Annotated in this window: 54 protein-coding genes and 1 tRNA gene (2 of these 55 cut by a window edge); 29 read left to right on the top strand and 26 right to left on the bottom strand. The window is 72.4% G+C overall.

Annotated features, from left to right (window positions below; all coding sequences use genetic code 11):
- A protein-coding gene (locus LOC65_RS11240; protein WP_230247533.1) for a M3 family metallopeptidase crosses the window boundary here: on the top strand, positions 1-341 show its final stretch. 1,702 nt of this gene lie to the left of the window's left edge; only the last 341 of its 2,043 coding nucleotides appear in the window; its start codon lies beyond the left edge, outside the window; its stop codon occupies positions 339-341.
- Positions 342-350: 9 nt separating this feature from the next.
- Entirely contained in the window at positions 351-968 is a 618-nt protein-coding gene (locus LOC65_RS11235) for a glutaredoxin family protein (protein WP_230247532.1), read from the top strand.
- Here the strand turns inward: LOC65_RS11235 and LOC65_RS11230 are convergent.
- Together LOC65_RS11230 and LOC65_RS11225 are read right to left on the bottom strand one after the other, a co-directional pair.
- Entirely contained in the window at positions 965-2,143 is a 1,179-nt protein-coding gene (locus tag LOC65_RS11230) for an MFS transporter (protein ID WP_230247531.1), read from the bottom strand. The two genes, LOC65_RS11235 and LOC65_RS11230, sit on opposite strands and share 4 nt — an antisense overlap.
- Positions 2,136-3,407 (bottom strand): DNA recombination protein RmuC, encoded by a 1,272-nt coding sequence (locus LOC65_RS11225; RefSeq protein WP_230247530.1) that lies wholly within the window; start codon positions 3,405-3,407, stop codon positions 2,136-2,138. The genes LOC65_RS11230 and LOC65_RS11225 overlap by 8 nt, the downstream gene beginning before the upstream one ends.
- Before the next feature lie 161 nt (positions 3,408-3,568).
- Here LOC65_RS11225 and LOC65_RS11220 point away from each other — a divergent pair, with 161 nt between their 5' ends.
- Both LOC65_RS11220 and otsB read left to right on the top strand, forming a co-directional pair.
- Positions 3,569-5,821: a trehalose-6-phosphate synthase gene (locus tag LOC65_RS11220; RefSeq protein ID WP_230247529.1), complete on the top strand. Its 2,253-nt coding sequence runs from the start codon at positions 3,569-3,571 to the stop codon at positions 5,819-5,821.
- Complete coding sequence (otsB, locus tag LOC65_RS11215) at positions 5,818-6,588, top strand: trehalose-phosphatase (protein WP_009858685.1); 771 nt, start codon at positions 5,818-5,820, stop codon at positions 6,586-6,588. Before LOC65_RS11220 ends, otsB begins: the two co-directional genes overlap by 4 nt.
- Here the strand turns inward: otsB and LOC65_RS11210 are convergent, their stop codons facing one another.
- The 4 genes from LOC65_RS11210 to LOC65_RS11195 are packed head-to-tail and all read right to left on the bottom strand — an operon-like array spanning position 6,589 to position 9,658.
- A complete protein-coding gene (locus LOC65_RS11210; protein ID WP_230247528.1) occupies positions 6,589-7,575 on the bottom strand; it encodes a D-glycerate dehydrogenase in 987 nt (328 codons plus the stop codon).
- Positions 7,576-8,277 carry a nitroreductase gene (locus LOC65_RS11205; protein WP_230247527.1) on the bottom strand — a complete coding sequence of 234 codons (702 nt, stop codon included), beginning with the start codon at positions 8,275-8,277 and terminating at the stop codon, positions 7,576-7,578.
- On the bottom strand, positions 8,274-8,717 hold the full coding sequence (locus LOC65_RS11200; protein ID WP_009858682.1) for a thioesterase family protein: 444 nt from the start codon (positions 8,715-8,717) through the stop codon (positions 8,274-8,276). Before LOC65_RS11200 ends, LOC65_RS11205 begins: the two co-directional genes overlap by 4 nt.
- Entirely contained in the window at positions 8,714-9,658 is a 945-nt protein-coding gene (locus tag LOC65_RS11195; RefSeq protein WP_230247526.1) for a histone deacetylase, read from the bottom strand. Before LOC65_RS11195 ends, LOC65_RS11200 begins: the two co-directional genes overlap by 4 nt.
- Before the next feature lie 133 nt (positions 9,659-9,791).
- Here LOC65_RS11195 and LOC65_RS11190 point away from each other — a divergent pair, with 133 nt between their 5' ends.
- Both LOC65_RS11190 and LOC65_RS11185 read left to right on the top strand, forming a co-directional pair.
- On the top strand, positions 9,792-10,349 hold the full coding sequence (locus tag LOC65_RS11190; protein ID WP_009858680.1) for a phasin family protein: 558 nt from the start codon (positions 9,792-9,794) through the stop codon (positions 10,347-10,349).
- Positions 10,350-10,699: 350 nt separating this feature from the next.
- Positions 10,700-11,119: a GreA/GreB family elongation factor gene (locus LOC65_RS11185; RefSeq protein WP_029718379.1), complete on the top strand. Its 420-nt coding sequence runs from the start codon at positions 10,700-10,702 to the stop codon at positions 11,117-11,119.
- Here LOC65_RS11185 and LOC65_RS11180 read toward each other — a convergent pair.
- Positions 11,109-12,011 (bottom strand): DMT family transporter, encoded by a 903-nt coding sequence (locus tag LOC65_RS11180; RefSeq protein ID WP_029718380.1) that lies wholly within the window; start codon positions 12,009-12,011, stop codon positions 11,109-11,111. The genes LOC65_RS11185 and LOC65_RS11180 overlap by 11 nt on opposite strands.
- A 15-nt stretch (positions 12,012-12,026) precedes the next feature.
- Here LOC65_RS11180 and LOC65_RS11175 point away from each other — a divergent pair, with 15 nt between their 5' ends.
- Positions 12,027-12,596 (top strand): helix-turn-helix domain-containing protein, encoded by a 570-nt coding sequence (locus LOC65_RS11175; RefSeq protein ID WP_009858676.1) that lies wholly within the window; start codon positions 12,027-12,029, stop codon positions 12,594-12,596.
- A gap of 25 nt (positions 12,597-12,621) precedes the next feature.
- Here the strand turns inward: LOC65_RS11175 and LOC65_RS11170 are convergent, their stop codons facing one another.
- The gene (locus tag LOC65_RS11170; protein WP_230247525.1) at positions 12,622-13,518 is read right to left on the bottom strand and encodes a patatin-like phospholipase family protein; all 897 of its coding nucleotides are present in this window, start codon (positions 13,516-13,518) and stop codon (positions 12,622-12,624) included.
- Between the two features lie 121 nt (positions 13,519-13,639).
- Between LOC65_RS11170 and LOC65_RS11165 the strand changes: the two genes are divergently transcribed.
- From LOC65_RS11165 to LOC65_RS11120, 10 genes are all read left to right on the top strand, one after another.
- A complete protein-coding gene (locus LOC65_RS11165) occupies positions 13,640-15,352 on the top strand; it encodes a nitrite/sulfite reductase (protein WP_230247524.1) in 1,713 nt (570 codons plus the stop codon).
- 13 nt (positions 15,353-15,365) lie between these two features.
- On the top strand, positions 15,366-15,743 hold the full coding sequence (locus LOC65_RS11160; protein ID WP_138938919.1) for a DUF934 domain-containing protein: 378 nt from the start codon (positions 15,366-15,368) through the stop codon (positions 15,741-15,743).
- Between the two features lie 4 nt (positions 15,744-15,747).
- Positions 15,748-16,479, top strand: coding sequence for a phosphoadenylyl-sulfate reductase (locus tag LOC65_RS11155; protein ID WP_230247523.1), 732 nt, complete (start codon positions 15,748-15,750; stop codon positions 16,477-16,479).
- A gap of 16 nt (positions 16,480-16,495) precedes the next feature.
- Positions 16,496-17,236 carry a uroporphyrinogen-III C-methyltransferase gene (cobA, locus tag LOC65_RS11150; RefSeq protein WP_230247522.1) on the top strand — a complete coding sequence of 247 codons (741 nt, stop codon included), beginning with the start codon at positions 16,496-16,498 and terminating at the stop codon, positions 17,234-17,236.
- Between the two features lie 69 nt (positions 17,237-17,305).
- Entirely contained in the window at positions 17,306-17,629 is a 324-nt protein-coding gene (gene fdxA, locus LOC65_RS11145; RefSeq protein ID WP_009858670.1) for a ferredoxin FdxA, read from the top strand.
- Between the two features lie 23 nt (positions 17,630-17,652).
- Complete coding sequence (locus tag LOC65_RS11140; RefSeq protein ID WP_230247521.1) at positions 17,653-18,741, top strand: NAD(P)/FAD-dependent oxidoreductase; 1,089 nt, start codon at positions 17,653-17,655, stop codon at positions 18,739-18,741.
- A gap of 305 nt (positions 18,742-19,046) precedes the next feature.
- Positions 19,047-21,209, top strand: a complete 2,163-nt coding sequence (locus LOC65_RS11135; protein ID WP_230247520.1) for a TonB-dependent siderophore receptor — start codon at positions 19,047-19,049, stop codon at positions 21,207-21,209.
- A 36-nt stretch (positions 21,210-21,245) separates the two neighbouring features.
- Positions 21,246-21,321: transfer RNA gene (locus LOC65_RS11130), tRNA-Asn, on the top strand.
- A gap of 286 nt (positions 21,322-21,607) precedes the next feature.
- The gene (locus LOC65_RS11125; RefSeq protein ID WP_230247519.1) at positions 21,608-22,750 is read left to right on the top strand and encodes an ImmA/IrrE family metallo-endopeptidase; all 1,143 of its coding nucleotides are present in this window, start codon (positions 21,608-21,610) and stop codon (positions 22,748-22,750) included.
- A complete protein-coding gene (locus tag LOC65_RS11120; protein ID WP_230247518.1) occupies positions 22,747-23,259 on the top strand; it encodes a DUF4411 family protein in 513 nt (170 codons plus the stop codon). Before LOC65_RS11125 ends, LOC65_RS11120 begins: the two co-directional genes overlap by 4 nt.
- A gap of 294 nt (positions 23,260-23,553) precedes the next feature.
- Here LOC65_RS11120 and LOC65_RS11115 read toward each other — a convergent pair whose 3' ends face one another.
- Entirely contained in the window at positions 23,554-24,198 is a 645-nt protein-coding gene (locus LOC65_RS11115) for a DUF2242 domain-containing protein (protein WP_230247517.1), read from the bottom strand.
- Positions 24,199-24,319: 121 nt separating this feature from the next.
- Between LOC65_RS11115 and LOC65_RS11110 the strand changes: the two genes are divergently transcribed.
- On the top strand, positions 24,320-25,369 hold the full coding sequence (locus LOC65_RS11110; RefSeq protein WP_230247516.1) for an NAD(P)-dependent alcohol dehydrogenase: 1,050 nt from the start codon (positions 24,320-24,322) through the stop codon (positions 25,367-25,369).
- A gap of 4 nt (positions 25,370-25,373) precedes the next feature.
- On the opposite strand, the gene LOC65_RS11105 is transcribed toward LOC65_RS11110, so the two are convergent.
- Entirely contained in the window at positions 25,374-26,438 is a 1,065-nt protein-coding gene (locus LOC65_RS11105) for a hypothetical protein (RefSeq protein ID WP_230247515.1), read from the bottom strand.
- A 53-nt stretch (positions 26,439-26,491) separates the two neighbouring features.
- Positions 26,492-28,510 (bottom strand): DEAD/DEAH box helicase, encoded by a 2,019-nt coding sequence (locus LOC65_RS11100; protein ID WP_230247514.1) that lies wholly within the window; start codon positions 28,508-28,510, stop codon positions 26,492-26,494.
- A gap of 117 nt (positions 28,511-28,627) precedes the next feature.
- Between LOC65_RS11100 and LOC65_RS11095 the strand changes: the two genes are divergently transcribed.
- A complete protein-coding gene (locus tag LOC65_RS11095; protein ID WP_230247513.1) occupies positions 28,628-29,212 on the top strand; it encodes a lipocalin family protein in 585 nt (194 codons plus the stop codon).
- A gap of 10 nt (positions 29,213-29,222) precedes the next feature.
- Here the strand turns inward: LOC65_RS11095 and LOC65_RS11090 are convergent, their stop codons facing one another.
- Both LOC65_RS11090 and LOC65_RS11085 read right to left on the bottom strand, forming a co-directional pair.
- Entirely contained in the window at positions 29,223-29,558 is a 336-nt protein-coding gene (locus LOC65_RS11090; RefSeq protein WP_230247512.1) for a hypothetical protein, read from the bottom strand.
- Between the two features lie 11 nt (positions 29,559-29,569).
- A complete protein-coding gene (locus LOC65_RS11085) occupies positions 29,570-30,907 on the bottom strand; it encodes an NAD(P)/FAD-dependent oxidoreductase (protein ID WP_009858661.1) in 1,338 nt (445 codons plus the stop codon).
- Positions 30,908-31,331: 424 nt separating this feature from the next.
- On the opposite strand from LOC65_RS11085, the gene LOC65_RS11080 reads away from it, so the two are divergent.
- Positions 31,332-33,815 carry an adenosylcobalamin-dependent ribonucleoside-diphosphate reductase gene (locus LOC65_RS11080; protein WP_230247511.1) on the top strand — a complete coding sequence of 828 codons (2,484 nt, stop codon included), beginning with the start codon at positions 31,332-31,334 and terminating at the stop codon, positions 33,813-33,815.
- Between the two features lie 54 nt (positions 33,816-33,869).
- Here LOC65_RS11080 and LOC65_RS11075 read toward each other — a convergent pair whose 3' ends face one another.
- A complete protein-coding gene (locus LOC65_RS11075) occupies positions 33,870-35,426 on the bottom strand; it encodes a methyl-accepting chemotaxis protein (RefSeq protein ID WP_009858659.1) in 1,557 nt (518 codons plus the stop codon).
- A 292-nt stretch (positions 35,427-35,718) separates the two neighbouring features.
- Between LOC65_RS11075 and LOC65_RS11070 the strand changes: the two genes are divergently transcribed.
- The gene (locus LOC65_RS11070) at positions 35,719-37,236 is read left to right on the top strand and encodes a choice-of-anchor I family protein (protein WP_230247510.1); all 1,518 of its coding nucleotides are present in this window, start codon (positions 35,719-35,721) and stop codon (positions 37,234-37,236) included.
- Between the two features lie 156 nt (positions 37,237-37,392).
- Here LOC65_RS11070 and LOC65_RS11065 read toward each other — a convergent pair whose 3' ends face one another.
- From LOC65_RS11065 to LOC65_RS11040, 6 genes are all read right to left on the bottom strand, one after another.
- Complete coding sequence (locus LOC65_RS11065; protein WP_009858657.1) at positions 37,393-38,088, bottom strand: flagellar basal body L-ring protein FlgH; 696 nt, start codon at positions 38,086-38,088, stop codon at positions 37,393-37,395.
- Between the two features lie 43 nt (positions 38,089-38,131).
- Complete coding sequence (locus tag LOC65_RS11060; RefSeq protein ID WP_230247509.1) at positions 38,132-38,662, bottom strand: cell division protein FtsI; 531 nt, start codon at positions 38,660-38,662, stop codon at positions 38,132-38,134.
- The gene (locus tag LOC65_RS11055; protein ID WP_009858655.1) at positions 38,649-39,104 is read right to left on the bottom strand and encodes a hypothetical protein; all 456 of its coding nucleotides are present in this window, start codon (positions 39,102-39,104) and stop codon (positions 38,649-38,651) included. The genes LOC65_RS11060 and LOC65_RS11055 overlap by 14 nt, the downstream gene beginning before the upstream one ends.
- 198 nt (positions 39,105-39,302) lie before the next feature.
- Positions 39,303-39,458 carry a hypothetical protein gene (locus LOC65_RS11050; RefSeq protein ID WP_009858654.1) on the bottom strand — a complete coding sequence of 52 codons (156 nt, stop codon included), beginning with the start codon at positions 39,456-39,458 and terminating at the stop codon, positions 39,303-39,305.
- Positions 39,459-39,526: 68 nt separating this feature from the next.
- Complete coding sequence (locus LOC65_RS11045; protein ID WP_009858653.1) at positions 39,527-39,802, bottom strand: cytochrome C oxidase subunit IV family protein; 276 nt, start codon at positions 39,800-39,802, stop codon at positions 39,527-39,529.
- On the bottom strand, positions 39,799-40,410 hold the full coding sequence (locus LOC65_RS11040; protein ID WP_230247508.1) for a cytochrome c oxidase subunit 3: 612 nt from the start codon (positions 40,408-40,410) through the stop codon (positions 39,799-39,801). Before LOC65_RS11040 ends, LOC65_RS11045 begins: the two co-directional genes overlap by 4 nt.
- 72 nt (positions 40,411-40,482) lie before the next feature.
- On the opposite strand from LOC65_RS11040, the gene LOC65_RS11035 reads away from it, so the two are divergent.
- Positions 40,483-40,740 carry a DUF2249 domain-containing protein gene (locus tag LOC65_RS11035; protein WP_009858651.1) on the top strand — a complete coding sequence of 86 codons (258 nt, stop codon included), beginning with the start codon at positions 40,483-40,485 and terminating at the stop codon, positions 40,738-40,740.
- A 42-nt stretch (positions 40,741-40,782) separates the two neighbouring features.
- Complete coding sequence (locus tag LOC65_RS11030; RefSeq protein WP_138938916.1) at positions 40,783-41,010, top strand: hypothetical protein; 228 nt, start codon at positions 40,783-40,785, stop codon at positions 41,008-41,010.
- On the opposite strand, the gene LOC65_RS11025 is transcribed toward LOC65_RS11030, so the two are convergent.
- The 6 genes from LOC65_RS11025 to LOC65_RS19470 form a co-directional block, all read right to left on the bottom strand.
- Positions 40,979-41,947, bottom strand: coding sequence for a tripartite tricarboxylate transporter substrate-binding protein (locus LOC65_RS11025; protein WP_405048252.1), 969 nt, complete (start codon positions 41,945-41,947; stop codon positions 40,979-40,981). The genes LOC65_RS11030 and LOC65_RS11025 overlap by 32 nt on opposite strands.
- Positions 41,948-42,015: 68 nt before the next feature.
- Positions 42,016-42,657, bottom strand: coding sequence for a hypothetical protein (locus LOC65_RS11020; RefSeq protein ID WP_155983582.1), 642 nt, complete (start codon positions 42,655-42,657; stop codon positions 42,016-42,018).
- A gap of 125 nt (positions 42,658-42,782) precedes the next feature.
- Positions 42,783-44,723 carry a methyl-accepting chemotaxis protein gene (locus LOC65_RS11015; protein WP_009858378.1) on the bottom strand — a complete coding sequence of 647 codons (1,941 nt, stop codon included), beginning with the start codon at positions 44,721-44,723 and terminating at the stop codon, positions 42,783-42,785.
- 137 nt (positions 44,724-44,860) lie between these two features.
- Positions 44,861-45,160, bottom strand: coding sequence for a N(2)-fixation sustaining protein CowN (cowN, locus tag LOC65_RS11010; RefSeq protein WP_009858377.1), 300 nt, complete (start codon positions 45,158-45,160; stop codon positions 44,861-44,863).
- Positions 45,161-45,241: 81 nt separating this feature from the next.
- Complete coding sequence (locus LOC65_RS11005) at positions 45,242-45,910, bottom strand: Crp/Fnr family transcriptional regulator (protein ID WP_230247506.1); 669 nt, start codon at positions 45,908-45,910, stop codon at positions 45,242-45,244.
- Positions 45,911-46,009: 99 nt separating this feature from the next.
- A complete protein-coding gene (locus tag LOC65_RS19470; protein WP_009858375.1) occupies positions 46,010-47,524 on the bottom strand; it encodes a methyl-accepting chemotaxis protein in 1,515 nt (504 codons plus the stop codon).
- A gap of 268 nt (positions 47,525-47,792) precedes the next feature.
- Here LOC65_RS19470 and LOC65_RS10995 point away from each other — a divergent pair, with 268 nt between their 5' ends.
- From LOC65_RS10995 to LOC65_RS10970, 6 genes are all read left to right on the top strand, one after another.
- Entirely contained in the window at positions 47,793-48,281 is a 489-nt protein-coding gene (locus LOC65_RS10995; RefSeq protein ID WP_164963824.1) for a MarR family winged helix-turn-helix transcriptional regulator, read from the top strand.
- A gap of 76 nt (positions 48,282-48,357) precedes the next feature.
- A complete protein-coding gene (locus LOC65_RS10990) occupies positions 48,358-49,614 on the top strand; it encodes an AGE family epimerase/isomerase (protein WP_230247505.1) in 1,257 nt (418 codons plus the stop codon).
- A gap of 131 nt (positions 49,615-49,745) precedes the next feature.
- Positions 49,746-51,059 (top strand): sugar ABC transporter substrate-binding protein, encoded by a 1,314-nt coding sequence (locus tag LOC65_RS10985; protein WP_230247504.1) that lies wholly within the window; start codon positions 49,746-49,748, stop codon positions 51,057-51,059.
- 5 nt (positions 51,060-51,064) lie between these two features.
- Positions 51,065-53,329, top strand: a complete 2,265-nt coding sequence (locus LOC65_RS10980) for an ATP-binding protein (RefSeq protein WP_230247503.1) — start codon at positions 51,065-51,067, stop codon at positions 53,327-53,329.
- Positions 53,326-53,766 (top strand): response regulator, encoded by a 441-nt coding sequence (locus LOC65_RS10975; RefSeq protein ID WP_009858370.1) that lies wholly within the window; start codon positions 53,326-53,328, stop codon positions 53,764-53,766. The genes LOC65_RS10980 and LOC65_RS10975 overlap by 4 nt, the downstream gene beginning before the upstream one ends.
- A 1-nt stretch (position 53,767) precedes the next feature.
- Positions 53,768-54,707: the start of a response regulator gene (locus LOC65_RS10970; RefSeq protein ID WP_009858369.1), read on the top strand. 1,085 nt of this gene lie beyond the right edge of the window; only the first 940 of its 2,025 coding nucleotides appear in the window; its start codon is at positions 53,768-53,770; its stop codon lies off the right edge, out of view.

The raw sequence follows: 54,707 nt of genomic DNA, 5'->3' as shown, positions 1-54,707 counted from the left end.
CGCTGGTCGAGGAGGTGCGCGCCGAGATCGGCGGCTGGGCGATGCCCGACTGGCATCGCTTCCCGCACAGCTTCACGCACCTGTTCGACGGCGGCTACTCGGCGGGCTACTACAGCTACGCCTGGGCGGAGGTGCTGTCGGCCGACGCCTTCAGCGCCTTCGAGGAAGCCGGCGTCTTCGACCCGGCGACCGGGCGCCGTTTCCGCGAATGCGTGCTCGAGGCCGGCGGCAGCCGGCCGGCGCTGGAGAGCTTCGTCGCCTTCCGCGGGCGTGAACCCCGTCTCGATGCGCTGTTGCGCCACCAGGGCATGACGCTCCCCGGCGCCGCCGTCCTGCGCTAGATTGCCGCCATGCTCCGCACGCGCCAACTCGCCGCCGCCATCACGCTCGCCGCGACCTGCCTGCCGGCCTGGTCGCTGTACAAGGTGATCGGGCCCGACGGCAGCGTGACCTACACCGACCGGCCGTCGGTCGCATCCAACGCGCGCATCACCAGCATCGGCCGCCACGGCGAGTCGACGCCGCTGGGCGATGCCTCGCTGCCGCTGGAGCTGCGCCAGGCCAGCGCGCGTTACCCGGTCGTGCTCTATGCCGCGGCCGAATGCCCGCCCTGCGACAGCGCACGCACGCTGCTGCAGCAGCGCGGCGTGCCCTATCGCGAGCGCGCCGTGGCCAGCGACGACGACACGCTGGCGCTCGAACGCCTGACCGGCGCGCGCACCGTGCCGGCGCTGACGGTCGGCCAGCAGGTGCTGCGCGGCCTGTCGCCCGCCGACTGGAACGCCTACCTCGACGCGGCCGGTTATCCGCGCGAGTCCAAGCTGCCCAGGAGCTGGCAGCCACCCGCGGTGACGCCGCTGGCCGAGGGCCGGGCGTCCCCGCCGCCGGCCGCAGCCGAGCCCGCGCAGGTGCCGCCCCCAGCACCGCCCGCCGCCGGGGCTGGCGACGACGCCGGCATCCGCTTCTAGCCGCCCGGCCGCCGCGCCATCCACGAGCCGGCGCCGACCGCGCCGCCGACGGCCCAGAACAGCACCGCCGCGCCGACCACCGTGCCGGCGGCGCCGAAGACCAGCGGCATCACCGTGCTCGACGCGTTGATCGCCATCGAGCGGAAGGCCAGCGCCTCGCCGTGGCGGTGCGCCGGCGTCAGCTGGTGCAGCGTCGACATGATCATCGGCTGCACCGCGCCCAGCGTCACGCCCAGCAGCACCGCGCAGCCGCCCATCGACCACGGCGACGAGGCCAGCGGATAGGCGGCGAAGACGACGCCGGTGCCCAGCATCGCGGCGCGCACGACGGTGGTCTCGTCGAGCCGGTGGGCGATCCACGGGATCAGCACGCGCACCGCCGTCACCGACAGCGTGAAGGTGCCCAGCACCAGCCCGATCGTCGAGGCGCTGTAGCCGCGCTCGTGGCCGAGGATGGGCACCGCGAAGCTGTGCACGTCCCAGCACATCGACAGCAGCCAGTTGACCAGCAGCAGCCGCTTCAGACCCGGCGCATCGAGCAGGTCCCACGACGTTCCATGCCGTGGGGCCTGCGCAGCGGGCACCACACGCTCGACCCGCCGCGCACTGAACAGCGTCACCAGAGGCAGCAGCAGCATCAGCGCGTAGCCGGCGGCGAAACCCGCGAGGTCGATCGCGAAGCCGATCGCCACCGGGCCGACGACATTCGAGAACGACGGCGCGATGCCCAGCCAGCTGAAGATGCGCACGCGCTGCGGCCCGTCGTGCGCAGCCAGCCCGGCGGTGCGCTGGATCGTCAGCATGCCCATGTTGGCGCCGGCGCCGGCCAGCATCGCCGCCAGGCACAACAGCCCGAAGCCGGCCCTGCCGCCGGCGAAGTCGGCGGCCAGCGCCAGCAGCAGCGCCGCCGTCACCAGGCCGATGGCGATGTGCACCGGCCGGTGGTAGCCGTGGCGGTCGGCCAGGCGCCCGGAGTGCAGCGCCAGCACCACCGGCGCGGCGGCGAACAGCGCCAGCAGCAGGCCCACAGCCCAGGGGCTGTAGCCCTCGCGCAGCGCCTGCAGCGGCGCGGCCATGCGCAGGCCCGCCATCGCCGCGTGCAGGCCGACCTGGCCGGCGATCAGTGCCGCCAGCCAGCCCCGGCCGTGCGCCGGCGCGGCGGCCGCGTCAGCCATCGCGGCCGTCGCCGGGCAGCAGCTCGACCGCACGCTCCTCGGGCAGGGCCTCGACGCCCTTCAGCTGGCGCGCCATCTGGCGCGTGCGCACCTCGGCCTGGTCGATCGCGCCGTGCGCTTCCTCGAGCTTCTTCTTGGTCTTGGCGAGCACGTCGCCGAACTTGCCGAACTCGGTCTTCACCGCACCGAGCACCTCCCAGACCTCGGCCGAGCGGCGCTCCAGCGCCAGCGTGCGGAAGCCCATCTGCAGGCTGTTGAGCGTCGCCAGCAGCGTCGTCGGCCCGGCCAGCATCACACGCTGCTCGCGCTGCAGCGCGTCGACCAGCCCGGGGCGGCGCAGCGCCTCGGCGTACAGGCCTTCGGTGGGCACGAACAGGATCGCGAAATCGGTGGTGTGCGGCGGCGCGACGTACTTCTGGCGGATCGTGCGCGCCTCGGCACGCAGGCGCTGCTCGATGGCACGCGCCGCGGTCTCGACGCCGGCGGCGTCGGCGCGTTCGTGGGCGTCGAGCAGGCGCTCGTAGTCCTCGCGCGGGAACTTGGCATCGATCGGCAGCCACAGCGGTGCGCCGTCCTTCTGGCCCGGCAGGCGGATCGCGAACTCGACACGCTCGTTGCTGCCCGGCACGGTGGCGACGTTGGCCGCGTACTGCTCGGCGGTGAACACCTGCTCCAGCAGCGCGGCGAGCTGCACCTCGCCGAAGACGCCGCGGGTCTTCACGTTCGTCAGCACCCGGCTCAGCGCGCCGACGTCGCGCGCCAGCGTCTGCATCTCGCCCAGGCCGCGGTGCACCTGCTCCAGGCGCTCGGCGACCTGGCGGAAGCTCTCGCCCAGGCGCTGCTCCAGCGTCGATTGCAGCTTCTCGTCGACGGTCACGCGCATCTGCTCGAGCTTGCGCTCGTTGCCCTCCTGCAGCGCGCCCAGGCGGCGTTCGTTGGCGTCCGACAGCGATTGCAGCCGCTCGGCCAGCGTCTCGCCGAAACGCCGCATCGAGGCCTCGGCCTGCACCTGCGACGCGGCGAGCTGGCGGCGGATCGCATCGATCTGCTCGTTCTGCGTGCGCTGGTTCTCGCCGCCATGGGCCAGCAGCGAACGCTGCAGCGTCGCCAGGTCGGCGCGCAGCGTCGTCGTCGTGCGCGCCAGTTCGTCGCGCAGTTCGGTTTCCAGTCGGCGCTCGGCGCCGTCGTCGGGACGGCGCAGCGCGATCCAGGCCAGCAGCAGCAGGTTCAGCGCCAGCAGCGCCGGAACGGTCCAGTCGGGCATCACACGATTGTCTCAGGCCCGGCCCGGCGCTGGCGGCGCCAACGGAAGCGGGATTCATGCCCGCGATCCGTGAGGGTTCTCACGAAGGCCGGAGGGTGGTCGGTACAGTGGGCGGCCTTGTCCACCACCACGGGCGCGCCGGCGCCCGTTCTGCTGCCCTGATGCGAACCCTGCGCCTACAGCTTCGCTTCCTGCTCCCGCTGGTCGCGACGCTGGTGGCAGCCGCCTACCTGGCCCTGCCGCTGATGGACAAGCTGACGCTGCGCTGGTTCGCGCGCGACCTGACGACCCGCGGCAACCTCGTCGCCAACACGCTGTCCGACTCGATCGTCGAGTCGCTGTCCGACGGCCGCCGCGCCAACCGCCTGCGCAGCCTGTTCAACCGCGCCGTCCAGGACGAACGCATGGTCGCCATCGGCCTGTGCGAACCCGGCGACCGGCTGGCGGTGGCCAGCTACGGCTTCCCGCCCGACCTGTCCTGCGCCCAGGTGCGCGAGGCCGCGTCGCGCCCCGACCCCGAGCTGTCGATCGCCGGCGGCACCGTGCATGCCGGCATCTATCCGGTGCAGGGCGAGACCGGCCAGGTCGGCGAGCTGGTGCTGCTGCAGGACATGAGCTTCATCGAGCGCCGCAGCCAGGACACGCGGCGCTACCTGCTGATCCTGATCATCGCGCTGGGCGTGACGATCTCGCTGATCACGATGGTCGTCGCCCAGGTCAGCTGGCGCGGCTGGATGCGCGGCGCACGCGCGCTGCTGCGCGGCGAAGGCATCGTGCGGCCGCTGGTCGACGAGCCCTCGCCCGAACTCGAGCCGCTGGCGCTGGAGCTGCGCTCACGGCTGCGCGACCTCGAAGACGAGTACCGGCGCTCGCTGGGGCTGGAGTCGGAGTGGAACGCCGAACGCCTGCGCCTGCTGCTGCGCACGCAGCTGCGTGGCGACGAGGTCATCGTCGTCTCCAACCGCGAGCCCTACCTGCACCAGCGCAACGAAGACGGCAGCGTCGTCGTCAAGCGTCCGGCCAGCGGCCTGGTGACCGCCGTCGAGCCGGTGATGCGCGCCTGCTCGGGCACCTGGATCGCGCACGGCAGCGGCAGCGCCGACCGCGAGGTCGTCGACGCGAACGATCGCATCCGCGTGCCGCCGGGCCACGAGGACTACACGCTGCGCCGCCTCTGGCTCACCGAGGAAGAGGAAGCCGGCTACTACTACGGCTTCGCCAACGAAGGCCTGTGGCCGCTGTGCCACGTGGCCCACGTGCGGCCGGTGTTCCGCGAGTCCGACTGGCAGCGTTACCGCGAGGTCAACCAGCGTTTCGCCGACGCGGTGGTCGCCGAGGCGCGCAGCGAAGACCCGATCGTGCTGGTGCAGGACTACCACTTCGCGCTGCTGCCGGCGATGGTGCGCGCCAAGCTGCCGCGCGCGACCATCCTCACCTTCTGGCACATCCCCTGGCCCAACCCCGAGAGCTTCGGCATCTGCCCGTGGCGGCGCGAGCTGCTCGAAGGCATGCTGGGCAGCACGATCCTGGGCTTCCACACGCGCTACCACTGCAAGAACTTCATCGAGACGGTGGACCGCTATCTGGAGGCGCGCATCGAGCACGAGCACTCGGTCGTCTCCTACCGCGACGACGAGACCTTCATCGAGAGCTACCCGATCTCGATCGAATGGCCCGACGACGAGACGGTGGCGCGCCGGCCTTCGGTCGACGAGTGCCGCCAGGCCGTACGCCGCCGCCTGGGCCTGCCCGAGGACCAGCTGATCGCCTGCGGCGTCGACCGCTTCGACTACACCAAGGGCATCGTCGAGCGTCTGCACGCCGTCGAGCGCCTGCTGGAGAAGTACCCGCGCTGGATCGACCGCTTCAGCTTCGTGCAGGTGGCCGCGCCGACGCGCAGCTCGCTGCCCGAGTACCGCGTCTTCCAGGACCGCATCAAGGAGATCACCGAGCGCATCAACACGCGTTTCGGCAACGAACACTGGCAGCCGGTGCGGCTGCTGGCCGAGCACCACGACAGCGACGCCGTCAACGAGCTCTACCGCGCCAGCGAGGTCTGCGTCGTCACCAGCCTGCACGACGGCATGAACCTGGTCTGCAAGGAGTACTGCGCGGCGCGCGACGACGAAGCCGGCGTGCTGATCCTGAGCCGCTTCGCCGGCGCCGCGCGCGAGCTCAACGAGGCCTTGATCGTGAACCCGTACCACGTCGAGGAAACCGCCGACGCCCTGCACCGCGCGCTGACGATGCCGCGCGCCGAGCAGCGCGAGCGCATGGCCAGCCTGCGCATGACGATCCGCGAGGCCAACGTCTTCCGCTGGGCCGGCCTGATGCTGGCCGACGCCGGGCGCTCGCGCCTGCGCGAACGCATCGAGGCGCGTGTCGAGCGCTACCGCCACCGCAGCAGCCGATGAACACACCCAGACGCCATCTCTTCTCGCCCGAAGGCCACGCCGCCTTCGACGCCCTGTGCCGCCGCGACCCGCTGCTGGCCTTCGACTTCGATGGCACGCTGGCACCCATCGTCGCTCGCCCCGAGGACGCGCGCATCTCGGCGGCGCTGTCACGCCGGCTGGCGCAGCTGGCGGCACGCCGGCCGCTGGCCATCGTCACCGGCCGTGCCGTCGACGACGTGCGCCCGCGGCTGGGTTTCGAGCCCGGCTGGATCGTCGGCAACCATGGCGCCGAGAACACGATCGAACCCGCGTCGGCCGAGACGCTGCAGGCGCTGGACACGCTGCGCCAGCGACTGGCCGACGCCGAGCCGGCGCTCGCCGCCGCCGGCGTGCGCATCGAGGACAAGCAGCATTCGTTCGCCCTGCACTACCGCCTGGCGCGCGACCGCGACGCGGCGCTCGCCGAGATCGACGCCCGGCTCGGCACGCTGGACACCGGCCTGCGGCGCTTCGGCGGCAAGTGCGTCGTCAACGTCGTCGGCGCCGACGCGCCGGACAAGGCCGACGCCGTCTTCTCGCTGGTGGCCGCGGCGGGCTGTGACAGCGCGCTCTTCGTCGGCGACGACCTCAACGACGAGGTCGTCTTCGAACGTGCGCCGCTGCACTGGCTGACCTTGCGCGTCGGACGCGAGCCGACCTCGCAGGCACGGTTTTTCCTCGACAGCCAGTCCGAGGTCGCGCAGCTGCTCGAGCAGCTGCTGGCGCAGCTGCCCGAACGGCGCTGATCAGCGCGGCGCCAGCACCTGCGGGTTGACCGGCGTCGGCGGCGTGCCGCCGGTCAGCGCGGCGATCAGGTTGTCGGCCGCCAGATCGGCCATCGCGCGGCGCGTGGCCACCGTCGCGCTGGCGATGTGCGGCGTCAGCACGACGTTGGGCAGGTCCAGGAAACCCGGGTCGAAAGCCGGCTCGCCTTCGAAGACGTCCAGCGCCGCGGCGGCGATGCGGCGCTCGCGCAGCGCCTCGATCAGCGCCCGGTCGTCGACGATGCCGCCGCGCGCGACGTTGGTCAGCGTCGCCGTCGGTTTCATCGCCGCCAGTTCGGCCGCGCCGATCGCATGGTGGCTCTCCGGGCTGTACGGCAGCACCAGCACCAGGTGGTCGGCTTCGGCCAGCAGCGTCGCCTTGTCGACCCAGCGTGCGCCGATCGGCGCTTCCTGCTCGGCCGGCAGGCGGCTGCGGTTGTGATAGATGACCTTCATGCCGAAGCCCAGCGCGCCGCGGCGCGCGATGGCCTGGCCGATGCGGCCCATGCCGAGGATGCCCAGCGTCGCGCCGTGCACGTCGCTGCCGGTGAGCGTGTCGTAGCGCCAGCGTTTCCACTGGCCGGCCCGCAGGAAGCGCTCGGACTCGCTCATGCGGCGCGCGGCGGCGAGCATCAGGCCGAAACCGAAGTCGGCCGTCGTCTCGGTCAGCACGTCGGGCGTGTTGGTCGCCAGCACGCCGCGCGCGTTGAAGGCGGCGATGTCGAGGTTGTTGTAGCCGACCGCCATGTTGGCGACGACCCGCAGCTGCGGGCAGGCGTCGAGCAGCGCGGCGTCGACCTGCACGCTGCCGGTGGCGAACAGGCCGGACTTGCCGGCCAGACGGGCGAGCAGCTCCTCGCGGCTCCAGGGCGTGTCGTCGGGGTTGGCTTCGACGTCGAAATGCTGGCTCAGGCGCTCGACGACTTCGGGGAACACGGCTCGGGCGACGAGCACGGCGGGACGGGACATTCAGGACTCCAGGAAACGCGCGAAACCCGCGACGGGTTCGCGCTCGGTGACGAGGGCATTCTCCGGCGCCTCGGGGTCGGCGTATCCGAGCGCCATGCCGCAGACGAGCATCTCGTCGGCAGGCAGGGCCAGCTCGTCGGCGACGATGCGGTGGAACTGAGTAAACGCAGCCTGCGGGCAGGTGTCCAGCCCGCGCGCGCGGGCGGCGACCATCACGTTCTGCAGAAACATGCCGTAGTCCAGCCAGCTGCCCTGGCCGAGCACGCGGCCGATCGTGAAGATCAGGCCCACCGGCGCGTCGAAGAAGGCGTAGTTGCGGCCGTGCTGCTCGTGCATGCGCTGCTTGTCGCCCTTGGCGATGCCCAGCAACCCGTACAGGTCCCAGCCGACCTTGCGCCGGCGCTCGATGTAGGGCGAGACCCATTCGGCCGGGTAATAGGCGTACTCCTCGGCGTGGCGCGCCCGTTCGGCCGGGTCGTCGTAGGCGGCGCGGATGCGCGCCGACAGCCGCGCCTTGGCGGCGCCGGTCAGCACCGTGACCTTCCAGGGCTGCACGTTGGTGCCCGAAGGCGCGCGCGAGGCGACTTCGAGGATGCGTTCGACGGTCTCGCGCGGCACCGGGTCGGGGCGGAAGGCGCGGATCGAGCGGCGCGAGGTGATCGCGGCGTCGACCGCAGCGATGGAGTCGGGCGTCGGTGTCATGCGGGAACGACGAGCGGTTGCAGGGCGGCGAGCAGCGCCGGCGGCAGCGCGACCGGGCGCCGTGTGGCCCGGTCGACGTAGACGTGCACGAAGTGGCCGGCGGCGGCCGTCACCGGCTCGCCTTCGGCGAACAGGCCGACCTCGTAGCGCACGCTGGAGCGGCCCAGGTGCGCGACACGCAGCCCGGCGTCGACGCGCTGCGGGAAGGCCAGCGGCGCGAAGTAGTGGCACTGCGTCTCGACGACCAGGCCGATGACCTCGCCGGCGTGCATGTCCAGCGCGCCGGCGTCGATCAGCCAGCGGTTCACCGCGGTGTCGAAGAAGCTGTAGTAGACGACGTTGTTGACGTGGCCGTAGACGTCGTTGTCCATCCAGCGAGTCGTGATCGAGTCGAAACGCGGGTAGTGGCTGCGCGGCAGCGGCTGCGGGCGGTGGCTCATGCGGGCGATTCTCCGGTCCAGGCGCGCTGCGCCGCCAAGGCGTTTTCCAGCGTGCGGCGCTGGATCTCGACGGTGACGGCGATGTCGCGGCCGTAGCCGCCGGCCATCGTCACGGCGACCGGCACGTGGCGTTCGGCGAGCGCCGTGAAAACGCGCCGGTCGCGTTCGGCCAGGCCTTCGGCGCTCAGCTTCAGCCGGCCCAGTCGGTCGCCCTCGTGCGGGTCGGCGCCGGCCAGATAGAAGGCCAGCCCGGGCGGCGTGCGCAGCCGGCGCCAGGCTTCGGACAAGGCGGCGTCCAGCGCCGCCAGGTACTCGGCGTCGGCGCAGCCGTCGGGCAGCTCGACGTCCAGGTCGCTCGCTTCCTTGCGGAACGGGAAGTTCTTCGCGCCATGCAAGGACAGCGTGAAGACGCTGGCGTCGTCGCGGAAGATCGAGGCCGTGCCGTTGCCCTGGTGCACGTCGAGGTCGACGACCAGCACCTGCAGCCCGGCGCGGTGCACGCGGTACCACTCGGCCTGCATCAGCCGCGCCGCCACCGCGACGTCGTTGAAGACGCAATAACCCGAGCCTTTGTGGGCATAGGCGTGGTGCGTGCCGCCGGCCAGGTTGGCGGCGACACCGTCGCCGTCGAACAGCGCGGCGCGCGCCGCGGCGATCGTCGCGCCGACCGAATGCCGGGCACGTTCGGCCATCGCCTCGCTCCACGGGAAGCCGATCTCGCGCTGCTGCGCGGCGCTGGTCGTGCCGTGCGCCACGGCGTCGATCCAGGCCGGCTCGTGCGCCAGCGCCAGTTCGCCGTCGCTGGCCGCGGGTGCCGGCTCGACCACGATCTGCGGCAGCGTCGCCGCCACCGCCTCGCGCAGCAGGCGGTACTTGTGCATCGGGAAGGGGTGGCCGGCCGGCAGCGGCAGCACGAAGCGGTCCGAGTGGAAGGCGCGCATCGCGATCGATTCTAGGAACGGCTCCCTAGAATGTTGCGGTGCAGCAAAAAACGCTTGCGGCAGCGGGAGCGATCTCTATACTTCGGCTCATGCTGCAGTGCAGCAATTCTGTCACCCACACACGGAGATCGACATGACCTACACCCCGGAACAATGGCTTGCCGCGCAGAAGGCCCAGGTCGAGACCCTGTTCGGCCTGACCCAGACCGCCTTCGAAGGCGTCGAGAAGCTCGTCGAGCTGAACCTGCAGGTCACCAAGACCTCGCTGAGCGAACTGGCCGAGACGACCAAGGCCGCGCTGTCGGTCAAGGACCCGCAGGAACTGCTGACGCTGCAGGCCGGCCTGCTGCAACCGAGCGCCGAGAAGGCCGCCGCCTACAGCCGCCACCTGTACGACATCCTGGCCGGCACCAACGCCGAGTTCACCAAGGTCGCCGAGTCCACGCTGGCCGACGCCCAGAAGACCACGCTGTCGCTGGTCGACACCGCGGTGAAGAACGCCCCGGCCGGCACCGAAAGCGCCGCCGCGCTGGTTCGTTCCGCCGTCTCGGCCGCCAACAACGCGTTCGAGAGCGTGCAGAAGGCCGCCAAGCAGGCCGCCGAAGTGGCCGAGGCCAACTTCCAGGCCGTCACGAACACCGCCGTCAAGGCCACGCAGACCACGGGCCGCGCCAAGCGCACCGCCGCCTGACCTTGAAATCCAGCGGGGCGCACCGCATCTGAGTGTTGTCGGGGCACTCCCCGGCTCTCTCTGGAAGGTTGTCTCCTCGGCATCCGCGCATCCGCAACGATGTCTTCAGCCCGGCCCCGTGCCGGGCTCTTTCTTTTCAAGCGCCGCCCGTACGGCTTACCATCGGCCCATGTCGTCCCGTCTCGCCTTCACCGTTCACGCCCTCGCGGCGGGCGTGGTGCTGCGCGCGTGGCGCCAGCCGGTCGCGGCCGCACTCTCCTGAGCCCGGCGACCGCCTCCCCCCGAATCCCCCCTCTCTCCGGTCGCCGGGCCCCGCCCCCAGGGACAACGCCTGCCCACCGGAGAACCGCTTGAACACCCTCGTCCACGAACGCCAGCTCGGCTGGCTCGACCACGTCCGCCTCTTCAACCTCGTCTCGACGCCGCGCGGCGGCACACGGGTGTCGGAGGCCCTCGCCGACCACGCCCGCGACATGCTCGACCTGGCCGAGGTCGTCGACCCGAAGACGCTGCCGGCCGACGTCGTCACGATGCGCTCGCGTGTCGTGCTGTCCCGCGGCGGCGAGCTGCTGGACCTGACGCTCTGCTACCCCGACGACCAGCCCGACGGCATTGAACGGGTCTCGGTTTTCTCGCCGCTGGGCATGGCGCTGCTGGGCGCGCGTGTCGGCGACAGCATCGGCTGGCGCGGCCCGGCCGGCGAAGAGCACACGGCGCGCATCGAGGCCCTGCCCTACCAGCCGGAAGCGGCGGGCGACTTCAGTCGCTGAGCGGGCGGCGGCGCCGCGGCTTGAGCTCGCTGACCAAGGTGCCGGCGAGCACCAGCGCGGCGCCGACGAAAGCCTCGGCCGGCAGCCGGTCGCCGGCCAGACGGCCGACGATGCCGCCCCACACGGGCTCGCCGGCGTAGATGATCGTCGCGCGCACCGGCGCGACCGACCGCTGCGCCCAGTTGATCGTCAGCTGGATCGCGACGCTGGCCGCCCCCAGGCCGACGGCCGCCGCCAGCCAGACCCACGAGAACGCCGGCACGGCCTCGCCCAGCACCGGCATCGCCGCCCAGGACATCAGCCCGGCGGCCAGCAACTGCACGGCGGTGATGCGGCGCACGTCGACGCGGCGCGCGAAACGGCCGATCAGCAGGATCTCGGCGGCGATCGCGAAGGCGCTGAGGATGGTCGCCAGCTCGCCTGGCCCGATCGCCCCGCTGCCCGCTTCGGGGCCGGCGAGAAGCACCAGCCCGGCGAACGCGAGCACGATGCCCAGCATCGCCATCGGTTTGGGCGCCTCGCGCAGCACCAGCCACTGCAGCAGCGGCACCAGCGGCACGTACAGCGCGGTGATGAACGCTGACTTGCTGCTGCTAATCGATTGCAGACCCATCGTCTGCAAGCCGTAACCGAGGAAGATCGAGCCGCCGATCGTGATGCCGGCCCACAGCTCCTGGCGTGTCAGCCCGGCCAGCGCGTGCCGGAACACCACCAGCGCCAGCAGCCCCGCGGTGACGAAACGCAGGCCGACGAAGAAGAACGGCCCGCTGTGGCGCATCGCGACGTGCACGATCAGGAAGGTCGTGCCCCAGAGCGCCGTGATCGCGATCAGCGCGGCTTCCTGGCGGCTGAAGGGCCAGGCCGTCTTGCCGCGGGCCAGCATGTGCAACATACTGCTCAGGATAACATGAGCAATAAACTGCACATTGCCTCGCGCCACGGTGACGTGCTGGCCTTCGTCGGCCAGAACCTGCGTGCCGCCCGCCAAAACGCCGGGCTGAGCCAGGCGGCGCTGGCCGAGGCCTCGGGCCTGAGTCGGCGCATGATCGTCGCGCTCGAACAAGGTGACACCAACATCAGCCTGTCGCGGCTGGACCGTCTGGCCGAGGCGCTGGGTGTCGGCTTCGCCGACCTGGTGCGCGACCCGGCGGCGCAGACGCTGCGGCTGGACGCGGTGGCCTGGCGCGGCCGCCACGAGGACAGCGTCGCGGTGCTGCAGGCCAGCGTGCCGGCCCGCCACGAGGCCCAGCTCTGGGCCTGGACGCTGGCGCCGGGCGAGCGCTACGACGCCGAGCCCGACCCCGAGGGCTGGCACGAGATGATCGTCGTCGTCGAGGGCCGGCTGCAGCTGGAGCTGGCCGGCGGCCCGCGCGAGCTGGCGGCCGGCGACTACCTCGTCTACCCGAGCTCGCAGCCCTACGCGTACGCCAACGCCAGCGAGGCGACGACACGCTTCATCCGCAACGTCGTCGCCTGAGCACCGCTCGGCACGTCAACGCCGCTCAGCGCGTCAGCGCCGCGATCTTCGCCTTGATCGCCGGCAGCGCCGCCAGCGCGGCTTCGCGGCCGGCCTGGATCGAACGCCGGCGTGCCGTGAAGTCGGCGCTGGAGACGCCGGCCAGCGCCGGACGCAGCACGATGTCGGCGTCGCGCAGCTCGTAGTGGTTGATGCTGCGGCTCATGATCGAGAAGGTCTGCAGCAGCATCTTCATCGCGTCACCGGTCGGCGCGCCGTCGGGCACGGCCGAGATGTCGATCGCGATGACCAGGTCGGCGCCCATCTGGCGCGCGAATCGCACCGGCACCGGTGACACGAGGCCGCCGTCGACGTACTCGCGGCCGCCGATCGTCACCGGCTGGAACACCGCCGGCACGGCACTCGACGCCCGCACCGCGGTGCCGGTGTCGCCGCGCTGGAACAGGATCGGTGCGCCGCTGTCCAGGTCGGTCGCGACGATGCCCAGCGGCAGCCGCATCTGCTCGATGGCGCGGCCGCCGGTGTGCTCGCGCACGTAGCGCGCCAGCGCCTCGCCACGCAGCAGCGCGCGGCCGGGGAAGGCCCAGTCGGTGATCGCGCCTTCGTCCATCGTCATCGCCAGCATGCCGAGTTCGGCGCCGCTCTTGCCCGAGGCGTAGAGCGCGGCCACGAGGCTGCCGGCCGAGGTGCCGGCGACGAGATCCGGGCGGATGCCGTTCTCCTCCAGCACCTGGATCACGCCGATGTGCGAGAAGCCGCGCGCGGCGCCGCCGCCCAGCGCGAGGCCGACGCGCGGCGGGCGCGGCGGCGGCTTGGGCACGGCGGTCTCGGTGGCGGGCGGGGAAGCGGGTGGTGCCGTCAGCGGCACGCTCTGGCACGCGGCCAGGAGGAGGACGAGCAACGTCCCGAGAAGTCTGCGCATGGTCGGCGTCGATTCTAAGAACTTCAACTCATAACCTAAGGCGATAAGCACCTCACAACTCTGTACTTTTCATCTATAAGCAGCTTGCTTACAGTCGCGCCTCCAGCGAATCCTGCCGTCCATGTACCAGTACACCGACTTCGACCGCCAGTTCATCCGGGCCCGTGCCGCGCAATACCGCGACCAGCTCGAACGCCACCTGGCCGGCCAGTTGCCCGACGAACTGTTCCGCCCGCTTCGGCTGCAGAACGGCTGGTACGTGCAGCGCCACGCGCCGATGGCGCGCATCGCGGTGCCCTATGGCGAGCTGTCCTCGCGCCAGCTGCGTGCGCTGGCGCGCGTGGCGCGCGAGTTCGACCTGCAGGACGCCGGCACGCCGGCCGAACGCGGTGGTTTCGGCCACTTCACGACGCGCCACAACTGCCAGTTCAACTGGATCCCGCTGGAGCGTTCGGCCGACGTGATGGAACTGCTGGCCGAAGCCGACCTGCACGGCGTGCAGACCAGCGGCAACTGCATCCGCAACGTGACCACCGACGCGCTGGCCGGCATCGCGCCCGACGAGATCGTCGACCCGCGTCCCTATGCCGAGCTGCTGCGCCAGTGGAGCACGCTGCACCCCGAGTTCGCCTTCCTGCCGCGCAAGTTCAAGGTCGCGATCACCGGCGCGACCGACGACCGGGCGGTCATCGCCTGGCACGACGTCGGCCTGCAGCTGCTGCGCGACGAACGGGGTGACGTCGGCTTCCGCGTCCTGGTCGGCGGCGGCATGGGCCGCACGCCGATCATCGCCACCGAAGTCGCGGCCTTCGTGCCCTGGCAGCGCATCCTGGTCTTCCTCGAAGCCGTCGTGCGGGTCTACAACCTGCACGGCCGGCGCGACAACCTCTACAAGGCGCGCATCAAGATCCTCGTCAAGGCGCTGGGCGAGCAGTTCATCCGCGAAGTCCACGCCGAGTACGAGGCGCTGCTGGCCGACGGCGCGCCGGAGCTGCCGCAGGCCGAGCTGGACCGTGTCGCCGCGCACTTCGTCGCCCCGGTGAGCGAAGCCGCGCCGGCGCTGCACGCCGTCGATGCCGACGCACCCAAGGCCTACACACGCTGGCTGGAGCGCAACGTGCACGCCCACCGCCTCGCCGGCTACCGCGCCGTGACGCTGTCGCTCAAGCGCGCCGGCCAGGCGCCCGGCGACGTCACCGCCGACCAGATGGACCGCGCCGCCGAACTGGCCGAGCGTTTCAGCCACGGCGAGCTGCGTGTCACGCACGACCAGAACCTGCTGCTGCCCTGGGTCGCCGAACACGAGCTGCGGGCGCTGTGGCTGGCCGCGCGCGAGGACGGCTTCGCGACGCCCAACATCGGCCTCTTGACCGACATGATCGCCTGCCCCGGCGGCGACCTGTGCTCGCTGGCCAACGCACGTTCGCTGCCGGTCGCCGCGGCGATCCGCGAGCGCTTCGAGGACCTGGACGCGCTCTACGACCTGGGCGACATCGACCTGCACATCAGCGGCTGCATGAACTCCTGCGGCCACCACCACACCGGCCACATCGGCATCCTCGGCGTCGACAAGGACGGCAGCGAGTGGTTCCAGGTCACGGTCGCCGGCTCCGACGGCTCGCTGGCCAACGGCCCGGCCGCCGCCGGCAAGGTGATCGGCCCGTCCTTCGCCGCCGACGAGGTGCCCGACGTCGTCGAGGCGCTGGTCGAGCTCTACCGCACCGAGCGCCAGGCCGGCGAACGTTTCGTCGACACCGTGCGCCGCCTGGGCGTGGCCCCGCTGCGCGCCGCCGCCGACGCCGTGCGCCGCAGCACCGCCGCGGCCGAAGCCTGATCCCGAGATGTCCATGCGTTTGATCGAGACCCACTCCCCGCTGCCCGCCGACGCGCTGGCGTTCGACAACACCGTCGACGTGCTGGAGCGCCGCGACGAGATCGCCGCCGCCCGCGCCGTCGTGCTGCACTTCCCGAAGTGGACCGACGGCCGCGCCTACTCGCAGGCCGTGCTGCTGCGCCTGCGCCTGCGCTACGCCGGCGAGCTGATCGCCACCGGCGAGGTCGTCGGCGACATGCTGCCGATGCTGCAGCGCTGCGGCTTCGACGCCGCCCAGCTGCGCGCCGACCAGGATCCGGCCGTCGCGCTGCGCACGCTGGGCCGGTTCCCCGGCCAGTACCAGGGCGACGTCACCGGCGCCCGCGCCACCCCCATCGTCCACGCTGCCTGAACGTATGCCCACCGCCATCGAACTGCACGCCCGCAAGACCCGCGGCCACGATGCCCGGGTCGCGCACGCCGTCGCGCTGCTGCGCGAGGCCGCCGCCGACCACGCCGGCCGCATCGTCCAGGCCACCAGCCTGGGCGTCGAAGGCATGGTCATCACCGACCTGATCGCGCGCCACGGCCTGGCGATCCCGGTCGCGACGCTGGACACCGGCGCGCTGCACGCCGAGACGCTGGCGCTGATCCCGCGCATCCGTCAGCGCTACGGCGTCGAGGTGCAGGTCTTCCGCCCGCAGCAGGAGGCCGTCGTGCAGTTCGTGGGCCGTCACGGCAGCGACGCCATGTACCGCAGCGTCGAGCTGCGCCAGAGCTGCTGCGACGTGCGCAAGAAGGAGCCGATGCGCCGCCTGCTCGAAGGGCGCACGGCCTGGATCACCGGGCTGCGCCGCGAGCAGTCGGAGTCGCGTTCGCGTGTGCCGCACTTCGAGCTCGACGCCGACAGCCGCGAGAAGTTCTACCCGCTGGCCGACTGGAGCGAAGCCGACGTCTGGCATTACGTCGCCACGCACGACGTGCCGTACAACCCGCTGCACGACCAGTTCTTCCCGAGCATCGGCTGCGCGCCCTGCACGCGCGCCGTCTCGCTGGGCGAAGACCACCGCGCCGGGCGCTGGTGGTGGGAGCAGGAAGGCGCCAGGGAGTGCGGGCTGCACCTGCGGCCCGAGCCGATCGCCGCGTGATACAAGGGCGCCGCTGATGGGCCGCGTCGTCTTCATCGGCGCCGGCCCCGGCGCCGCCGATCTGATCACCGTGCGCGGCGCGCGCCGTCTCGCCGAAGCCGACGTCGTGCTGCACGACGCGCTGACCGACCCGGCGCTGCGCGAGCTGGCGCCGCGTGCCGAGTGGATCGACGTCGGCAAACGCGGCTTCCGCCATTCCACGCATCAATCCGAGATCGACGCCCTGCTCGTCGAGATGGCACAGCGCCATGCCGTCGTCGTGCGGCTCAAGGGTGGCGACCCCAGCCTCTTCGGCCGCCTCGAGGAGGAACTGGCGGCGCTGGCACGCGCCGGCATCGCCAGCGAGATCGTGCCCGGGGTGACCGCCGCGCTGGCCGCCGCCGCGTCGGCGCAGCGCCCGCTGACACGCCGCGCCCGCGGCCGCAGCGTCGCCTTCAGTACCGCGATGACGCGCGAACGCCGGCTGGAGGTGAGCCACGCCGCCGACACCCAGGTCTTCTACATGGCCGGGAAGCAGCTCGGCGTGCTCGGCGAACGGCTGCGTGCCGCCGGCTGGCCGGCCGACACGCCGGCGCTCGTCGTCTCGCGTGCCGGCTGGCCCGACGAGGCGCGCAGCCACCACGACGTCGCGACGCTGGCCGAGGCCGGCGCAAGCCACGAAGGCCAGCCGACCGTCGTCATCGTCGGCGCCGGCGCCTCGGCGCTCACCCTGACGCATGAGCAAGATCAAGCCGGAACCCCCGAGGGCGAGGCGTAAAATTCCGCCCGCTTGGCGCCCTCGCCCGCGACCGCGTCAGTTCCTGACATCACAACCGAGCCCGTTCCAATGACTCACGTCGTTCTCGATTCCTGCATCCGCTGCAAGTACACCGATTGCGTGGATGTGTGCCCCGTCGACTGCTTCCGTGAAGGGCCGAACTTCCTCGTCATCGACCCCGAGGAGTGCATCGACTGCGCGGTCTGCATCCCCGAGTGCCCGGCCAACGCGATCCTGCCCGAGGAAGACGTGCCTGCCGACCAGCTGCAGTTCATCCAGCTCAACGCCGAGCTCGCCAAGACCTGGCCGAGCATCACCAAGCGCAAGGCCTCGCTGCCCGACGCCGACGAGTGGAAGGACCGCAAGAACAAGCTGCAGTACCTGCAGCGCTGACCCGGGCCGCGCCCGGCGGACGAATGACGGTTTCCCCCTCGCCCGGCGCATCCGCCGCTGTCCCCCCGATCGAGACCGACGCGCTGATCGTCGGCGCCGGCCCGGTCGGGCTGTTCCAGGTCTTCGAGCTCGGGCTGCAGGACATCCGCGCCCACGTCGTCGACTCGCTGCCGCACGTCGGCGGCCAGTGCACCGAGCTCTACGCCGACAAGCCGATCTACGACATCCCCGGCGTGCCCGTGTGCACCGGGCGTGAGCTCGTCGAGCGGCTGCAGCAGCAGATCGCGCCGTTCGGCGCGAGCTTGCATCTCGGCCAGGAGGTGCGTTCGCTCGAACGTGCCGCCGACGGCCGCTTCGACGTCGCCACCAGCACCGGCACGCGTTTCCTCGCGCGCACGGTGTTCGTCGCCGGCGGCGTCGGCTCCTTCCAGCCCAAGGCGCTGCGCCTGCCCGGCATCGAGCGTTTCGCCGGCACGCAACTCTTCTACCGCGTCGCCGACGCGGCGGCCTTCGCCGGCCGGCAGGTCGTCGTCGCCGGCGGCGGCGATTCGGCCCTCGACTGGGCAATCCACTTCGCGACCACCGAAGCCGCCCGCCCGGCGCGTGTGACGCTGCTGCACCGGCGCGACGAGTTCCGCGCCCTGCCCGCCACGCTACGCCGCCTGGCCGAACTGCGCGACGCGGGCGCCGTCGAGGTCGTCATCGGCCAGCCGACCGGCTTCGAGGCCGACGGCGAGCGCCTCGCCCGGCTGGTGCTGATGCGCCCGGACGGCAGCAGCACGACGCTGGCGCTGGACGACCTGCTCGTCTTCCACGGCCTGAGCCCCAAGCTCGGCCCGATCGCCGAGTGGGGACTGGAGCTGGACCACAAGCTGGTCACCGTCAACCCGGCGACCTTCGAGACCAGCACGCCCGGCGTCTTCGCCGTCGGCGACATCTGCCACTACCCGGGCAAGCGCAAGCTGATCCTCTGCGGCTTCCACGAGGCGACGCTGGCCGCCTTCGCCGCCGTGCCCTACGTGGACCCGGAGCGCCGTGCGCTGCTGCAGTACACGACCTCCAGCCCGCAGCTGCACCGGCTGCTGGGTGTCGAAACGCCGTCGCAGGATTGACACAGCGCGGCGCGCCGCACGCGCTGCTGCCGCTATCATCCGCCCCGCTTCGCGAGCCGACCCGGTGCGCGAGGCATTCGCTAGGGGTGTTGGCCGCCTGCCATCCGCGGACGGCCGACTGAGAGAGTCCCTTTGAACCTGATCGCCCGCCGACGCCGCAAGGCCGAGGCGGCGACCCGTCCCTCACCGGACGGCACGAGGTAATGCTCGCGCAGGGAAGCACACCACGGGTTCCATGGCGCTGTCCGGCGCCGTGCTGCGCTCCGGTTTGCCGACCTGCCATCGTCCAAGGCTTTCCGATGGCAATGAAACACCACGTCCCGACCCGCTGCGCCCTCGCCGCGGCCCTGTTCGCCTCCGCCTGCGCCGCCCACGCGCAGGGCACCGAGACGATCACCATCACCGGCACGGCCGAGCGCCTGCCGGCCTTCGCCGGCTTCCCCGGCCAGACCGACGCCCGCACGCCGCTGCAGGCCCAGACCTGGAGCGCCGAGCGCCTGGCCGACGAGAACGTCACCCGGCTGGGCGACATCACGCGGCTCGATGCCGGCGTCTCCGAGGCCTACGACTCGCCCGGCTACTGGGCCGGTCTGTCGGTGCGCGGCTACACGCTGGACAACCGCTTCAACGTGCGCCGCGAAGGCCTGCCGGTCAGCGGCGAGACCACGTTCGCGCTGGAGAACAAGGAAGCCGTCGAGCTGCTCAAGGGCGCCAGCGGCATCCAGGCCGGCACCAGCGCGCCGGGTGGTCTGGTCAACCTGCGCGTCAAGCGCCCGGTGGCCGGCAAACGCAGCGCCACCGTCTGGTGGGAAGGCTCGAGCACGACCGGCGCCGCCGTCGACCTCGGCGACCGCAGCGGCCCTGACGGCGTCTTCGGCTGGCGCGTCAACGCCGCCTACGAGGACATGGAACCGCGGCTGCACGACAGCGACGGCCACCGCCGCCTGCTCGCCGTGGCGCTGGACTGGCAGCTGACCCCGGGCAGCGTCGCCGAGTTCGAGATCGAGCACAGCCGCCAGCAGCAGCCCAGCGCCGCCGGCTACAGCCTGCGCGGGGACGTCGTGCCCGACGCGCACGACGTCGACCTGCTGAACAACCTGAACCACCAGCCCTGGGGCGGCCCGGTGGAGATGGAAGGCAGCACCGCGTCGCTGCGCTGGCGCCAGCGCCTCACCGAGGACTGGCAGCTGCGCGCCCAGGCGATGGTGCAGAAGCTGCGCACCGACGACCGCACCGCGTTTCCGTACGCGTGTTATGGCTGTTATGCGCCCGACCCCAGCCTCGAGTTCCCGGATCGCTACGCGCCCGACGGCAGCTTCGACTACTACGAGTACCTCAGCCTGAACGAGCGGCGCGACAGCCAGGCGCTGGAGCTCGCCGTCAGCGGCAGCGCCCGAACCGGGGCCGTGGAGCACGCGATCGAGGCCGGCGTGCTTCGTGCGACGTACCGCGGACGCTTCCAGGATCAGGTCTACGAGTGGGCCGGCGTCGGCCGGGACGACGGCAGCGCGATCACCGGCCCGTCGAACGGCCGCCTGAGCGCCAACACCAACCGCGACGAGACCAGCACCGAGTTCTTCGTGCGCGACGCGATGACGCTGCCCGGCGGCTGGAGCCTGTGGAGCGGGCTGCGCCACAGCCGGCTGGCGCGAGAGAGCTGGCGCACCAGCGCCGACGACGACGGCAGCCTGCGCGCCACCGACTACGACCAGGGCTTCACCACGCCCTGGGTGTCGCTGGCCTGGCAGTGGACGGCGGCGACGATGGTCTACGCCAGCTGGGGCCGCGGCGTCGAGTCGGCCGTCGTGCCGAACCGCCCGCGCTACGTCAACGCCGGCCAGGCGCTGCCGGCGCTGAAGAGCCGCCAGCGCGAGATCGGCTTGAAGCACGCCTCGGCCAACGTCGACGCCAGCGTGGCGCTGTTCCAGATCGAGCGCCCGCGCACCGGCGAGCTGAACGCCGGCTGCGACGGCGACGTCGACGACTCCTGCCGCCTGGGCGTCGTCGGCGAGCAGCGCCACCGCGGTGTCGAGGCCAGCCTCGTCTGGCGCACTGGCGCCGTCGACTGGCGCGCCAGCGCGATGCTGCTGGACGCCGTGCGCCACGAGCGCGGCAGCAGCGACGGCCTGCGCCCGGAGAACGTGCCGGCGCGCACGCTGCGCCTGGGCGCCGACTGGCGCGTGCCGCAGGCCGGCGGCCTGCTGCTGCAGGCCGACCTGCGTGCCGAGAGCGACCGCGCCGTGCTGCCCTATGACGACAGCGTGCGCATCCCCGGCTGGGCCAGCGTCGACCTGGGCGCACGCTGGACCCAGCCGCTGGCCGACGGCCGCGCCATCACCTGGCGCGCCGGCGTCGACAACGTCTTCGACCGCAAGGCCTGGAAAGAGTCGCCGTACCAGTTCGACCACGTCTACCTGTACCCGCTGCAAGCGCGCACCTGGAGAGCCAGCGCATCACTCAAGTTTTGACAAACTGAGTTTTCGGGCTATACTCTTGGTCTTCCTTCCCCGATAGCTCAGTCGGTAGAGCGCCGGACTGTTAATCCGTAGGTCCCTGGTTCGAGCCCAGGTCGGGGAGCCAAATAGACCGAAGGGTCAGCGATGCAAGTCGCTGACCCTTTTGGCTTTTGGGGGGGCCGGCGCGCATTGCGCCGCACGCGCCAACGCCGCGCATCAGGCGACGCCAGCAATCCGGCTGACGCATCCACCTCCTGCTGATCGAGGACGCCAAGCGCGTCTTGTCAATTCGGCTTCACCGGCAACTTTCGTTCGACTTCGCCTGCCTGTGGCCGAGCGTCCCCATGCCAGACCGGCGCTGAGCGTCGACACGCTGCTGGACTGCCCTCCCGCCACCCTAAAATCCGCAGATGGCGCACGCTCACGCCCACATCAACCCGGCAATGCTCCGTTGGGCGCGTGATCGTGTCGGCCTGGACGTGAACGATGCCGCCACCGCGGCCGGGGTGAAGCCCGAACAGTTCCAGCAGTGGGAAGAAGGCGAGGCCGAGCCGACCTTCCGGCAAACCCAGGTGATCGCCCAGGCCCTGCACACCCCGTTCGGATTTTTCTTCCTGGCCGAGGCACCCGCCGAAGATCCCCTGCTGCCTGACTTGCGCACCGTCGGCGGAGCACCGGCCAGCAGGCCTAGCGTGGACCTCACCGAGACAGTCCGCCATGCCGTCCAGCGGCAAGCCTGGTTCGTCGAATACCTGCAGGAGCAAGGTGCCGAGCCGCTGCCATTCGTCGGCCGCTTCACCGTCGCAGCCAACCCGGCGCAAGTGGCACGGGACATCCGCGAGGTGCTGGGCGTCGATGTCGAACACGGGCAGCGGAAATGGGACGTCTACTACCGCGAGCTGATCGAGGCAGCCGAACACGCCGGCGTGCTGGTGATGCGCAGCGGCATCGTCGGCAACAACACCCACCGCAAACTGGACGTCGGCGAGTTCCGCGGCTTCGCCATCAGCCACCCGCTGGCGCCGGTGGTCTTCATCAACTCCTCGGACGCGCCGTCTGCCCGGCTGTTCACGCTGCTGCACGAGCTGGCGCACATCTGGCTCGGCAGCAGCGGAATCTCCAATGCAGCGCCAGGTAACACACGCCGAGAGGAGATCGCCTGCAACGCAGTGGCAGGCGAATTCCTGGCACCGTCTGAGGTGTTCGGCCCGCTGTGGGCAGCAGCGTCCCAGGACCTGAACACGCGCGTGGCCGAACTGGCCCAGCGCTTCCACGTCAGCCGCTTCGTGGTGATCCGTCGCGCCCTGGACCTGGGCCTGGTTGATCGCGACACCTACACGGCGTTCTACCGGGCTGAGCTGGATGCCTTCCAGGCGGAAGGCGGTGGCGGCGGTAGCTTCTACCGAAACGCCGGTGCGAAGAACAGCGCCCGCTTCGCCCGCGCGGTCATCGCCGAGGCCTTCAGCGGTCGCCTGCTGCTGCGCGATGCCGGCCGACTGCTGGGTGTCCAACCGTCCAAGATCCGTGACTTCGCGGAGCAGCTCGGCGCATGATCTACCTGCTGGATGCGAACACGCTGATCGAGGCGAAGAACCGCTACTACCGCATGGCCGTCTGCCCGGCCTACTGGGACTGGATCCAGCGCAGCCAGGGGGCTGGCGTCGTGGCCAGCATCGACCTGGTCGGTGACGAGATCAGGCGCGGCAATGATGAACTGGCCGAGTGGGCCAAGGCTCAGGTTGGACTGTTCCTGCCCGTCTCCGATGACGACACCCAGCAAGCCTTCGGCGCCGTCGCTGCGCATGTGGCGGCGCAAGCCGGCGTGATGAAGGCAGGTGCACTAGAGGAATTTCTGGCCGGTGCCGACCCATGGTTGATCGCGAAGGCCGCAGCGCTGAAGCAAGCTGTCGTGGTGACGCACGAGCAGTTCAACCTGCAGATGCGGCGCAAGTTCAGCATCCCGAATGTTTGCCAGCACTTCGGCGTCCAGTGGATCGACACCTTCGAGCTGCTGAGCAAAACCGATGCCCGGTTCGTGCTGGCCGACCGGCGGGCCGCGTAGCGCATGGTCCGGGCGGTCTATGGAGGGCCGTTGCCGCCCACCATCAAGCGATGGCACCCTATGCTGCGATCACTCGCAAGCCGCTTTCAAGACTGGACGTCGCCAGAAGTTGCCGGCGGACCAATTGTCGGTCGCAACATTCCGCAGGTCCGTACTGCTCGTCCGTAGGCACCGGGAACGAACGCCGCCCTGGAAGCCCAAAGAACCGGAGGGTCAGCGATGCAAGTCGCTGACCCTTTTGGCTCTTGGGGCCGGCGCAGGCAGCGGCCGTCGCGCCCTTTCGGGCGCGACGCCTCAGGGCGCCGCCGGCGCGCTCGCCGCCGCGGCCCGGGCGGCCTCGACCTCGGCCGCCTCGATCGCCGCGCAGCGCTCCTCGCCGCCGCAGACGCGGCTGCGCACGTAGCGCTGCACCAGGCCGAAGAAGCGGTCGTAGAAGCTGCCCGCGGGGATCGTCAGGCTGCCGACCTTGACCAGCGAGTCGTCGGACGCCGACAGCGGGATCGACAGCGAGCCCACCGGCAGCCCGACGCTGGCCGAGGACGAGGCCTTCTTCAGCGTGTAGCGGTCCTGGACGGCGTTGACGAAGGCCGTCGTCGACGCCTTGTAGAACGGGTCCGGCGCGCAGGTCACGGTGAACGTGATCTGCACGTGGATCTCGCCATCGGGCTGGAAGCGTTTGTTGCCGACCACCAGCTCCGGCGTCGCCGAAGTGACGACGTAGCCCTGGCTCAGCAGCGCCAGCCGCGCGGCCTCGCAGGTGGTGGGCGCGTCGGCCTCGAACTGGCGCGAATAGGTCTCGTCGGGCCTGAAGTGCTCGTTCTGGTAGACCGTGGTGGCGATCTTGTTCGGCGTGCTGCAGCCGGCGACGACGGCGGCCAGCGCCAGCAGGGTGAAGGCCCCGGCCCGATGGCGGGCCGGCAACGGCAAAAACTGGGTCATCGTGCTCCAACGTCCGCGGGCGAGGATCGGTTGTCCCGGACAGGACACGACATCGCCGCCGCCGCTATCGTACGAGCGCCGCGTGACGGCGCCGCCCCCACCCTCACACCCAGGAGTCGCCATGCCCACGATCCAGGCCTATGCCGCGCAAGACGCCACCGCCCCGCTCGGCCCGTTCACGATCGAACGCCGCGAACCCGGCCCCGAGGACGTGCAGATCCGCATCCTCTGGTGCGGCGTCTGCCACTCCGACCTGCACACCGCACGCAACGAGTGGAAGAACACGCTCTACCCCTCGGTGCCGGGCCACGAGATCGTCGGCCGCGTCACCGCCGTCGGGTCGGCGGTGACGAAGTTCAAGGTCGGCGACCTGGCCGGCGTCGGCTGCATGGTCGACAGCTGCGGCCACTGCCCGTCCTGCGCCGAAGGCGAGGAGCAGTACTGCGACAACGGCTTCACCGGCACCTACAACGGCCCGGTCTTCGGCGGCGAGAACACCTTCGGCGGCTACTCGCAGAGCATCGTCGTCCGTCAGTCCTTCGTGCTGCGCATCAGCCACCCCGAGTCGCAGCTGGCCGGCGTCGCGCCGCTGCTGTGCGCCGGCATCACGACCTGGTCGCCGCTGCGCCAGTGGGAAGCCGGGCCGGGCAAGAAGGTCGGCATCGTCGGCCTGGGCGGCCTGGGCCACATGGGCGTCAAGCTGGCGCACGCGCTGGGCGCGCACGTCGTGCTGTTCACCACCTCGCCCGACAAGATCGCCGATGGCAAGCGCCTGGGCGCCGACGAGGTCGTGGTCTCCAAGGACCCGGCGCAGATGGCGCGACAGGCCGGCCGGCTGGACTTCATCCTCAACACCGTGGCCGCGCCGCACGACCTCGACGCCTTCCTGGCGCTGCTCAAGCGCGACGGCACGATGACGCTGGTCGGCGCGCCGGCCGAACGCCACCCCTCGCCCGACGTCTTCGCGCTGATCTTCAAGCGCCGGCGCCTGGGCGGCTCGCTGATCGGCGGCATCCGCGAGACGCAGCAGATGCTGGACTTCTGCGCCCAGCACGGCATCGTCAGCGACACCGAGACGATCCGCATGGACGAGATCAACACCGCCTACGAACGCATGCTCAGGAGCGACGTGCGCTACCGCTTCGTCGTCGACATGGCGACGCTGGGCTGACGGTTCAGCGCGCCGCGCCGCAGGCGGCGGCGACGTCCAGCGGCTCGGGCAGCAGCACGTCGCGCCGCAGCAGCAGCGCGTCGATCTTGTCACCGCCGGCGTGCAATACCGTCACCGCCGCGGCACGGTCCAGCCGGCCCTGCAGCCACTGGCGGGCGCGTACGGTGTCGAGCGTGGCGACCAGATCGACCGGGCCGGGCTGTGCAACCTCGACGCTGCCGTTGACGAACAGCTCCTGCCGCGGCCCGGCCAGACGCACGTTCAGCGCGTGCAGCCCGCGCTGGCGCGCCTCCCAGCGCAGCACGAAGCGCGCACGCTGCCAGCAGCCGTCGGGCCCGCGCTCGAACTGCATCGCCAGCGGCAGCTCGGTTGGTGCCGTCGCGGCACGGACCTCCCAGCTCAGCTCGGCCCTCACCGGCCGGGTCGCGCCCGGCGGCTGGAACTCGGCCCGCAGCCGCTGCGTCCCGGCAACCTGCGGCACGAAGCGGCCGACGTAGGCACCGGTGACCAGGGTCAGCGGCTGACGCTCGCTCGCGGCCTCGACGAGCCGGATCTCCTGTCGGCGGCCGTCGGCGCCCAGCGAGAACAGCCGTGGTGCCGGCTCGCGCCGCGGCAGCCCGTACTCGCTGGCATACAGCAGCAGCACCTGCTCGTTGCCGACCGCCGGCAGCACGCCGCCGACGCGCTCCATCTGCAGCGCATAGCGCGCAAAGATGCTCGCCTGCAGCAAGGCCGTCGCCGCCGCAGCCGCCGGCTCGTGGCGCAGCTCCAGCCGCCAGCGCCCGGGAGCCGGCTCGCGCAGCGGCTGCTTCATCAGATGCAGGTCGCCACGCTGGTGCTGGCGGCGCTCGGCGGCCGGCAGCGTGTTCAGCGCGGCGGCATACAGTTCGTGCGGCGGGCCGGACGGCGGCAGCAGCCGTGCGCCGCGCAGCGCCGGCCGCAGCGAGAACTCCAGCGTCAGGTAGGCGCCGTCGGCCATCGCCGGCACGGCGAAGTCGATCACCGTGCGCGTCTGGCCGGCGGCGACCGGCACTTCGGCCAGCACGAGCTCGGCGCGCCGTCGTGGCAACGGCCAGCAGGGCCAGGCATTGAAAGACGCGGCGCAGCATGACGCCGCGCAGTCTACGCAGCGCCGGCGGCGGCACGCGCCTTGGCGCGCCAGAAGCCGGCGTCGATCTCCTGCTCGGCGCCGCTGCGCTCGTTGGCCAGCCAGAAGCGGCTGCCGTCGGGCGCGACACGCAGCACCTCGCCGACGTGGCGCCCGGCGCGCACGCGCCGTCCGGCGAGGCCGGCCGGGAAGTCCGGCGCACGCGCCAGCTCGAGCAGGTCGACCGCCTCGCGTGCATCGCCGGCCAGGCGCAGCCGGCGCACGATGGGCGCCAGCAGCGGGTTGGCGCGGTCGGCCGGCGACAACCACAGCAGCACCTTGGCCTGGGCCCGGCTCAGCGCGACGTTGACCAGGCGCGCCGCCTCCTCGGTCTGCAGAAAGGGCTGGCCGCCGTCGGCGGGGTCGAACAGCACCGCCGCGGCCTCGCTGCCCTGGGCGCGGTGCACGGTGCTGACGCGCACGCCCGCCACTCCGGCGGCCTCCAGCCGCAGGCGGATCAGCGCGCGCTGGGCACGGAACGGCGTCAGCACCACGATCTCGTGCGCCTGCCAGGTGCCGGCGGCCAGCGTATCGGCCACCAGCGAGACGATGGCGTCGGCCGACTCGGGCCGCACCGGGCCGCGCCAGGCCGCCGACCAGGCGCCGTCGCGTGCCACCGGCTCGACGTGCACGTGCACGTCTTCGCCGGCCGGCCCCAGCACCCGCCGGCGCGCCGCCTGCCAGCCGGGCGACGCCTCGGCGTCGGCGGCGACGCGCAGCGCGCCGTCGTAATACAGGTCGCCGACCAGCGCGCCGATCGGCCCGGCCATGCGCGACTGCTCGTCCAGCAGCACGACCGACGGCGCACGGCGCGGCATCGCCGCAAAGGGCGAGCGCCCCATCCAGCGCCGCGCCTCGCGTTCGGGCGCGCGCTGCACCGGCGAGAGCTGGCTCGGGTCGCCGGCAAACAGGCAGCGCCGGCCCAGCGGCATCAGCGCCAGCGCCTGGGCCAGCGGCACCTGGCTGGCTTCGTCGAAGACGATCAGGTCGAAGGGTGGCGCGGCGCCTTCGGCCAGTTCACGCAGCGTCTTCAGCGTCGCGACGGCACGCGCCGTCGTCATCGCCGCCAGCCGGCTGGCGCGCAGCACGGCCAGCGAGGCCGCACGCAGTTCGGCGCGCAGGTCGGCGACACGCCGGCTCCAGGCCTCCAGCGCCTCCAGGTCGCGCGCCGGCGGGCGCTCGGACTCGGCACGCGCCAGGCGGGCCAGCAGCGCGCGGTCGGCGTTCGGGATCAGGTGCTCGCGGCCTTCGTACAGCGCCGGGTTGAAGCGCGAGCCGAGGCGGCGCACGGTCTCGCGCCAGCGTTCGCGGCGGCCCTTCTCCAGCGCCTTGTCGACGGCGACGGTGGCCAGGTCGACGGCCTGGTTGGTCGTCGACAGCAGCAGCACACGCGCCTCGGGCTCGGCGTCCAGCGTCTCGGCCAGCAGCACGCCCAGCGTCGTCGTCTTGCCGGTGCCCGGCGGGCCCCAGAGGAAGCTGCTCGTCCAGCGCGGCAGCGCCAGCGCCTGGCGCTGCGCCGCGCGCAACCAGCGGAACGGCGCACCGGTCAGCGAAGGGGCGGCGGTCTCGGCCGGCCGCGCCAGCGCGGCCTCGGCGGCCAGCGCGCGCGCCGCCCACTCGCCATCGTCCCAGGCGGCGACCAGCGCGTCGAGGAACCGCGGCGGGTAGACGCGGATCAGCCGCCCAGGCCCGGGCGGCGGGCCGCTGGCCTTCTGCAGGATCAGCTGATCGTCCTCGACGACGACCGCCAGCACCGCGGCGGCGCCCTTCTCCGGCTCGCCCCACCAGGCCGAGGCGCCGTCCAGGCTCTCGTCGAGCAGCGCCTGCGCCGAGGCCGCACCCGGCCGCTGGCCCTCGGCATAGACGTAGCCGGCCTCGAGCGTGACGCGCCACAGCGCGCCGTCGCGCTCCAGGCGCTCGACCTTGAAGTCGTAGTAGGACGGCGTGGCGGCCAGTTCGGCGGCCAGCGCGGCGCGGATCTCGGCAAGACTCATGCAGCGGGGGGGCGGCGGCAGGCGCCTGCGGCGCGCTGCGGGGGCGCGATTGTTCCCCAAGGCGGCCGTTGACGGTGATCCAGCGCGGGAGCCCCGGGCTCGGCGATGATCACGCCGATGACGAACAAGCCCCTGATCACGCTGCTGCTGGCCGCGGCCTGCACCCTCGCCCACACCACCGCCGGCGCGGCGGCCGGCATCGCCGCCGCCCCGGTCGCCGACGGCGCGCTGCGCACCATCGACCGCCTGGACGTGCCGCGTTACCTCGGCACCTGGTACGAGGTCGCGCGTTTCCCCAACCGCTTCCAGCGCCAGTGCGTGGCCGACACCAGCGCGAACTACACGCTGCGCGACGACGGCACGCTGCAGGTGCGCAACCGCTGCCGGCTGGCCGACGGCACGATGGACGAGGCGCTGGGCCAGGCGCGTCAGGTCGGCGGGCGCGAGTCGCCGACGCTGAAGGTTCGCTTCGCGCCCGAGTGGCTGACCTGGCTGCCCTTCGTCTGGGGCGACTACTGGATCGTCGACCTGGACGCCGACTACTCGCTGGTGGCGATCACCGACCCGCGCCGCGCCTACGCCTGGGTGCTGTCGCGCACGCCGCAGGTCGAGCCGGCGCGTTACGAGGCGCTGATGCAGCGCCTGAAGGCGCAGGGGCTGGACGTCGGGCGCTTCGAGCCGTCGCGGCACACGGCGCCCTGAGCCCGGCCGCTCAGGCGCGGCGGGCGCGCATCGCCAGCAGCGGCCAGGCGAACGCCAGCACGGCCGCCCCGGCCCAGGCGGCAATGGCCAGCAGGTTGGCCCAGTCGACCCAGTAGCGCAGTTCGCCCAGCGAGGAGCGTGTCAGCGACGGCACGGCCAGGAAGGCGAGCAGCAGGCCCGCCGCGGCCAGCAGCACCGCCGGCCGCAGCGCGGCGGCCCAGGGGCGCGGCTGCCGTGCGGCCGCCAGCACCAGGATCAGCCAGGCGACGGCGGCAGCGGCGAGCGCCGGCCAGGCATCCATCGCGATCTCCCAGACGATGTTCGCGGCAAGCCATATCTCGTACATGGTGTTCTCCTTCAGACGCGGCCCTTGAGCACCGACAGGTAGGCGGGCTTGAGCAGCCGCACCTTCATCAGCCAGGCGAAGTAGCTGTCCTGCAGCGGCTCGATCATCGGCAGCGACGGCGTCAGCCGGCCTTCGTAGTCGAACTCGATGAGCATCGCCGAGCCTTCGCGCGTGATCAGCGGGCACGAGGTGTAGCCGTCGAACGCGGCATCGGGCTCGGCGCCGGCGATCAGCTGCACCAGGTTGTGCACGACGACCGGGGCCGACTTCTTCACCGTCGCCGCGGTCTTGCCGCGCGGCGTGCCGTTGATGTCGCCGACGCCGAAGACGTTGGCGTAGCGGCGGTGGCGCAGCGTCGTCTTGTCGACCTCCAGCCAGCCGCCGGCGGCGAACGGGCCGTCCTTCCAGGCCAGGTCGCTGTGGCGCACGACGTCAGGCGCACGCATCGGCGGCACGACGTGCAGGAAGTCGTAGCCGCGTTCGGCCCGGCTGCCGTCGGCGCCGACGAAGCTCGCGCGGCGCGCGCCGATGTCCACCGCCACCAGCTTCTGCTCGGTCTCGACGCCGATGCCCAGCTGCTGCCAGCGTTCGAGCACGTTGTCGTTGACCGGCTTGACGCCGAAGACGTTTTTCGGCGCCGACATGAAGCTCACCCGGCTGCGCTCGAGCGTGCCGGCCTGGCGCAGCCGGTCGCGCAGCATGAAGGTGGTCTTCAGCGGCGCGCCGGCGCATTTCAGCGGCGTCGCCGGCAGCGTCATCAAGGCCTCGCCGCCGCGTTCGGCGAACTCGCGCATCGCGCCCCAGGTCGCTTCGGCGGCCTGCGGGCCGTTGTAGACGCTGGCCAGCCCGTGGCGGCCGATCGCGGCGACGTCCATGCCCTCGATCTGCGCGTAGTCCAGGTGCACGCCGGTGGCGACGACGAGGTAGTCGTAGCCGATGCGCTGGCCACCGGCGGTGACGACGCTGTTGGACGCCGGGTCGAACTCGGCCACCATGTCGCGCACCCACTCGACACCCTCGGGGTGGAAGTCGGCATTGCGGTCTCGCACCTTGGACACGGGCCAGACGCCGGTGGCCACCAGCGTGTAGCCGGGCTGGTAGTTGTGCTCCTCCTTGCGGTCGACGATGGTGATGCGCACGCCGTCCAGCGCCGCGCTCAGGCGGTTGGCCACCGCGATGCCGCCCAGGCCGCTGCCGGCGATGACGACGTGGGCGCGCGTCGGGATCCGGGCGGCGGTGGCGGGCCGGGGCACCAGGGCGGCCGCGGCCGGCAGGCCGGCGGCGGCGGCCAGCCAGCGGCGGCGCCCCGCGTCGGGAGGCTGGATCGGGAGATTTCGCGGCTGCTTCACGGAGCTCTCCTCAGGCCGCCTCACGCGTGGCTGGCGCACGACGGGCGACAAGCTGTTACACACGCGAGTATCTTAGTCCAGATACCCCGCCTGGTATCTATCGCTAACCCGAGAGGGAGGCCGGTCGGCTCGCAGGGGGGCCGGCCTGCACGTTCGGCGCCGGGCGTCAAGACCTTTTCACGAAGCAGTCGGCGACCTCGCGGCCGCGCGTCGCGGCGCGAGCCCATCGACTAAACTTCTGCCCGCTCCCGACGCGCCCGGCCGGCGCCCTCGAGGGTCTGCCGGTTGCCCAGCAACCGGTGCCCGAGGTCCGGCAGCCCGTGGCGGGTCGTCTCCTTCCCTCTCCGACGACGCCGCCGCAACCGACCCCCGAATCCATCAACCCCACGCCGCGTGCCGCGCGGCGTTGCCGTTTCCGTTGCCGATGAACGCACCCGACAAACACCTGCTCGATGCCCTGGAGCCCCAGGAAATTGCCACCGTCGCCCTGCTGGAGAAGTACGCCAAGGGCGACGAACAGAACATCGCGCAGGTGCAGGCGCGTGTCGCCCGCGCGCTCGCGGCCATCGAGGCCGAGGACGCACGTTCCGCGCGCGAGGCCGAGTTCCTCTGGGCGATGCAGCGCGGCTTCGTGCCCGCCGGCCGCATCATGTCGGCCGCCGGCACCGACATCCAGGCGACGCTGATCAACTGCTTCGTGCAGCCGGTCGGCGACTCGATCACCGGCTACGAGGGCGACAAGCCCGGCATCTACACCGCCGTCACCGAAGCCGCCGAAACGATGCGCCGCGGCGGCGGCGTCGGCTACGACTTCAGCCGCATCCGCCCGCAAGGCGCGCTGGTGACGCAGACGCATTCGCGCGCCTCGGGCCCGGTGTCGTTCATGCGTGTCTTCGACGCCTCGTGCGAAACCGTCGAGTCCGCCGGCGCGCGCCGCGGCGCGCAGATGGGCGTGCTGCGCTGCGACCACCCGGACATCGAGGCCTTCATCCACGCCAAGGACAAGGGCGAGCTGCGCAACTTCAACATCAGCGTCGGCGTCACCGACGCGCTGGTGCAGGCCGTCATCGACGACGCCGAGTTCGAGCTCGTTCACGCCGCGCGCCCGCACGAGGAACTGGTCGCCGCCGGCGCCCGCCAGCGCGAGGACGGCAAGTGGGTCTACCGCAGCGTCAAGGCCCGCGACCTGTGGGACCAGATCATGCGGTCGACCTACGACCACGCCGAGCCGGGCGTGCTGTTCATCGACCAGATGAACCGCGAGAACAACCTGCACTACTGCGAGACGATCGAGGCCACCAACCCCTGCGCCGAGGAGCCGCTGCCCGACTACGGCTGCTGCTGCCTGGGCTCGGTGGACCTGACGCGCCATGTCGTCGGCGCCTTCTCCGACGACGCGCACTTCGACTTCGAGGGCTTCGCCGCCGTCGTGCGGGTCGGCGTGCGCATGCTCGACAACGTGCTCGACGCGACCTACTGGCCGCTGGAGCAGCAGCGCGCCGAAGCCGCCGCCAAGCGCCGCGTCGGCCTGGGCTTCCTGGGCCTGGGCAGCTCGCTGGTGATGCTGGGCATCCGCTACGACAGCGACGAAGGCCGCGCGCTGGCCGCGAAGATCGCCGAGACCATGCGTGACGCCTCGTACCTGGCCTCGGTCGACCTGGCCGTCGAACGCGGCGCCTTCCCCAAGCTGGAGAAGACCAAGTACCTGAAGAGCGGCTTCGCCAAGCGCCTGCCGGAGTCCATCCGCAAGGCGATCCGCAAGCACGGCATCCGCAACAGCCACCTGCTGGCGATCGCGCCGACCGGCACGATCTCGCTGGCCTTCGCCGACAACGCCAGCAACGGCATCGAGCCGCCGTTCTCCTGGACCTACAACCGCAAGAAGCGCGAAGCCGACGGTTCGCACCGCATCTTCGAGGTCGCCGACCGCGCCTGGCGCCTGTTCCGCCACCTCGGCGGCGACGTGACGAAGCTGCCGCCGCAGTTCGTCACCGCGCTGGAGATGTCGGCCAACGACCACATGCGCATGCTCGAGGCGGTGCAGCCCTTCCTGGACACCTCGATCAGCAAGACGGTCAACGTGCCGGCCGACTACCCGTACGAGGACTTCCAGAACCTCTACCTCGACGCCTGGAAGGCCGGCCTGAAGGGTCTGGCGACCTACCGTCCGAACTCGGTGCTGGGCTCGGTGCTGTCGGTCGGCACGCCGGCCGCTGCGCCCGCCACGCCGGCCGCGCCGCGCGACGAGGACCCGCTGACCAAACACGTCGGCCGCCCGGTGGGCCGCATCTCCAGCGTGACCGAGAAGGTCGAGATGTGGACCCAGGCCGGCAAGCGTTCGATGTACGTCACCGTCGGCTTCCTGCCGGTGGACGGCGTCATCGACGGCCAGAAGGTGACGATCGAGCGCCCGGTCGAGTTCCTGCTGCTCGGCGAGCAGGACCAGTGGCTGGACGGCGCGATGCGCCTGCTGTCGCTGGCCGCGCGTTCCGGCGCGTCGATCGAGAAGGCGCTGGAGAACCTGCGCGAGATCGCCTGGACCAACGGCGCGGTGCGCAGCGGCATGCTGGTGCGCGGCGACGGCACGCAGATCCCGCGTTTCCACGACTCCGAGGTCGCGGCGCTGGCCTACGCGGTGCAGCAGCTGCTGCACGCGCGCGGCTACCTCACCGCCTCGGGCGCGCAGGTGCCGGTGCGTGAACTGGCGCGCGCCTACGCCGCCGGCTTCGCGGCGCCCGCGCCGGCCCCGGCCGAGGCCGAGACGGCGGCGGCTGCCAAGCCCGCCGCCGGCATGCAGTTCGCCGCCGGCACCGGCGCCAAGTGCCCGGAGTGCGGCGCGCACGACATGCACCACATCGACGGCTGCACCAAGTGCACCAACTGCGGCCACATCGGCGCCTGCGGCTGAGCGCCGGCCGGCGCACCTGAACACGAAGCCCGCCGCCCGGCGGGCTTTGTCGTTTCAGGCCGCCTGCGGCAGCTGGAAGCGCGAGACCGCACCGACCAGCTGGGTCGCCTGCACGCGCAGGCTCTCGGCCGCTGCGGCGCTCTCCTCCACCAGCGCGGCGTTCTGCTGCGTCACGGTGTCCATCTGGCCGACGGCGTGGCCGACCTGGTCGATGCCGTCGCTCTGCTCGGTGCTGGCGGCGCTGATCGACTCGATCACCGTCGTCACGCGGCCGATCGCCTGCACCACCTCGTGCATCGTGCGGCCGACACGTTCGGCCTGCACGGCGCCCTGCTCGATGCGCTCGACGCTCTGGCCGATCAGCGTGCGGATCTGGCGCGCCGACTCGGCGCTGCGCTGCGCCAGCGTGCGCACCTCGGCGGCCACCACCGCGAAGCCGCGCCCGGCCTCGCCGGCACGCGCCGATTCCACCGCCGCGTTCAGCGCCAGGATGTTGGTCTGGAAGGCGATCGCGTCGATGACACCGACGATCTCGGCGACCTCGCGCGACGACGCCGTGATGCTCTTCATCGAACCCTGCATCTGCTCGACCGCCGCGCCGCCCTGCAGCGCCACCTGCGAGGCACCGTGCGCCAGCGTGTTGGCCTCGCGTGCGCTGGCGGCGTTCTGGCGCACCGTGGCGCCGAGCTGCTCCATCGTCGCCGCGGTCTGCTGCAGCGCGCCGGCCTGCTCCTCGGTGCGCTGGCTCAGGTCCTGGTTGCCGCGCGCGATCTCGGCGCTGGCCGTGGCCACGCTCTCGGCGTTGCCGCGCACGCCGCCGACCAGCTGCCGCAGGCTGGCCTGCATGCCGTCCAGCGAACGCAGCAGCACGCCGAGCTCGTCGGCGCTGCCGGCCGGCACGGGGCCGGACAGGTCGCCGGCGGAGACACGTTCGGTGACCTGCAGCGCCGAACGCAGCGGCCGCGTCACGCTGCGCGTGATCAGCCAGGCCAGCGCACTGCCGCAGCCCAGCGCCGCCAGCGCGACCAGCAGCATCACGCTGCCGGCGCGCGCGATGGCCGCCTCGGTGGCCGAAGCGCTGGCCTGCATGCGCTGGACCTCGTGCTCGACGAAGGCGTCCAGCGACTTCAGATAGGCCGCCTGCACCGGCCGCACCTGCTTGAGCAGCAGGTCGCGCGCCTCGTCGCTGCGGTTGGCGGCGGCGAGCTCCAGCGCCTGGGTCAGCGCCGGCGTGTAGGCCGCCCGCGACGCCATCACCGCGTCCAGGCGCCGGGCGCCCTCGCCGTCCTGGTCGCCGGCCTTCAGGCGTTCCAGCAGCCCGGCGATGCGCGTCTCGCAACCGCGGATGCGCTCGATCTCGGCGTCGATCTGCTTGCGATCATCGAGCAGCGCGACGTTGCGCACGCCGCGCGCGACGACGTTGAGTTCGTCCTTCACGTCGCGCGCCATGCCGACGCTGGCCTGCCGGTGCTCGACGAGCTCGTGCACCTGGCCGCCGACGCCTTCGAGTGCATAGCGGCCGAACACGGCGACGACGGCCGTCGCCACCATCACCACCGCGAAGCCGATGCCCAGCTTCAGGCCGATGCGCAAGTCGCTCCAGGTCTTCATCGTGCGATCTCCGGTTGACGCGGACTGCTGCGCACCGCGGTTCTCGCCGAACCTGGAGCGCCGATGACGGTGCTTCGGCGGCCGGCGGGGCGGAGTTGAGCGCCCGGGTGCGACCTGCCGCACATCGTTCCCCTGTCGACGGGATGGATTCGCGTCACCGGCGCCTGCAGCGTGACGCGCGGCACGAACGGCACCCCGCGGGCGAGGGGCCGCCGCGATGCCGGCCGTCACGGGACTGCCATCCCCGCCGGGCACGCTGCGCGGTCGTCTTCGACCTCCCGAGAGCCCCACGATGCTGACACCGACCCGGCTGGCCGCCGTTGCCGCCCTCGCCTTCGCCGCCGCCCTGCCGGCCCAGGCCGCCGACTTCGCGCTGCAGCGCGTCTGGCAGTACGCCCACGCCGCCACCGGCGTGCCCGGCCAGAAGGCCGAGATCGTCGCCCACGACGCCCGAAGCGACACGCTGTGGGTCGCCGGCGTGGTCGGTGTCGACGTGCTCGACCGCGCCAGCGGCCAGCTCGTCGCGCACCTTGACGTCTCGCACCTGGGGGCCGTCAACAGCGTCGCCATCGCGCGCGGCGTCGCCGCGCTGGCCGTCGAGAACGGCCAGGACCGCACGCTGCCCGGCAGCGTCGTGCTGTTCGACACCCGCACGCGCGCGCAGCTCGGCCACCCGATCCCGGTGGGCCCGCTGCCCGACATGCTGACCTTCGCGCCCGACGGCCGCACGCTGCTCGTCGCCAACGAAGGCACGCCCAACCCGCGCCCGACCCCCGCCGGCCTGAGCGCCGAGGACCCGGTGGGCAGCGTCAGCATCGTCGACATCGTCGAGCGCACGGTGACGACGCTGCCGATCACGGCCGACATCCCCGGCCACGACCAGCTGCGCCTGTTCCCGGCCACCGGCACGCGCGCCACCCAGCCCGCCAGCTACAGCGCCTACGACCCCGAGCCCGAGTACATCACCGTCGACGCCAGCGGTCGCCGCGCCTGGGTGACGCTGCAGGAGGCCAACGGCCTGGCGCTGCTGGACATCAAGGCCCGGCGCTTCGTGAAGATCGTCGGCCTGGGCGAGAAGGACTTCAGCCTGCCCGGCAACGGCATCGACCCCAACGACCGGGACCCGGCCGACCCGGCGACGAACAACGGCGTCTTCCTGCGCCCGGTGCCGGTCTTCGGCCTGTACCAGCCCGACTCGATCGCGAGCTACCGCGTGCGCGGCCGCAGCTACCTGGTGATGGCCAACGAAGGCGATGCACGCGACAACGGCAGCGCCGACGGCGAGGACGAGCGCCGCGGCTCGGCCGGCAGCAGCGACGCCGCGCGCCTCGTGCCGTCCACCGGCCCCGCCGAGCTGTTTCGCCTGACCTACGACAACGTGACGTCGACGCCCCAGCATCTGGTGGCCTTCGGCGCACGCTCGATCTCGATCCGCGACGCCGACGGCCGCCTGGTCTGGGACAGCGGCAGCCTGCTCGACGCCGAGGCCATCCGGCTCGGCGTCTACGACGACGGCCGCAGCGACAACAAGGGCGTCGAGCCCGAGGGCGTCGCGCTGCTCGAGGTCGACGGCCGCACGCTGGCCTTCGTCGGCCTGGAGCGCACGAAGAAGGCCGCGATCGCCGCCTTCGACGTCAGCGAACCGACGGCCCCGGTCTATCTGGGCATGGTGCTCGGTGAGGGCGACGTCTCGCCCGAGGGCCTGCACGCCTTCCACGCCCGTGGCCGCCACTACCTGGCCGTGGCGCACGAGAGCAGCGACACGACGACGCTGTACGAGATCGCGCCGAAGGACGGCCGGCGCCGCTGACGAGACTGTCCCCGGCGGCACTGGGTATCCCTGTGGACAACCCGGGGGCGCGGCACGCAAGTGACTGTGCCCCGCGGGTTTTCCCTGGATTGCTCAAGAAACAGGCAGTGGCGCGCGCCCGGTGCACCCGGCGTCGCCGCGACGGCCCCGCCCCGGTCACCAGATCGCCAGCCCCTTGCTGAGCACACGCTGCATCCAGCTGCGTGCCGCCGTGTCGGCGACACCGCCGCGGCCCACCGCCTCCAGCCGGGCATCGACGATGTCGGCCGACGCGACGACGTTGCCGGCCTTGATGTCGTCGGGATTGACGACACCGGAGAAGCGCAGCGTCGTCACGCCCTCGTTGTAGGCGATGCTGCGCTCGCCGGCGACGACGAGGTGGCCGTTGGGCAGCACGTTGACCACCGACGCGGCGATGCGGCCGCTGAAGCGGCTGGAGTTCTCGGTCGAGCCCTTGCCGACGAAGGAGTCGCTGCCGCCGGCCTGGGCGTCCAGGTCGAGCAGGCTCCTGAGCGCGCCGCGCACGTTCTGCGAGTCCGTGCCGGGGCCCTTGGTCGCGATCTTGTTCTCGCGGCTGGTGTTGGTGGTGACCTTCTGGTTGGCCGCCAGGCGCTCGTCGATCTCGACCTTCAGCGTGTCGCCGATCGAGCGCGGGCGCTTCTCGCCCGAGAACATCGTCGCGATCGGCGCGCCGGGCTGGAACAGCGAGCCGGTGGCCGCCCGCTCGACATAGGACGGCGGCGCCACCGCGGTGACGGCGGTCGGCACGCTGAGCGTGCTCGGCGAGGGGGCGGCACAGCCGCCGAGCACGGCGGCGGCCGCGGCCAGCAGGACGGCGGTCGGGCGATTCATCTGGAACTCCTCGGAAACAGGGGTGCGGGGCACAGGCTCGGGGTCAGGCCCCGGTGAGCAGCGCCGAGACGACGGGGGCGAGCTTGTCGCGTGTCGAGGACCACTTGCCGGCCTCGAGCAGGCCTTCGAGCCGGTACTGGCTGGTGGCCAGCGTGCGGCCGCTGGAGGTCTGCAGCGTGAGCGAGGCCTGGCGCAGGTAGGGGCGGTATTCGGCGGCGAACGGCGTGGTATCCCAGGCGATGGCCGCGGTATATCTCAGCCAGGCGTCGCAGGTCTGCCGCGGAGTGCCTTCCTCGTAGACCCGGCTGTCGATCCGGCGGGCCTTGAGCTCGGCCTGCAGCGACGGCACGAAATCGACGATCTGGGCGTCCGGGCGATATTCGATGCACAGCGCCGAGACCGCCAGCGGCTCGTGGAAGACGGTATGCCGGGCCTCGCTCGGGCCGTACAGCACGGCATGCTGCACGGCCGCACCGGCGGCTTTCGCCAGTTCCAGCGTCGGCAGCGGCGAGACCAGCGAGCAGCCCGACAGCAGCAGCGTCGCGGCGGCGGCGGCGAGTTCAGACCGCTTCATGGATCGCCTGCCCGACCGACAGCACGCCCATCGCCGCGTAGCCGGCCACCGTGTCGACCGCGTCGGCGACACCACCGACGACGTCCGACGCCGTGTCGACCACGCCCTGCAAGGCATCGCCGACGGCATCGGCCGCGTCGGACACGGTGTCGACGACGCCGCCGACGGTGTCGGCGACACCCTGCTGCAGCGCGTCGGCGGCGCCGGCGAGCGTCGCGCCCAGCGAGGCGACCGCGTCGACGCCATCGTCGACCCAGTCGTCGAGCGCGTCGAGCGCGTCGCGGCTGAACGAGCAGGTGGCGCCGCAGGCGCTGCCGGCGGCGTTGGCGGCGCCGATCGCGGTGGCCACGACGGGGCCGAAGGCCTTGACGTTGCGCTCGTATGCGCCGACGTCGCTGCGGGGATTGATGTAGGCCGTCGCGAGGGATCCGATGGTACTCATGGGCACTCCTTCCAAGTGCCCTCAGATTAACTATCGGATCACCCCCGAAAACCTCGAATAGACCCCCCGAAAACCACCTATATCGAGTTTCCGGAGATATTCATGACGGCGCCACGACGATATTCGACGGGATATTTCCGAATATCACCCGGAGGTGATCTCCGGTCGTAATCGGTCACGTTCGCGGAGGTGCGCGCCTCAGTCGCGGGCGCCCAGCCGCAGCATCAGCCGCAGGTACTCCAGCTCGGCGTGCATCTTCTGGAGCTCGTCGCGCAGCTCGGCGAGCGCGGCCAGCGCGGCGCGGGCCGAGGCGGGGACCTGGCCGGCGGTGGATTCGGGCTTGGGCGTGTCCATGCGCTGCATCGTTGCGCCGCGCCCGGCGGCCCGGAACCCCGCGCCCCGGGGTCACCCCCGCATTCGGGTCATGCGCAGACGGCGCCGCGGCCCAGCCACCAGGCCAGCAGCACCAGCACGACGACGCCGAACACCCAGCCCAGCACGAGCCGGCGCCACAGCGGCGGCGCACCGGCCAGGCCCATGAAGTCCAGCGCCACTGCCGCGGCCTTGGCGGCGGCGAGCGTGAACACCAGCGGCATCGGCCACCACGCCGCGCCGCCGCCGGACTCGCCCAGCGCCCAGGTGGTGGCGGTGGCGGCCAGCAGCGCCGCCCAGACGAGATCGATGCGCGAGAGCTTCATCGCAGCACGTAGAGCAGCGGGAACAGCACGATCCACAGCAGGTCGACCATGTGCCAGAACGCCGCGGCGGTCTCGGGCACGTGGGTGCGCCCCGGGCCGTAGGCGCCGCGCCCGGCCAGCCACCAGACGACGGCCAGGAAGACCATCGCGGCGACGACGTGCAGCAGGTGGAAGCCCGACAGCACCATATAGAACATCCAGAAGGTGTTGGCCGACAGGTCGGCGCCGGCGGCCACCTTGGCGGCCAGCTCGTCGAGCTTGAGGACGCTGAACAGCGCGCCGCAGGCCAGCGCCGCGGCCAGCCAGCGGCGGGCGCCGGCCGTGCGCCCGGCGTCCAGCGCCGCCACCGCATGCGCGACGGCGGCGCTGCCGCTGATCAGCAGCACGGTGTTGAACGCGCCGCGGTCCAGGTCCAGCGTCGCCTGCAGCGTCGCGAACAGCTCCGGCTCGCGCAGCCGGGCGAAGGCGTAGGAGACGAACAGCAGGCCGAAGGTCAGCAGCTCGGCGGCAATGACCAGCCAGACCGCCAGGTCGCCGGTCAGCCGGGGTTCGGCGGCGGGTTCCGCGGGGCTGCGGGCCTCGGGCGGCAGGACGGCTTGAAGCTGCATAGTTGAAGCATCTTAAGGATTTGATCAGTCCGAAGCAATACGCTGAATGCACCTTCAACAGAGGCCGACCCGATGTCCTGTTCCTGCTCCAACCCGTCCGAAGACGGCATCCACGTCTTCGATGCGCGCGGCATCGCCAAGCGCTTCCGCCACGCCGCGATCTTCGGTGCGCTCGACGCGCTCGAACCCGGCGAGACCATGCGCTTCGCCAACGACCACGACCCGCTGCCGCTGCTGATGCAGATCGAGCAGCACTACCGCGGCCAGGTGCGCGCCACCTATCGCCAGCGCGCCCCGGGCGCGGTGGTCATCGACTTCCTGGTCAGCTGAACGCGGCCGCCGCAAGGTGGCCACCCGCCGAGGAGAACGACGATGAACCTGCTGTTCTGCCCTGCCCTGCACCACTACGCGATCGGGCTGGCCGGGGTGCTCGCCGGCGCGGCGCTGAGCACGGCCAGCGGCTCCTGGTGGCCGCTGGCGTTCGGCACCTCGGTCGCGGTCACCGGCTCCAGCGCGCTGGCCTGCGAGCTGCGCGAACGCGCGGCCGCACGCCGGCGGCCGGCGGCGATCACTGCGGCTGGAAGCCGCTGGCAGCGATGATGCGAGCCCAGGCCGCGCGGTAGGCGCGTTCACGCGCCTCCAGCTGCGCCGGCTCCATGAAGCCGACCGACAAGCCCATCGCCGTCAGCCGTTCGTGCACCGCCGGCTGCGCCAGCACACGCGACAGCGCTGCGGCGAAGCCGTCCAGCGCCGGGCGCGGCGTGGCGGCCGGGGCGAAGACACCGTAGTACGGCAGCTCCTCGAAACCCGCCACGCCCGACTCGGCCAGCGTCGGCACCTCGGGCATCTGGGCGATGCGCCGGGTGCCCATCACCGCGACCACGCGCAGCCGGCCGTGGCGATGGTTCTCGATGAAGTCGGGCACCGACCCGACACCCGCGGTGATCTGCTCGCCGAGCATGTCGGCCATCATCGGCGCGCTGCCGCGGTAGGGCACGGCGACGAGATCCAGGCCGTTGCGCTCGGCGACGATGCGGACCAGGAACTCCGGCACGGAAGCCGCGGCCGGGATGCCGACGGCGCCGCGGCCACCGCCCTCGCGGCGCACCCAGGCCACGTACTCGCGCAGGCTGCGCGCCGGCGTGCGTGCCGACACCGCGAAGGCGTTGGCAAAACTCGCGAAGCCGGCCACCGGCACGAAGTCGCGCGCCGGGTCGAAGCCGGGCTGGCGCAGCACCAGCGGCAGGATGGACACCGTGTGGTCGTGCGACAGCAGGAAGGTGCTGCCGTCGGCCGCGGCCGCCTTCAGCGCCTGCGCGGCGAGCTGGCCGCCGGCACCGGGCCGGTTGTCGACGATGACCGGGGCGCCGAGCTCGTCCTTCAGCCGTTCGGCGAGCACACGCGCGATGGCGTCGGTGCCGCCGCCGGGCGGAAACCCGACCAGCAGGCGGACCGTGCGCCCTTCGGCGCGTGCCACCCAGGGCGCCGCGACGGCGACGGTGGCCAGGGACTGGAGGATGCGGCGGCGGTTCGGCATGGGCATCGGTCTTCGGGATCGCGGCGTGGGGTCGTCAGGGGGCACCGGCACGCGGCCGGCGCCGAGGCTCAGAACAGCCCGGCGGTGGCCGCCGCGTCGACCAGCCGGCGCGCCAGGGCGTCGAGCTGCCCCCCGGCGTCGCCCGACGCGCCCGAGCCGGCGCGTGCGCTCCACTGCAGTCGGCCGCCGGCGACTTCGCTGACGCGGGCCTCGGCGGCGTAACGCACCGCGGAGCCGCCGCCCCCGAGCGAGCCCACCGGCAGCGTCACGCCCAGGCCGACGCCGCTGCCGCCGCTGCCGACGTGCAGGCCGCCGAAGCCGATCGACAGGCCGCCGGAGGCCGGCTCGGCCGGCGCCACCGAGACGCTGCCGACCCAGACCGCGGCCGCGCCGGCCTGGCGCGCCAGATCGACGTAACGCGCATCGTCGCGCGGGCCGGCGGCCGGCGGCGGCGGTGCATCGGGCGCCGGCACCGGCGTGGCGCCGCGCGCGGCCAGCTCGGCGGCAAAGCGTTCGACACACAGCCGCACCAGCGTCGTCTCGGCCGCCTCGCAGGCGACGAGCACCCGCGCGCCGCCCAGCGGGCGGCCGGCGTCGGGCGCGCGCCACTGGGCGTCGATGCCTCGCGGGGTGGAGGAGCAGGCGGCGAGCGCGGCCAGCGCCGCGAATGCGGCGACCCGGCGGCCGCGCAACACCAGGGAACGGGACATCGTTGCGTGCATGAGGCAGGTTCTCCGTTGGAACGGCAAGCCTAGCGCCTCGCCGCCGGGGCGTCGAACACCGGCCACGCGAACAGGCGCGCCGCGACGCGCCATCGGATGCGGCGCCGGCCGCCTCAGCCGCGTTCGAGGCGGAAGACGCCGACGGCGGCCGACAGCCGCGCCGCCTGCTGGCGCAGGCTGTCGGCGGCCGCGGCGCTCTGCTCGACCAGCGCCGCGTTCTGCTGCGTCGTCCGGTCCAGGTCGCCGACGGCGGCGTTGACCTGGCCGATGCCTTCGGTCTGCTCGCTGCTGGCGGCGGTGATCTCGGCGATCAGCGTCGCCACGCGCTGCACCTGTTCGACGATGGCCTGCATCTCCTGGCCGGCCTCGCGCGCCAGCGCGCCGCCGGCGTCCACCGCCGCGGTGCTGCTGCCGATCAGCGTGCGCACCTCGCGCGCCGCCTCGGCGCTGCGCTGCGACAGCGCCCGCACCTCGCCGGCGACGACCGCGAAGCCGCGGCCGTGCTCGCCGGCGCGGGCCGCCTCGACGGCGGCGTTGAGCGCCAGGATGTTGGTCTGGAAGGCGATGGCGTCGATCGTGCCGACGATGTCGCCGATGCGCCGCGCGCCGGCCTCGATCTCGGCCATCGTCGCGGCCACCCGCTGCACGACCTCGCCGCCGCGGCCGGCGGCCTCGGCGGTGGCGCTGGCCATGCGGCTGGCCTGGGTCGCATGCTCGGACGTCTGGGCGACGGTGGCCGTCATCTGCTCCATGCTGGCCGCGGTCTGCTGCAGGCTGCTGGCCTGCTGCTCGGTGCGCGCGCTGAGGTCGGCGTTGCCGTTGGCGATCTCGCTGCTCGCGGTGGCGATCTGCCCGGCGTTGTCGCGCACCGTGCCGACCAGCGCGACCAGTTGCGCGCACATCGTGTGCATCGCGCGCAGCATGCGCTGGCCTTCGTCGCGCGCGTTCTCCGGCGGCAGCGGCAGCTGCCGGCTGAGGTCGCCGGCGGCGACCGCGTTGGCGGCGTCGATCGCGGTGGCCAGCGACCGGGCGCTGCGCCGGCCGATCTGCCACAGCAGCCCGCCAGTGCCCGCGCCCAGCAGCGCCATCAGCGCGCCGGCCCAGGCCAGCCGCTGCACGCGCGTGTCGGCGTACTGGCGCAGGTCGGCCTGCAGCGCCTGCACCGTGAGCTCGCCCAGCGCGTGCTGAAGGTCGATGACCTCGCTGGTGCGCCGCCACCAGTCGGCGCCGGGATGGTCCAGCACTGCCGCGTCGACGACCGCGCCGGTGGCGAAGTCCAGGCCCTGCATCACCGCCTCGCGGGCCTCGCGGGCGCGGGGGCCCAGCGCCGCGGCGAGGGCCGGGTCGGCGTCCATCGCGTGGTCCAGCGCCCGCGTCAGCTCGGCGCTGGCGCTGCGCACGCGCTCCACCAGCCCGGACAGCCGCGCACGCTCGGCCGGCGTGGCCTCGCCGCGCACCAGCAGGCCCATGCCGGCCCCGCGCAGCTGGCCGAGCAGCTCGCCCAGGCGCGGCAGGTGGTTCAGCGTCGCGTCCTGGAGAAAGTAGCCCGAGGCCAGCGGATGCAGCACGATCTCGGTGACCGCGGCGATGTCGTAGACCAGGTCCAGCTGCGCCGCGACGACGGCGGTGTGGCGCTGGAAGCTGGCCGGCGCCAGCACGCGGCGGGCGGCGACCTCCTCGGCCAGGCCGCGCTCCTCGTCGAGCAGGCGCACGAGGCGAGCAGCCAGCGCGGGCTCGTCCAGCGCCGCGACGCTGGCGCGCGCCGTCGCCGCCGCGGCGTCGATCTTCGTGCGCAGCGCGGCGCGCTGGGCCTCGGCCTCGGCGTTGCCGCCGAGCGCCGCGTTGGACAGGCCGCGGTGCTGCGCCGTCAGCCGCGCCAGCGCCATCAGCGCCGTGGCCGGCGGCAGGCCCTCGAGCTCATGGCGTGCCTGGCGAACCTGCTCCAGCGCCAGGTTCAGCGCCAGCGTGCCCGGCACCGCCAGCAGCGTGAACGCCAGCACGGCGATCAGCAGCAGCTTGTGCGACAGGGACCATCGATCGAGCAGTGCAAACACGGAGACATCCTTTCCACGAACCGGAACAGCAGTTCATCAATGCCAGTTCGTGGAATCGGATTTTTCGTTTTTGCAATTTAGAGTGTTTCCAGATGAACGCGTCGAACACCGTGCAGATCTTGGCAGGCGGCCGGCGCTCAGCAGCACTCCTCCTCGACACGGTCGAGCAGCGCGATCGCCGGCGCGTCCTGCCAGGCCTCGAAGTACTCGCGGATCTGGTTGAGGTGCGAATGCACCAGGAACAGGTCGTCCGGACGCGGGCCGGAGCCGCCGGTGCGCTTGCGGTCGAAGTAGTCCCAGAAGCGGTCGCGCCGACCGGGCACGGCGAGGTGGGTGTCGATGATCTCGATGATGCGCCGGGCGTTGCCGGCGCAGTCGATGCCGGCGAAGCTGACGTAGCGGTCGGTCTTGGGGCAGTCGCAGGGACGGTGGCTCACGGGGCGGGGCTCCGGTGGTGGACGACGACAGACAATGTCGACGGTGACGGCGGCGCGTGTCCGTCGGCCAGGCGACGTTCTTCACGCACCGCCGCGCCCGGCGACGAGTTCGAGCGCCTGCATCGCCTGGGCCGACGGGATGCGCAGGCAGCGCCGGCCGCGGCGCTCGAGCAGGCCTTCGCGCTGCCACTGGCTGACCAGCGCCGACACCGTCTGCCGGGTGCTGCCGAGCAGGCTGGCGATGTCCTCCAGGCTGAGATCCAGCGGCACCCGCCAGCCCTCGCCGTCGTGTTCGCCGCGGCGCTGCGCCAGCCCGAGCACGAAACGCGCGAGCCGTGCCGGCACCTCGCGAAAGGCCAGGTCCTCGACCAGCCCCACGGCGCCGGTGAGCAGGCGGCCGAGCACCGCCATCACCGGCGGCAGCAGCGCCGGGTCGTCGGCCAGCCGGGCCATGAAGGCACGCGTGTCGACGGTCCAGACCGTGGTCGCGGCGGTGGCGGTCACCCAGGCCGGAGAGTGCGTCGAATAGACGTCGCCGGGCTCGAGAAAGGCCAGCGTCAGCTCGCGGCTGGCGCCGGTGAGGTGCACACGCAGGCGTCCGCTGGCGACGAAGAAGACGAGGTTGCGGCCGTCGCCCGGCGCGCACAGGACCTGGCCGCGAGCCAGGCGCCGCGGCACGAAGCCCGGTGGCGGCGCGGCGGGCGCGGCGGCTGTCGCGAGTCCGACAAAGCTGGCGGCATGCGGGTGCATGCCGCCCATCAAGCAAACACGGGGCCGTGCGCAGCCGCCGCGGGCCGCACTTCGAGGCCGGACTGACGAGGATCAAGCCCGGCGTGCGGGCCCGACGCGTCAGGCCTGGCCGATCCGGAACACGCTGACCAGATCGGCCAGACGCGCGGCCTGGGCGCGCAGGCTCTCGGCCGCCGCGGCGCTCTGCTCGACGAGCGCGGCGTTCTGCTGGGTCACGCGGTCGAGCTGGCCGACGGCGTCGCCGACCTGGCCGATGTCGCGCGACTGCGCCACCGTCGCGCCGGAGATGTCGGCGATCAGCTGGCTGACCCGCTCGACCTTGGTGACGATGTCCTGCATCGACTGGCCGGCGTCGCTGACCTGCCGCGTGCCGGCCTCGACACGCTCGACGCTGGCGGTGATCAGGGTCTTGATCTCGCGCGCCGCCTCGGCGCTGCGCTGGGCCAGACTGCGCACCTCCCCGGCCACGACGGCGAAGCCGCGGCCCTGCTCGCCGGCCCGCGCGGCCTCGACCGCGGCGTTCAGTGCCAGGATGTTGGTCTGGAACGCGATGCCGTCGATGACGCCGATGATCTCGGCGATCTTCTGCGACGACGCGGCGATGTCGTGCATCGTCGTCACCGCCTGGCCGACGACCTTGCCGCCCTGGGCCGCAGCGCCGGCGGCGTCGCTGGCCAGCTCGTTGGCACGCTGCGCCGAGTCGGCGTTGTGGCGCACCGAGCCGGTCAACATCTCCATCGACGAGGCGGTCTGCTGCAGGTTGCTGGCCTGCTCCTCGGTGCGCTGGCTGAGGTCGGTGTTGCCGGCGGCGACCTCGCCGCTGGCGGTCTGGATCGACTCGGCCGACTCACGCACCTGGCCGACCAGGCGGCGCAGCGACTGCTGCATCTGCTGCAGCGAGCGCAGCAGCGCCGCGGTCTCGTCCTGGCCCTCGACACGCAGGTCTTCGCCGAGGTCACCGCGCGCGATGCGGTCGGCCGCCGACACCGCCTGCTGCAGCGGGTCGCACACCGACTGCAGCGTCAGCCACAGCGCCGGCAGCAGCACCGCCACGGCCAGCACCGTCATCGCCAGGCGCAGGTTGGCGGCCAGCGCCGAGGCGTCGGCCAGTTCCTGGCGGATCGTCGCCTGGCGCGACTGGCTGGCACGCAGCATCGCGTCGGCCGTGCCGTGCAGCGCCTTGACGTGCTCCTCGGCTTCCTCGGCGTAGGCCAGCGCGCCGGCGCTGTCCAGTACCGCCGACTGCAGCTTGTCCAGCAGCGGCCCGACGATGCCCGTGTACTGCTGCAGCTGGCCCTGCTGCTGCTTGACCAGCGCCTCGATCGTCGTGTTGCCCGGATCGACTTTCGTCAGTTCGGCGTCCAGTGCCTGCACACGCTGCGCCTCGGCCTTCCACAGCCCGACGATGCGCTCGACCTCGACCGGGTTGGCGCCCGAGGCGATCGCGTCGGCCTGCAGCCGGCGCAGGTTGGTCAGCGACTCGCGCAGGCGCGCCACCGCGTCCGAGCCCTGCTGGGCGCTGTCGAACAGGGCTGCCGTGCGCTGCGTGACGATCCGGTTCTCGACCACGCCCCAGGCGCCCAGCCCCAGCAGCGCGGCGGTGAGCAGGGCCATCGAGGCCAGCAGTCGGGTTCGGAGCGTGAAACGACGTAGGAATCTGAGCATGAGGTCTGACGTGTCGGTTCGAACGGTGTCGCCGGAAACCGGCGAGGGTCATGGTCCCCTATCGTCCGGACAGGGGAAAAGTTGAATGCCGCGTGCGCCAACGGCTTCGCGTTCTGAGCGAGCGCAAGACCGGCCGGCCGCGATGCCCGCAGCGGGTGCCAAATTGACAACCAGTTTCCCTTACTGGAAACTGGTTGTCAGTTCGAGACGCACCACGATGGCCCATCCGACCGACGATCCCGCCCGCCTCGTCAGCACACTGATGCAGGCGGTGCAGCGCCTGAGCAGCCGCCTGCTCGCACGCGGCGACGCCCTGCTCGAGCCGCTGGAGCTGAACTCGGCACGCTGGCAGGTGCTGGGCGCGATCTCCCAGGCCGGGCGGCCGCTGTCGGCGCCGCAGCTCGCCGAGGCCGTCGGCGTCACGCGCCAGGGGGCACAGAAGCAGCTGCACCTGCTGGCTCGCGAAGGCCTGGTCGCCGCGGCGGCGAACCCGCGCCACCAGCGTTCGCCGCTCTACGGCCTGACCGCCGCCGGCCGCCGCCAGCTCACCGCCGCCACGGCACTGCACGAGGCCTGGACGGCACGCCTGGCGGCCGGCCTGCCGGCGGCCGAACTCGCCGACGCGCTGGGTGTGCTCGAGGCGCTGCACGCGCGCCTGGCCGACGCACTGCCGCGCGGCCCGGCGGGCGCCACGGCGCGGCGCTGAACCCCGGCGCCAAGGACGGCTTTCGCGGCGCGGCAACGGCGTCGTATCGTCGCGGTTCAGCCGTCCGAGTCCACCGATGTCCGACCCCGTTGCCCCCGCGCCCGACGGCCGCGCGACCCCCGACTTCCGCTCGCCGGAGTTCCTGCGCCGCCACATCCGCGACACGCTCGCGTTCTACGCCGGCCGCGCCGCCGATCCCGGCGGCGGCTTCTTCCACTACTTTCTCGACGACGGCACGGTCTACGACCGGCGCACGCGCCACCTGGTCAGCAGCACGCGCTTCGTCGTCGTGCACGCGCAGGCGGCGCGCCACTTCGGCAGCGCCGACGACCTCGCGCTGGCGCGCCACGGCCTGCACTTCCTGCACGACGCCCATCGCCAGCCCGATGGCGGCTACGCCTGGCTGCTGGACTGGCACGCCGGCCGCGCCCGCGTGCTCGACACCACGAACCAAGGCTACGGCCTGGCCTTCGTCGTGCTGGCGCACGCACATGCCGCGATGGCCGGCATCGCCGGCGCCCGCGAGGGCCTGGACGAGGCGCTCGAGCTGATGGAACGCCGCTTCTGGGAGCCCGACTGCGGCCTCTACGCCGACGAGGCCGACGCCGCCTGGCGGCTCGCGCCCTACCGCGGCCAGAACGCCAACATGCACGCCTGCGAGGCGATGCTGGCCGCGCACGAGGCCACCGGCGAGCCGCGCCACCTGGAGCGTGCGCTGTCGCTGGCCCAGGCCGTCACGCAGGGCCTGGCGTCGAAGGCCTCGGGCCTGGTCTGGGAGCACTGGCGCCGCGACGGCGACGGCCCCTGGACGATCGACTGGGACTACAACCGCCACGACCGCAGCAACATCTTCCGCCCCTGGGGCTTCCAGACGGGGCACCTCACCGAGTGGGCCAAGCTGCTGCTGCAGCTGCAGGCGCGGCTGGCGCCGGCGCAGGCCCCGGCGTGGATCGCGCCGACCGCCAGACGCTTCTTCGACACCGCGCTGGCCCACGGCTGGGACGCGCAGCACGGCGGCCTGGCCTACGGCTTCGCGCCCGACCGCAGCGTCTGCGACGCCGACAAGTACCACTGGGTGCAGGCCGAGAGCCTGGCCGCCGCGGCCTGGCTGGCCGTGCGTCTGGACGAACCCGGCGCCTGGGGCTGGTACGACCGGATCTGGGCCTACGTCTGGCGCCATTTCGTCGACCACCGGCACGGCGCGTGGTATCGCATCCTCGGCCCCGACAACCGCAAGCTGACCGACGAGAAGAGTCCCGCCGGCAAGACCGACTACCACGACATGGGCGCGTGCTGGGACGTGCTGCGCGTGCTGGGCGCGCTCGGCCGCTGACGCGGCGCCGCCGCGTCCGGCGGGCGTCGGCGCAACACCGGGCGGCGGCCGGCGCCGCTGCCGTTGCTCCGGCGGCCCGGACAGGCGACCATCCACGCCGCGGGCGGTGGCAAGCGCCCGGAAGGAGAACGATGAGGGCTTCGTTCTTTCGCCTCGCGTGCAGCCTCGCGGTGCTGGCGTCGCCGGCCTGGGCGGCCACCGAGATCGTCGTCGCGACGGTCAACAACGAGCACATGATCGAGATGCAGCGCCTGACGCCGCATTTCGAGCGTGCCAATCCCGATATCCGCGTGCGCTGGGTGACGCTGGAGGAGGCCGGGCTGCGCCAGCGCGTGGCCACCGACGTCGCGCGCGGCGCCACCCGCTACGACGTCGTCACGATCGGGATGTACGAGACCCAGGTCTGGGCCCGCAAGGGCTGGCTGCGGCCGATCGAGCCGCCGCCGGCCTATGACGTCGACGACCTGCTGCCGGCGATCCGCGCCGGGCTCTCGGTCGACGGCCGGCTCTACGCCGCGCCGTTCTACGGCGAGAGCTCGATGCTGTACTACCGGCGCGACCTCGCGGCGCGCGCCGGCATCAGCTTCGGCGAGCGCCCGACCTGGCGCGAGGTGCGCGCCGCGGCCGAGCGGCTGAACGACCCGGCGGCCGGCGTGCACGGCATCTGCCTGCGCGGCAAACCCGGCTGGGGCGACAACATGGCGCTGCTGCTGACGATGGTCAACGGCTTCGGCGGCCAGTGGTTCGACATGGCCTGGCGGCCGCAGCTCGAGACCCGCCCCTGGCGCGAGGCCGTGACGCTCTACGTCGAGCTGCTGCAGCGCTGGGGCCCGCCGGGCTCGGCGGCCAACAGCTACAACGAGCTGCTGACGCTGTTCCGCGCCGGCCGCTGCGCGATCTGGGTCGACGCGACGATCGCCGCCGGTTTCGTCTCCGACCCCGCCGGCAGCAGCGTCGCCGGACGCGTCGGCTTCACCCAGGCGCCTTATGCGGTGACGACCAAGGGCGCGAACTGGCTCTGGGCCTGGTCGCTGGCGGTGCCGACCTCGAGCCGGCACCCGCAGCCGGCGCGCCGCTTCGTCACCTGGGCCACGTCCAAGGAGTACACGGCGCTGGTGGCACGCGAGCGCGGCTGGGCTGCGGTGCCCACCGGGACACGGCGCTCGACCTACGCCAACCCGGCGTTCCAGCGTGTCGCCGGCCACTTCGCGGCCGCCGAGAAGAAGGCCATCGACAGCGTCGACCCTGGCGACAGCACGCTGCCGCGCAGCCCCTACCAGGGCGTGCAGTACGCGGCGATTCCCGAGTTCCAGACCATCGGCGTCGCCGTCGGCCAGCAGATCGCCGCCGCGCTCACCGGCCGCACGACGGTGGAACAGGCGCTGCGCGCCTCCCAGGCCGCTGCCGACCGCGAGATGCGCGCCGGCGGCTACTACGGCAACTGAAGCCGATGCTGCCCCGCTGGCTCGACCCCCGCCGCAGCCTGCGCGCACGTTTTGCGCTGATCCTCGGCGGCAGCGGCCTGGCACTGGCGCTGCTGACGGCGGCGGTGGTCGGCCACGTGCAGCGCGGCCAGCTCGTCGAGCAGCAGGGCCAGTCGATGCGGCGCGAGGCCCTGCTGCTGGCGCGCACGCTCGACGGCGCGCTGCGCCAGCGCCTGGAACAGCTGCAGGCCACCGCCGACCACCCGCTGCTGGCCAGCGGGCTGTTCGAGGCCGGCGACGCCCGGCTGCTGCTCGAAGGCCTGCGTGCGCAGCAGCCGGCGCTGGCCTGGGTGGCCATCGTCTCGACCGACGGGCGTGTGCAGGTGGCCACCAACGCGCTGCTCGAAGGTGCCGACCTGCGCGGCGAACCGTGGTTCGAGCCGGCGACGCAGGCACCCTGGATCGGCGGGCGCCGGCCGGCCGGTGCGCTGGCCGCCAGCCTGGGCCTCGACGACGGCGAACCGCCGCCGCTGATCGACCTCGGCGTGCCGATGACCGACATGACCGGCCGCCCGATCGGCGTGCTCGCGGCGCGCCTGCACTGGGACTGGCTGCGCGACCTGCACCGCTCGCTGCAGCGCGGCATGTCGGCGGAAACCGGCATCGAGAGCATCGTGCTCGACCGCGACCAGCGCGTGCTGCTCGGCCCGGCGGCCTGGCTGGACCGCCCGGCGCCGCTGCCGCCCGACCCCGACAACCCGCCGCACATTGCCGCCTGGCCGGGCGAAGGCGAGTACCTGAGCGACTGGGAACGCAGCCCCGGCGGCCCCGGCAGCTCGGGGCTGACAGTGCTGCTGCGCCAGCCCGCCGCCCTCGCCTTCCGTCCCGCCGACGAGATGTCGCGACGGCTGCTGGTGCTGGGCAGCACCGGCGCGCTGGCGTTCATGCTGCTCAGCGTCTGGCTGGCCTCGCGCGTCGCGCGGCCGATCGGCGATCTGTCGGCCGCGGCGCTGCGCGTCGTGCACGAGCAGCCGCCGCGTTTCGCGGCGATGCCGGCGCGGCGCCAGGACGAGGTCGCCGATCTCGCGCATGCGCTGCGCCGGCTGCACGACGAGCTCTCGCGCCGGCTCGCCGAGCAGCAGCTGGCCACCGCACGCTACGAAACCCTGTTCCGCGACGCGCCGGTGGCGATCTACGTCGCGCTCGAAGACCGGCTGCAGATCGCCAACCAGGCCTGCCTGCGCCTGTTCGGCGCGGCCTCGATCGCCGAGCTGCGCGGACGCAGCACGGCCGAGCTGTTCGCTGCCGACGACGCCGAACTGGCCCGACGGCGCCTGGAGCAGCAGGCCGCGCTGGCCGCCGGCGGCGCCCCGGGCCCGGCGCTCGAGCACCGCATCCGGCGGCTCGACGGCGGCCAGGCCGACGTCGAGTCGACCGTGATGCTGCTGGCGCTGGCCGACGGCCAGGGCGTGCAGGTCGTGCTGCACGACATCACCGAGCAGCGCCAGGCGCAGGCGGCGCTGCGCGAGCTCAACGCCCAGCTCGAGGCACGAGTCGCCGCACGCACCGCCGAGCTGCAGGCCGCCAATGCCGAGCTCGACGCCTTCGCCTACGCCGTCTCGCACGACCTGCGCGCGCCGCTGCGCGCGATGACCGGCTTCTCGCAGGCCCTGATCGAGGACCACGGCGACAAGCTGGAGCCCGAGGCCCGCGGCTATCTCGACCAGGTCGTGCTCGCCGGACAGCGCATGGGTGACCTCGTCGAAGGCCTGCTGACGCTGTCGCGCACGCTGCGCGGCGCGCTGTCGGTGGCGCCGGTGGACCTGTCGGCGCTGGCCGCGCAAGCCGCAGCCGACCTGCGCCGCGCCGAGCCCGCGCGCCAGGTCGAGGTCGAGATCGAGCCCGGCCTGGTCTTCGACGGCGACCGGCGCATGCTCGCCGCGCTGGTCGGCAACCTGGTCGGCAACGCCTGGAAGTACTCGGCCGGACGCGCCGACGCACGCATCCACGTCCATGCGCTCAGCCGTGACGGGGAGCGCTGGTTCTGCGTGGAGGACAATGGCGCCGGCTTCGACATGGCGCATGCCGGAAGGCTGTTCAAGGCCTTCGCGCGGCTGCACCGGCAGGACGAGTTTCCCGGTCTCGGGATCGGCCTGGCGACCGTGCAGCGCATCGTCAACCGCCACGGCGGGCGCATCGAGGCCGAAGGTCACCCGGGCCGGGGGGCCTGCTTCCGTTTCACCCTGCCGCCACGGCCGCACGCCGGCCAGAACGAAGGAGCGACGGCATGAGCGAGCGTGTGATCCTGCTCGTCGAAGACAACCCGCAGGACGAGTTGCTGACGCTGCGCGCGCTGAACCGGGCACGGGTCGCCAACCGCGTCGACGTCGTGCGCGACGGCCAGCAGGCGCTGGACTACCTGTTCCGCGCCGGCGAGTTCGCCACGCGCCCGGGCCCGGACCTGCCGACCGTCGTGCTGCTGGACATCGGCCTGCCCCGGCTGACCGGGCTGGAGGTGCTGGCGCGGCTGCGTGCCGACGAGCGCACACGCTGCCTGCCGGTCGTCGTGCTGACCTCCAGCGACGAGGACACCGACCGCATCGCCAGCTACGAAGGCGGCGCCAACAGCTTCGTGCGCAAGCCGGTGGACTTCGGCGAGTTCGCCGAACGGGTCGCCGGCCTCGGCGTGTACTGGCTGGCGACCAACGAACCGCTGAACCGGGGATGAGATGAGCTCCTGCCCGCCGGCCGGCAAGGCCGACCGCATCCTCGTCATCGAGGATCTCGAGACCGACTACCAGTTGCTGCGGCGCCAGCTGCAGCAGCACGGCCTCGGGGCCGACTGCCGCCGCGCCGCGTCGCCGGAGGCCGTTCGCGCCGCGCTCGCCGAAGGCGGCTGGCAGCTGGTGCTGGCCGACCACTCGCTGCCCGGGCTGGACTTCGACGCCACGCTCGCCGAGGTGCGCCTGCGGCTGCCCGAGGTGCCGGTGATCCTCGTCACCGGGACCATCGGCGAGGAGCTGGCGGTCGACCTGCTGCGCCGCGGCGTCGCCGACTTCGTGCTCAAGGACCGCATGGCGCGGCTGATCCCGGCCATCGAGCGCTGCCTCGAGGACGTGCAGCGGCGGCGCGAGGCCGCGCGTGCGGCGCAGGCGCTGGCCGACAGCGAGGCCTTCAACCGCACCATCGTCGGCTCGCTGGGCGACGGCCTGTTCGTCGCCCAGGACCGGCGTTTCGTCTTCGTCAACCCGGCACTGCCGGCGCTGCTGGGTTACGACCGCCTGGACTTCGAGGGCCGCGGCTTCGACGAGACCCTCGCGCCGGAGTCGCTGCCGCTGTGGGACGAGCGTTACCAGGCACGGCTGGCGCCGCCGACACCCGAGCCCGAGCGCCATGACGACGTTGCGCTGCTGCACCGCGACGGCCATCGTGTCTGGATGGAGCTGCGCGCGGCGCGCTTCGAACACCGGGGCCGGCCGGCGGTGCTGGGCCTGCTGCGCGACATGACCGAGCGCCGGCGCATCGTCGCCGAGCTCGAGCGCCACCGCCACCACCTGGAGGTGCTGGTCGAGGAGCGCACGCGCAAGGCCGAGGCGGCCAACCGCGCCAAGAGCGCCTTCCTGGCCAACATGAGCCACGAGATCCGCACCCCGCTGAACGCCATCACCG

The organism is Rubrivivax sp. JA1055 (genome assembly GCF_020966565.1).
Taxonomy (GTDB): Bacteria; Pseudomonadota; Gammaproteobacteria; order Burkholderiales; family Burkholderiaceae_C; genus Rubrivivax; species Rubrivivax benzoatilyticus.
Note: the sequence above shows the minus strand (reverse complement) of the source record. Positions and strands in the feature narration are given on the sequence as shown.

Excerpts from the sequence above, each read along its gene's own strand:
- LOC65_RS11235 (WP_230247532.1), top strand. The coding sequence starts at position 351 with ATGCTCCGCACGCGCCAACTCGCCGCCGCCATCACGCTCGCCGCGACC.
- LOC65_RS11230 (WP_230247531.1), bottom strand. The coding sequence starts at position 2,143 with ATGGCTGACGCGGCCGCCGCGCCGGCGCACGGCCGGGGCTGGCTGGCG.
- LOC65_RS11225 (WP_230247530.1), bottom strand. The coding sequence starts at position 3,407 with ATGCCCGACTGGACCGTTCCGGCGCTGCTGGCGCTGAACCTGCTGCTG.
- LOC65_RS11220 (WP_230247529.1), top strand. The coding sequence starts at position 3,569 with ATGCGAACCCTGCGCCTACAGCTTCGCTTCCTGCTCCCGCTGGTCGCG.
- otsB (WP_009858685.1), top strand. The coding sequence starts at position 5,818 with ATGAACACACCCAGACGCCATCTCTTCTCGCCCGAAGGCCACGCCGCC.
- LOC65_RS11210 (WP_230247528.1), bottom strand. The coding sequence starts at position 7,575 with ATGTCCCGTCCCGCCGTGCTCGTCGCCCGAGCCGTGTTCCCCGAAGTC.
- LOC65_RS11205 (WP_230247527.1), bottom strand. The coding sequence starts at position 8,277 with ATGACACCGACGCCCGACTCCATCGCTGCGGTCGACGCCGCGATCACC.
- LOC65_RS11200 (WP_009858682.1), bottom strand. The coding sequence starts at position 8,717 with ATGAGCCACCGCCCGCAGCCGCTGCCGCGCAGCCACTACCCGCGTTTC.
- LOC65_RS11195 (WP_230247526.1), bottom strand. The coding sequence starts at position 9,658 with ATGCGCGCCTTCCACTCGGACCGCTTCGTGCTGCCGCTGCCGGCCGGC.
- LOC65_RS11190 (WP_009858680.1), top strand. The coding sequence starts at position 9,792 with ATGACCTACACCCCGGAACAATGGCTTGCCGCGCAGAAGGCCCAGGTC.
- LOC65_RS11180 (WP_029718380.1), bottom strand. The coding sequence starts at position 12,011 with ATGTTGCACATGCTGGCCCGCGGCAAGACGGCCTGGCCCTTCAGCCGC.
- LOC65_RS11175 (WP_009858676.1), top strand. The coding sequence starts at position 12,027 with ATGAGCAATAAACTGCACATTGCCTCGCGCCACGGTGACGTGCTGGCC.
- LOC65_RS11170 (WP_230247525.1), bottom strand. The coding sequence starts at position 13,518 with ATGCGCAGACTTCTCGGGACGTTGCTCGTCCTCCTCCTGGCCGCGTGC.
- LOC65_RS11165 (WP_230247524.1), top strand. The coding sequence starts at position 13,640 with ATGTACCAGTACACCGACTTCGACCGCCAGTTCATCCGGGCCCGTGCC.
- LOC65_RS11160 (WP_138938919.1), top strand. The coding sequence starts at position 15,366 with ATGCGTTTGATCGAGACCCACTCCCCGCTGCCCGCCGACGCGCTGGCG.
- LOC65_RS11155 (WP_230247523.1), top strand. The coding sequence starts at position 15,748 with ATGCCCACCGCCATCGAACTGCACGCCCGCAAGACCCGCGGCCACGAT.
- cobA (WP_230247522.1), top strand. The coding sequence starts at position 16,496 with ATGGGCCGCGTCGTCTTCATCGGCGCCGGCCCCGGCGCCGCCGATCTG.
- fdxA (WP_009858670.1), top strand. The coding sequence starts at position 17,306 with ATGACTCACGTCGTTCTCGATTCCTGCATCCGCTGCAAGTACACCGAT.
- LOC65_RS11140 (WP_230247521.1), top strand. The coding sequence starts at position 17,653 with ATGACGGTTTCCCCCTCGCCCGGCGCATCCGCCGCTGTCCCCCCGATC.
- LOC65_RS11135 (WP_230247520.1), top strand. The coding sequence starts at position 19,047 with ATGAAACACCACGTCCCGACCCGCTGCGCCCTCGCCGCGGCCCTGTTC.
- LOC65_RS11125 (WP_230247519.1), top strand. The coding sequence starts at position 21,608 with ATGGCGCACGCTCACGCCCACATCAACCCGGCAATGCTCCGTTGGGCG.
- LOC65_RS11120 (WP_230247518.1), top strand. The coding sequence starts at position 22,747 with ATGATCTACCTGCTGGATGCGAACACGCTGATCGAGGCGAAGAACCGC.
- LOC65_RS11115 (WP_230247517.1), bottom strand. The coding sequence starts at position 24,198 with ATGACCCAGTTTTTGCCGTTGCCGGCCCGCCATCGGGCCGGGGCCTTC.
- LOC65_RS11110 (WP_230247516.1), top strand. The coding sequence starts at position 24,320 with ATGCCCACGATCCAGGCCTATGCCGCGCAAGACGCCACCGCCCCGCTC.
- LOC65_RS11100 (WP_230247514.1), bottom strand. The coding sequence starts at position 28,510 with ATGAGTCTTGCCGAGATCCGCGCCGCGCTGGCCGCCGAACTGGCCGCC.
- LOC65_RS11095 (WP_230247513.1), top strand. The coding sequence starts at position 28,628 with ATGACGAACAAGCCCCTGATCACGCTGCTGCTGGCCGCGGCCTGCACC.
- LOC65_RS11090 (WP_230247512.1), bottom strand. The coding sequence starts at position 29,558 with ATGTACGAGATATGGCTTGCCGCGAACATCGTCTGGGAGATCGCGATG.
- LOC65_RS11080 (WP_230247511.1), top strand. The coding sequence starts at position 31,332 with ATGAACGCACCCGACAAACACCTGCTCGATGCCCTGGAGCCCCAGGAA.
- LOC65_RS11075 (WP_009858659.1), bottom strand. The coding sequence starts at position 35,426 with ATGAAGACCTGGAGCGACTTGCGCATCGGCCTGAAGCTGGGCATCGGC.
- LOC65_RS11070 (WP_230247510.1), top strand. The coding sequence starts at position 35,719 with ATGCTGACACCGACCCGGCTGGCCGCCGTTGCCGCCCTCGCCTTCGCC.
- LOC65_RS11065 (WP_009858657.1), bottom strand. The coding sequence starts at position 38,088 with ATGAATCGCCCGACCGCCGTCCTGCTGGCCGCGGCCGCCGCCGTGCTC.
- LOC65_RS11060 (WP_230247509.1), bottom strand. The coding sequence starts at position 38,662 with ATGAAGCGGTCTGAACTCGCCGCCGCCGCCGCGACGCTGCTGCTGTCG.
- LOC65_RS11055 (WP_009858655.1), bottom strand. The coding sequence starts at position 39,104 with ATGAGTACCATCGGATCCCTCGCGACGGCCTACATCAATCCCCGCAGC.
- LOC65_RS11050 (WP_009858654.1), bottom strand. The coding sequence starts at position 39,458 with ATGGACACGCCCAAGCCCGAATCCACCGCCGGCCAGGTCCCCGCCTCG.
- LOC65_RS11045 (WP_009858653.1), bottom strand. The coding sequence starts at position 39,802 with ATGAAGCTCTCGCGCATCGATCTCGTCTGGGCGGCGCTGCTGGCCGCC.
- LOC65_RS11040 (WP_230247508.1), bottom strand. The coding sequence starts at position 40,410 with ATGCAGCTTCAAGCCGTCCTGCCGCCCGAGGCCCGCAGCCCCGCGGAA.
- LOC65_RS11035 (WP_009858651.1), top strand. The coding sequence starts at position 40,483 with ATGTCCTGTTCCTGCTCCAACCCGTCCGAAGACGGCATCCACGTCTTC.
- LOC65_RS11030 (WP_138938916.1), top strand. The coding sequence starts at position 40,783 with ATGAACCTGCTGTTCTGCCCTGCCCTGCACCACTACGCGATCGGGCTG.
- LOC65_RS11025 (WP_405048252.1), bottom strand. The coding sequence starts at position 41,947 with ATGCCGAACCGCCGCCGCATCCTCCAGTCCCTGGCCACCGTCGCCGTC.
- LOC65_RS11020 (WP_155983582.1), bottom strand. The coding sequence starts at position 42,657 with ATGTCCCGTTCCCTGGTGTTGCGCGGCCGCCGGGTCGCCGCATTCGCG.
- LOC65_RS11005 (WP_230247506.1), bottom strand. The coding sequence starts at position 45,910 with ATGCACCCGCATGCCGCCAGCTTTGTCGGACTCGCGACAGCCGCCGCG.
- LOC65_RS19470 (WP_009858375.1), bottom strand. The coding sequence starts at position 47,524 with ATGGCCCTGCTCACCGCCGCGCTGCTGGGGCTGGGCGCCTGGGGCGTG.
- LOC65_RS10995 (WP_164963824.1), top strand. The coding sequence starts at position 47,793 with ATGGCCCATCCGACCGACGATCCCGCCCGCCTCGTCAGCACACTGATG.
- LOC65_RS10990 (WP_230247505.1), top strand. The coding sequence starts at position 48,358 with ATGTCCGACCCCGTTGCCCCCGCGCCCGACGGCCGCGCGACCCCCGAC.
- LOC65_RS10985 (WP_230247504.1), top strand. The coding sequence starts at position 49,746 with ATGAGGGCTTCGTTCTTTCGCCTCGCGTGCAGCCTCGCGGTGCTGGCG.
- LOC65_RS10980 (WP_230247503.1), top strand. The coding sequence starts at position 51,065 with ATGCTGCCCCGCTGGCTCGACCCCCGCCGCAGCCTGCGCGCACGTTTT.
- LOC65_RS10975 (WP_009858370.1), top strand. The coding sequence starts at position 53,326 with ATGAGCGAGCGTGTGATCCTGCTCGTCGAAGACAACCCGCAGGACGAG.